The sequence below is a fragment of the Tissierella sp. genome, assembly GCF_032104385.1.
Taxonomy (GTDB): domain Bacteria; phylum Bacillota; class Clostridia; order Tissierellales; family Tissierellaceae; genus Tissierella.
The window spans coordinates 147,219-204,889 of the sequence record NZ_DAMCHJ010000001.1 but is presented as its reverse complement, the minus strand read 5'-3'; the positions used below and the strand labels follow the sequence as shown (position 1 = coordinate 204,889).

Genomic DNA, 57,671 nt, shown 5'->3' with positions numbered 1-57,671 from the left:
AGAAAAAATAATAAAAGATGAAGAAAAAAAGCTCCTTCTTGATAGTTTAAAAAAGTTGAAGCCTGATTATGAAAATGCTGTTTATTTAGCTGACTTTGAAGAATTATCTTATGGAGAAATATCAAAAATTCTAGGAAAAACCTTAGGACAGACAAAAGTATTAATCTATAGAGCTAGAAAAGCTCTCAAAGAAATATTGGAGAAAGGAGCAGAAAAAGATGAAAGATAATAGGGAATTCCTAGAAGGGATATATAAGAAGGCAGAAGTATTAGAGAGAGAAAAAATTAAGAAAAGTACAATCTATAAAAGATATGTAAAAATCTCATCTATGGCAGCAGCTATAGCTGTAATAGTTCCTTTAATATTATTTAGGGGACAAATTTCAGTTCCAAAAGACTATACTGAAATTCCTCAAATAGTGAGGATGTTTACCATAAATGATCCGATAGTTAACTTCTATGAGGCAGATTATATAGTTATAGGAGAAACTAAAAAGATTAATAAAAGTCAATATGTAAAAGAAAACAATTATATATATACAGATATTACCATAGGCGTTGATGAAATATTTTTAGGAGATATTCATAATGATGAAATTATACTTAGGATAAAGGGAGGGAAAGTAGAGAAGGAAAAGGTTTTTTCTCAAATGGAAGGTGAATTTAAGAAAGGAAAGAAATCTTTATTATTTCTTCAGAAGGAGAAGGGAATATATTATTTACTAAATGGTGATGAAAGTCAATTTTTGGAAATAGAAAAAGATATTTTTATAGATAAGCAGGGGAATAAATATAATATAGACAATATAAAAGATAATATAGATAGGAGAGAAGTAAATTGAAAAAGGTATTTGGATTATTTTTGGCTATGATAATGATGGTTACATTTTTAGGAGGTTGTGCTACAAAAGAAAATGGAAGTAAGGTAGTAGATTTAAAGGAAGTACATGTTGCAGTTAAGGAAGCCCTCGGTGAAGATTATTATCCAGATAGAGAATTGACTACAGAAGAAATAGTAAATTTTACAGGGATAAAAGCAGAAGATATGGAAACTTTTATAGCAGAATCACCAATGATTAATGTCAGTGTAGATACTTTTATAGCAATTAAGGCAAAGGAAGGGAAGGGAGATATTATAGAGGAAGGTCTAGAGAAATACAGAAAATATCTTATAGAAGATTCCTTCCAATATCCTATGAATATTGCTAAGGTAAACTCCTCTAAAATAGTAAGACATGGAGATTATCTTTTCTTTCTAATGCTTGGGAAATATGATGATAGAGAAGAAGCTACAGATGAAGAAAGACTAGAATTTGCTAAGGCAGAGATACAGATGGTAGAAGATGTCATCAATAAATTTTTTGAATAAATTATAATCTAGTCTGGTTTTATCAGACTAGATATTTTTTAATGGAGGAAACTATGGTTTTTAGTAGTATATTATTTTTATTTTATTTTTTACCAGTTGTTTTAACTATATATTTTATATCACCTAAAAGATATAGGAATTTTATTTTGTTTTTATCAAGTCTTCTATTCTATAGTTGGGGAGAGCCTAAGTATATATGGATTATGCTTTTTTCAACAGTCCTTGATTATACCTGTGGTAGATTAGTTTACTGTTACAAGGATAATAAAGATGTAAATAAAGCAAGGTTATGGTTGGGAGTATCTATATTTACTAATTTAGGGTTATTGGGATTTTTTAAATACTCTGATTTTTTTATATCTAATATAAATAATATTTTTGGTTTTAATATCTCTCTGTTGAACCTTACTTTACCCATAGGAATATCCTTTTATACTTTTCAAACCATGTCCTATACAATAGATGTTTATAGGGGTGATACAAAGGTACAAAATAATATTATTTCCTTTGGTACCTATGTAACTTTATTTCCACAACTTATAGCAGGGCCCATTGTTAGATATCAAACTGTAGCAGAAGAAATAAATAATAGAATAGAGTCCTATGATTTGTTTAGTGAAGGTATAAAGAGGTTTATTCTAGGATTAGGAAAAAAAGTCTTGCTAGCTAATAATATAGGTATTCTTTGGAATAATATATCCAATCTAAATATATCAGATATTCCAGTACTAACTGCTTGGCTTGGTATATTGGGATTTAGTTTTCAAATATATTTTGATTTCTCAGGATATTCAGATATGGCTATTGGACTTGGGAAAATATTTGGGTTTAATTTTTTAGAAAACTTTAATTATCCTTATATGTCTAAAAGCATTACGGAGTTTTGGAGGAGATGGCATATATCTTTAGGTACATGGTTTAGGGAATATCTATATATTCCCTTAGGGGGCAATAGAAAAGGAAGGTTTAAACATATTAGAAATATATTGATAGTTTGGATTTTAACTGGAATATGGCATGGTGCCAGTTGGAACTTTGCTCTATGGGGATTATTTTTTGGAGTTATATTAATTATAGAAAAGCTGTTTATTCTCAATTTATTGGAAAAACTACCTCAATATCTTACAAGAATTTATACTCTATTTTTAGTCCTTATATCTTGGGTAATATTTGCTTTTGACTCAATAAAAGATGGGCTAAATTATATTAAAATTTTATTTGGATTTGGAAGTAAGCATATTTTTAATCATACATCTTTATATCTGCTGTATACAAATATATTATTGTTTCTAATTCTTATAATTGGATCAACAGATATACCTAAAAGATTGTGGAAATATATGAATGATAGATTTAATAATATATCATGGATTGTAGAAAATATATTTTTATTATTGGTACTAGTGTTATCAATAGCCTATTTAGTAGATCAATCCTATAATCCATTTTTATATTTTCGTTTTTAGGAGGATATATATGAAAGAAAAGACAAGAGTTATAATATTTACTACATTAATATTATCTTTATCCATAAGCAATATGTTATCACCTAAAAGGGTGTTTTCAAGTAAGGAAAATAGATATCTTCAGGAGTTTCCAAAGATTAGTTTAGACAATATAATATCTGGTAAGTTTAGTAAAAGTTTTGAAATCTATACAACAGACCAATTTATCTATAGGGATAACTGGATAGGATTAAAAACAATTGCAGATTTGTCTTTATTAAAGAAAGATAATGGCAGAGTTTATTTTGGAAAAGAAGATTATTTATTCGATATGGATAAAAAAGCAGATGAAGGGCAATTAAATAAGAATATACAGAATATCAATATGTTTTTAGATAAAATGAATAAGCATAATATTCCTGTTACTTCTATATTAGTACCTAGTAAGTCTACAGCTCTAAATCATAAATTGCCTTTATATGCACCTGTAATTGATGAAAGCCATATTGTGGATAAATTAGAATCTTCATTTAATGGGAAAATGGAAATAATAAATTTAGTAAAGGTTCTAAATGAAAAATCTAATGAAGATATATATTATAGGACCGATCATCACTGGACTACTAAAGGAGCTTTTTATTCTTATGAATATTATATGAAAGCAATAGGAGAAAATCCATTAAAAGAAGAGGATTTTATAATAAGAACAGTATCAAACCAATTTTTTGGAACTAATTATAGAAAAGCTAATTTTTATTTAGGAAAACCAGATGATATATATATTTATGAGCCAAAAGATAATGTAAAGTATAATATTAAAATTAATAATAAAGAAGAGGTTTATAGCCTTTATGATGAAACCTATTTAATTAAAACCGATAAGTACTCTTATTTTTTAGGTGGAGATAAATCATTAATAGAAATAGAAACATCAGAGAAAAACAAGAAATCTTTATTAGTAATTAAAGATTCCTTTGCAAATAGCTTTATTCCATTTCTTACCAATCATTATGAAAAAATAATAGTTATAGATCCTAGATATTTTAATATGGGCATAGAAGAACTTGTTAAGGAGAAAGAAATTGATGAAGTATTACTTTTGTTTAATATAAAAAATTTTTCTAAAGAAAAAGTCTTATTTGTATTTTAGAAGAATTTTTCTTTAGTATGATTTTAAAGTGACTTAAGAAAATTTAATAAATAGAACCGGAGTTAATAGAGAAGGAACTAGGTCATATAGTTGCTTGCCATTTAGCATGAAAGCATGAGAAAATGACAAATAAAGGTATATGTTTTAGCAATATAGGTATAGATATTAACGATGAAAAATGTTAAAATTTATATTTAGAATCAAATTTAACAAACAATTATCATCATAAGTTGGAGCAGATTTATATCTGTTTCAACTTTTTTAATATATGGAAAATTTAGAGATTAAGAGGAGTTGTTAGATATTATGCCTTTTAGAGTAATGAATATAGCAAATTTTGTAGATGGACTAAGTTGTTTATTTGATATTGTCAGGGTAGTAAATTCTACTAGAAAGAAAGTTGTTTATCAAAATGGAGATGGAAGTACAATAATTCATGGACAAGATTGCTATGAATTTTGGGAGAGAGGGAAGGTGTGTGATAATTGTATATCATCTCAAGCTGTTAGAGAAAAAAGGACTTTTACTAAAGTTGAATACAAAGGTGATGGAGTATATATGGTGATGGCAGCTCCTATTAAATTTGGAGATGAGCTATATGTTTTAGAGTTACTTAAAGATATTACTGAAACGGGAATTGTAACAGGGCTTAGTGGATTGAGTAGTAAGGAAACTAATGATATAATAATCAAACTTAATGAGAAGGCTATAAGAGATGATTTAACAGGTGTATATAATAGAAGGTATATAAATCAAAGGCTTCCCATTGATATTGACTATGCGATGAAACATAAAGAGAAACTAGCAGTTGCAATGGTAGATATAGATTTTTTTAAAGGGATAAATGATTCTTATGGCCATACTGCTGGTGACTTAGTATTAAAAGAATTATCTAGTACTATAATTTCTATAATCAGAAGTAATTATGACTGGGTGGCAAGATTCGGGGGAGATGAATTCTTTATTGTATTAAAAGATTTTGATGAGGAATTAGCTATGGAAGTTATGGGAAAAATTAAAAATGCCGTAGAAAATATGGTGATTAGATTTGATAATCATAGGCTTAATATAACTATAAGTATTGGTTTCTGTGTAGTGGATCCTGGGACTAAGAATTTTGATGAAATCATTTATGAAATTGATACAAATTTGAAGAAAGCAAAAAAAGGTTCTAAAAATAGGATTGTAGCATCTTAATCTTTTAAGGATAAAAAATTAAAATGTGGTGGGGTGGGGAAATGGAATTCTCTTATGAATTAGTAAGGGGCAATATAGGAGTTCCTATAAAGGTATTTATACATTCTGTGAATAATTTGAAGATGCACTGGCATAGGGAAATGGAAATACTATTAGTTTTACAGGGTTCTATTAATGTTGGAATTGGAGCGAATCAATATTTGCTTAGGGAAAACGATTTTCTTTTAATTAACTGTAATGAGGTTCATAATACAAGCAGAACAAAGGAAGATAATATAGTATTGGCATTACAGATTGAAATTGAATATTTTGATAAATATTTTAGAGGGTTTAGCAAGAGAATATTTGACTGTAAATCTTTTATATATGGAGAAGAGGAGCAGGGAAGATTTGACATTATTAGACATCATTTAGCTAAAATAGTATGGGAATTAAATAAGATGAAGGAGGGGCATCAATTTATAATAGGTTCAGAGATTCTTTTACTGGCTAACCATATTGTCAATAATTTTGATAGTTATATTCTTGAAGATGATAAATTTGAAGCCGTCAATAAGGATGTGTTTAGATTTAATAGTATTATAGCTTATATAGATGAAAATTTAGAAAAAGGAGTAACTCTTAAGGATATAGCGGATAATGAAAATCTTAGTATTTATTATTTATCCCATTATATTAAAGATACAATGGGAATATCATTTCAAGAATATTTGAATATTAAAAGATTAGATAAAGCAATAGATTTACTTGTAAGAACTGATAAAACAATAACAGAAATAGCATTTGAAAGCGGATTCCCTAGTACTAAATCTTTAAATAATCTTATTAAAAGAGTCTATAACTGTTCTCCAACTCAATATAGGGAAAAGCAAAAAATAGTTTCTAAGGAAAAATATGATTTAGCTGGAGATAAGGAAAAAATAAGGAGTAATACCTATTTAGATGTAAATAGAACTGAAGCTTTTTCAAAACTATATAGATATTTAACAACTGATTCATTAAATGAAAAAAATGTATATTCTAGTACTAAAGAAGTTATAAATGTAGATATAAACAAAGAAGGAATTATTCATGACTTCTATTGGAAAAAATTGACCACCTTTGGAAGAGCAGCAGAAGGGCTAAGGAATGAATGGCAGAACCAGTTAAGAGAAATTCAATCTGAAATCGGGTTTGAGCATATTAGATTTCATGGAATATTTTCAGATGAAATGATGATATATAATATTGATGATTCTGGAAATATTATTTATAATTGGTCATATGTAGATGAACTATTTGACTTTTTTAAGGAAGTTAATATTAAACCTTTTATAGAATTGGGATTTATGCCATCTGAAATAAGAAAATCTGATGAAACTATGTTTTGGTGGAAAGCAAATATATCTGGACCAAAAGATATTGGTTTATGGACAGATTTAGTTAAAGAATTTATAAAACATTGTATAAATCGGTATGGGTTAAAAGAAGTAGAATCTTGGCACTTTGAGGTTTGGAATGAGCCTGATTTAGAACGGGTTTTTTGGATTGGAGGAAAAGAAGAATATTTTAAGCTTTATAAAGAGACTACATTGGCTATTAAATCTGTTTCCAACAAACTAAAAGTTGGGGGACCGTCTATTACTTATCAAGTTCTGAAAGAAGGAACATGGTTTGAAGACTTCTTAATATATTGCAATATTAATATGATACCCTTAGACTTTATATCTTTTCATATTTATCCTGAAGATTTTTTGGTAAATGAAAAAGTAGAAAAGATGATGGCAGAATTAAAGGAAGAGGTAGAGCCTTCGAAATTAATGGAAGAATACCAATTACTAAAAAGAATTTATTTTGGTAAAAATCATACATTTGAAACTATAAAATATGCTGGTGATAAGATAGAAGAATTTTTATCCTATAAACCTGAAATCCATATAACTGAATGGAATACTTCATCATGCTGTAGAAATCCCATTAATGACACATGTTTTGTTTCTAATTTTATTATTAAAAATATTTTAGATAACATAGGTAATGTGGATTCTCTTGGTTATTGGACATTTACAGATATAATGGAAGAAACAAAGGCTGGGATATCTCATTTTCATGGTGGATTTGGATTAATAAATAAAGATGGATTAAAGAAAGCATCATATTTTGCATATTACTTATTATCTAAGTTGGGGAATTATATTATAGAACGAGGGGAAGATTATATAGTCACTAAAGACAATAATGATATTCAGATTTTGGTTTATAATTTTGCATATTTTGATGAATTTTTTATTAAAGGAGATACATCGGCATTAAGTGATATTGAAAGGTATTCCGTATATGAAAGTAAGGAATTAAAAACAGTAGAGGTTAATGTATTAGGCCTTTCTGGACATTATAAGGTTATAAGATATTATTTAAATAGGGATAATGGTTCAGCATTTGATGAATGGGTAAAAATGGGGAATCCTGAGAATATGACTAAAGAAGAAATTAATTATTTAAAGGGAAGAGCAAGACCAGGAATGGTAGTAGAATATGTAGAAATAGATGAAGAGTATTCAGAGAATTTATATATTTCAGTCCATGGAGCAGAGGTTTTAATATTTGAAAAGCAAATATAGGTATAAAAACTTAAATTTAAATATGTTTTTATTAAACAGGCTATATTTTAAAGTATAGTCTGTTTAATTTTATAACAATTAGCAAAAAAAGGAATAAGTTTTATCAAAATTAGCATATATATGTGACTTAGTATGAATTATAATAATATATTAGCAGCAAATATATAAGAAAGGAGGAAAGAATGTTGAAGATATTTTACAAGAAAACTAAATATAGCATAATAATGATGGTGATTTTAGCTATGCTTCTTCAAATCGTTGGACCTATATTGTCTAGCTATGCTTTTGCTGAGGAGGTGATGGAGGAAGGAGAAGTAACACCTGATGAATTAACAACTCTAGGAAATGTAGAAGAACCTGATGAAGCGATGCCTACAGAAGATGTGGAAGAAGCTAAAGAAGATGAAGTAGAGGAAGATGAAAAAGGAATATTGGGAACTCCGGAAGATGGAAACTCTGAGGTAATAGATGGAGAGGATAAGGACATGGAATTAACAGGGGAGGAGCCTGATGACAGTCTAACTGAAGATGGTGGAGAAGTCACAGTGATCTCACAAGAAGAGCCGGTTCAAGTTTTAGATGAAGAGGTGGGAAATGGAGAAGAACTTTCATATAAAATTATCAGTGATGTTAAGTTAACTTATCCAAATGGCACTCTCCTTGAAGGATATGTAGATCCAAAAGCTTTGGTAAAACTTGAATATGCTTGGAAAATCGAAGATAGCTGGGATGTGAAAAATGGAGATTATACTATAATTAAGATACCAGAGGAATTTAATTTAGGAGAAAATGATTTTGATGGTGAACTTGATGGATATGGTAAATGGTTTGTAGATGTGAAAAAAAGAGAATTAAAACTAGTTTTTAGTAATTTGCCAGATCAACGTTCCAATGTAAGTGGAACAGTGGAGCTTGAGTTAAATCTTAGATTGGATCAGATAAAGGTAGAGGTACCATATGAATTAGAGATACCTATATCTGGAAAAACCGAGAAGTTTACAATAAGAACTAAACCAAAGAATGGTTCTTCTATTAAAAAGGAAGGTAAGCAAGATTCTAGTAACCCAAATATACTAACTTGGACTATAGACATAAATACTACATTGGATACAGTTGAGGAAACTATTGTCACAGACCAAATAGATACTAGATTGAAATATGTTGATAAATCTATGAAGATATATGAGTTAAAGATATATTCAGACGGAAGTATTCAAAAGGGTGACGAAGTGAAGAGTGGCTATAGTGTAAATTATGCTAAAGACACAAATGAACTTAAAATCAAATTTGAAGATGGTATCAAGAAGGCCTATAAGATAGTCTATGATACTGAAATAGATATGGAAAAATTAGATACATCTAAAACCGAATTTGAGTATAAAAATAAAGCTACTTTCAATAACAAATCTGTCAGTGCAACAGTACCTGTAACTAGAGAGCCTTTGATAAAAAAGGAAGGGGAAGAAAACCAAGAATTTAATGCTGATGAGATTACTTGGAAGATATACGTTAATAAATCCTTGTATAATTTAAAAGGGGTTAAGGTAAAGGATAAAATCCCTGATGGATTAATACTAAAAGGAGATATAAAGGTTCTTGACTCTAAAGGATCTCCATTATCTGAAGAAGAATATGAAAGAACTTTTGATCCAGATGGATTACCTATAGAATTTACCATAGTTCTTGGAGATATTGATAAAGAATATGTAATAGAGTATACTACAAAAATAGATCCAGAGTATCTAAAAAATAATAAAGATTCCATAACATTTACAAATAAAGCAAAACTTACTCAAAATGGTAAAGAAGGCGAAATTCCAGCAGGAAAGACAGTAACCGTTAAAAAAGGTAGGCTTATCAATAAAAAAGGAACACCTAGCATAAGCTATGATGAAGCCAAGTATATTGACTGGGAAATAGATGTAAATCTAGCTGAGTTAGATCTAGGTACAAAAATCGTAAGTGATGTAATGGGTGAAGGCCTAAAGTTAGATACTACAGTGCCAATTACAATAGTTGAGCTAGATGTTTCTGAAAAAGGAATCATTACTGAGAAATCAGGGAGTTTCAATGGATTTAATATAGATTATAAAGAAGGTAAAAGTCCAGAAGTAGAGCCTATCACTAAATTCGATATATTATTCCAAGAGTCTATCACTAAGGCTTATAGAATAAAATATCGTTCTATCATTACGGATAGGGATCAAAAGATATTTGAGAATAAAGGTACTATTGATGGAATAGTAGGTGAAGGGAAAACTGGGGATGGCAATGTTCAGCCAGGAATAGATAACTATTTCTATAAAGGAAGCGTAGGAGTAAATTATGAAACAAAAGAATTAGGCTGGGAAATTAGGATTAATCCAATAAAAGAAGGAATAACTGGACTTGAAATTACAGATGACTTTACTGATGGAATGATGATGACGGAAGAACAGTTTAAGAATATAGAGGTAACTAGAGCAGGGGTAAAATTTACTGAGTTTACTACAGAAGAAAAGAAGGATAAAGATAATAAGAAAATCAAAGGTTTTACACTTAAATTTAATGATACCCATGTAGTAAATCAAGCTGAATATATCATAACTTATCAAACGCAAATTGATCCAGATATTCATTCAAATAAAGATAATTTTAAAGTTTTAACCTATAAAAATGGTGCTAAATTTACTTGGACTGACAAAACTGGTGAAGAATTAATTAAAGAAGCTGCTCCAGATATTGATCCAATTGCCAAGACAAATGGAAATAAAATAGGAACGTTAGATGCTTCAAAGAAACAAATTCATTGGGAAATAAATCTAAATTATCTTTCCAAGAATATGAAAAATCTTGTAGTTGAAGATGATATGACAGGAAACCAAGAGCTTATACCAGGTTCAGTTAAAGTGTATAAATATACAGTAGAGTCAAATGGAAAGATGTCTGATAACATTGAACTAACAGATGAAGAGAAGGCAAAAATTTCCATAGAAGAAGACCCCAAAGGAAAGAGCTTTAAAGCGACATTTCCTGAAGAAATAGACTCTCCATATAGAATCGAATATTCTACAAAATTTGTGGGTATATCACAAACAGAATATAAAAATACAGCAAAAACAAATTATGGTGATTATGGTGCAAAAGTTGATTATAATGATGGAGATAAATTTGTATTTAAGGATGGTACTATAAATGGTCAAAAAGATATAGACTGGTATATCCTTATCAACAAAAGTCAATCTACAATTTCACAGATTACTCTAACAGATATTCTGAGTGAGGGGTTAGAATTTGTAGAAAAAAGTTTTGAATTATTCAAGGGTGGCAGTATAGAGAATGATAAAATTATTCCCGGTAAGGATGCTAGTGTTAAGTTTGATGATTACTTTGAAATTAAATTACATCCTAAGACATTAGCAACTGATCCGCAAGTATTTGATATTATATCTAAAAAAGAAATTGACTCAACTTATACTATCAAATATAGAACCAATATAATAAAAGAGGAAATTTTAGATCAAAAGTTGACTAATGAAGTAACCTTTAAAGGTACGGGAGTAGATAAAGGAAAAAGAGAGGACACTAAAATAATACCTGCTACTTTTGTTACTGGTAAAGGATCAGGAAAAGGTGAAGTAGGAAAGTTTAAAATAATTAAGGTTGATGGGAATGACAGTAATAGAAAACTTTCAGGGGCAAGATTTAAACTTACTAGAAATATCGAGGGAAATATTAAAGAATTAGGTGAAGTGATTACTGATGGAAATGGAGAGTTTTTATCACCTAGTCTAAAATATGCAACTTATATCTTAAATGAAATAGAAGCACCTACAGGATATCAGTTAGATAGTAAAGATATAACTGTAGTTGTAGATAAAAAGTATACTGAAGAAATAAAAGAAGTAGAGGTTAAGAACTGTGAACTAGCAGCTATAAGAATCATTAAAATAGATAGTAAAACTGCAGAAAAGAAACTATCAGGTGCAAAATTTGCTATCAAAGATTCTGCTGGGGAAATTGTGAAAACCATAACTACTGATGCAGATGGAATAGCATTGGCTGAAGGCTTACCATTTGGAACCTATACAGTAGTTGAAACTAATGCTCCATGGGGGTATAAACTAGATAATACAGTGCATACAGTAACTATATCCAGTGAACAGGTAGATGGTAAGGTTATTCTTATAAAAGAACTAACTTTAATAAATGAAAAAACACCACCAGCACCGCAACCAACCAAAGGTAGTATTAAACTTAAAAAAACAGATAAAGATGATTCAACCAAGGTACTATCTGGAGCAGAGTTTGAAGTTATAAACTCTAAGGGCGAAGTAGTGGCTATATTGGTGACAGATTCCAATGGGACTGCAGCAATAAATGACCTACCATTAGGTGAATACAAAGTGGTAGAAATAAAAGCACCAAAGGATTATGAACTAAATTCCAAGGAATATAAGGCTAAACTGGACACTGATGGTCAAGAAATATTGCTTACAGTAGAAAACAAACAAAAACCAACAGATCCAAAACCAGAACCAGATCCTAAGGAGCCTAAAGATCCAAAGGATAAAGATAAAGATCCAAAGCCAAAGCCAGATCCAGAAAAACCAGTAGAACCCGAGAAACCAGTAGACCCAGAAAAGCCTACGGATCCAGAGAAACCAACTGTCCAAGAAAAACCAACGGATCCAGAGAAACCTACTGAACCAGAGAAACCAACAGTAGTTACTCCACCTGAGAATGGAACAGTTGAGTTTGATGAAAATGGTAAATGGAAATACACTCCAAAATCAGGATTTGTGGGTAAGGATAAATTTATAATAAAACATCCAGACGGAACAGAAGAATTAATAGAAATAGACATAGAAACTCCATTAGGAGGTATAGAATCGGGAACAGAAATAGAAACTCAAACCTTACCAAAGACAGGACAATTAAATTCAATATTATTCTATTTTGCAGGATTATTCTTCATAGCAGTAGGGATAATCATAAGAAAGAAAATAGTTTAATTTAAAAAGGCGGGAGGAAACTTCTGCCTTTTTATGTATAAAAAAGTTTAAAACAGGAAAATAATGGTATATAATAAATATAAGATAATATAAAAGATAAATTTGTAATGATACCTAATGACTATACAATAGTTGGAATAATATGGTATAATATAAGAAATAAATATATTTTATTGGTGCTTTCCACCGATAAAGGCAAATTTAGTGAAAACTAAAGACGCAAAACTAAAGGGCCTTCCTTAGAGATAAGATGGCAGCCAGTTACCGAAAGGAGAGTTTTTTATGTCAAAAAAACGTAGAATTATATCTTTATTGACTATGATTTTAACTTTATTCACGTTATCAGTTAATGGGCAAGCTACAAGTGCTTATATTGATAAATCTAAAGTAGATAATGGAGTAATAAATGTTAACTATAATAGCAGTAAAAGTGTAGCAGTTAGAGTTAGTAAAGGAAATACAAATTATGATTATATATTAAATGGTAACAATACTATACCTCTACAATCTGGAGATGGAGATTATATTATTTCTATACTTGAAAATGTAGAAGGTAAAAAATTTAAACAAATTGCTAAAGAAACCGTTACATTAAAAGCATTAAATCCAAATGAAGTATATTTACAATCCATTCAAATGATTAATTGGAATAACGAGATGAATGCTATAAAAAAAGCAAAAGAATTGACTAAAAATGCTAAAAATGATAAAGAAAAGGCGACAGCTATTTATAACTATATTGTAAATACTATAAGCTATGATAATGATAAAGCAAGTAGGACAAGTTCAAACTATATACCAAATATAGATAGTACATTAAAAGCACAAAAAGGAATATGTTATGATTATGCTTCCCTAACAGCTTCTATGCTTAGGTCAGTAAATGTACCTACTAAATTAATCATGGGATATAAAAATGATATTAAAGAATATCATGCATGGAATCAGGTATATCTACAAGATACTAATGAGTGGATTACCATAGATACCACTTATGACGCGGGACTTAAAAATGGAAATACAAAAGTTACGATGATAAAAGATATAAAAGAATATAAAATTGAAAAACAATATTAAAATAGCAAGGTTATTCCTTGCTATTTTAATATTTATAAGGTTAAGAATGATTGAAACAGGGTATCTATAACAATGAATCTTCCATTATATTCGGATATAATTTAGTCATAAGAATATCTACTAATATATGAAGCAAGTTATAAATTTATATTTTGAAAGGAGCCCAAATATGTTTGTATTAAAAAAATCAAGACCCTGTCACGAGGCTGAATGTATTATATCCCATATTGAAAATATAATTTCGGGAAAAGAATCCATAGAGCCAACGGTGGATTATCCAATTCACCAAAGATTGTTAAAAGCTATAAATTCCCTATTAAATAATGAAAAGCAAATGGCTGTTTCTGCTAAAGATATTTTAGATGTAGCAGCTTCAATTAGCGATTTTGATATGAATATGGCTTATATAGCTGAAAATTTAGTTGAGTTTTCTAACGAGATGGCTAGCCTGAGTGAATCCAATGTTGCCATAGTTCAAGAAACAAATGCTAGTATGAATGAAGTCAATGAAACAATAAATGATGCCACAAATATTCTCTCTGATTTATCAATGCAGTCTGGAAAACTGTTGAATAGTAATCATGATGGTCTTACACAACTAGTGGAAGTAGTGGAACTTAAAGAAAATGTAATGAATGATGCTCATGAAATGAAACAACAAATAGATAAGCTAGTTGAAATGACTAATAAAATCTATGAGATAGTAGAGGGAGTAAGTAAAATAGCAGATCAGACTAATTTATTAGCATTAAATGCATCTATTGAAGCAGCAAGAGCGGGAGAACATGGTAGAGGATTTGCAGTAGTTGCAGAAGAGATTCGAAAATTGGCAGATGATACCAAGAGGAATTTAGACGGTATGAATTTATTTGTTGGAAATATTCAAAGAACAGCTAATGATGGAAAGAATAGTATGGATAATACAATAAATTCTACAGAGAAAATGAGTTCACAAATAGATAGTGTCAAGGGCACAATCGAAGAAAATGTTGAAATGCTAAATCATTCTTTAGAAGATATAAAAGAAATAACTTCTTCTATGAAAGGAATTAAAATTGCTGCTAACGAAATAAATGCAGCCATGGATGCTTCTAGCAGAGATGCTGAAGAACTAAGCTCAATGACAATTAAAATCAATGAGTATGCTTTAAAAAGTAAGGATTATGCAACTACAATAGCCAATATAGATAATAAATTGTCTACAACGACTAAGGATATGATGCATGCTTTATCTGGAGGTAAAAATGCATTAAATAATGAAGAAATATTAAATATAGTAAATAATGCTTTAAATTCTCATCAAAACTGGATAGGAAAACTTAGTGGAATGGTGGAAGATATGGAAGTTTTGCCGATACAAACCGATGGCAATAGATGTGCATTTGGCCATTATTACAATAGTATTATAGTTAGTGATCCAAGAATAAAAGACATATGGAAAGAAATAGATAGTATTCATCATGAGTTCCATAGTAGAGGTGATGATGTAATAAAAGCAATAAGAGATGAAGATAAAGATGGAGCTTTAATGTACTTAAATGAAGCTAGAAATAGAAGTAAAGAAATGACTAATATTTTAAATAATATTAAATCTATTATATCTGAGGAGTAGTAAAAATAAATATAAAAAGCAAGGATAAGTCCTTGCTTTTTATATTCCTTCAATATTATTGAGGATTTAGAATATGAAATCAAAACCATTGATAAGGTAATTTGATATTCAATATAGTATAAAATAAAAAATCAACTAAAGAAAACTCGGATTTTGTCGAACATATTAATAAACAAACAAATTAACTTTAAGTTAATTGTAATTATGATACTTTTTAGAGTTTTAATATGGATAAGAATGTATTATAATCCACAATTGATAAAAAAGAAAACTAAGGAGAATGATGTGTGGAAATGTTAAAAAATATTAAAGTAAGAGTTAAATTTTTGATTGCATTTTTAATTATAATATTAATATCAGCTGGTTCGAATTATTTATCTTTAAGTAAATTAAAGGTAATAAATGATAATGAAAAAATAAGTGATCATAATGTAGAAGAGTTGGTAAGATTAGCTAATTTGGAGAAAAATTTATTGGAAGTTCGAGGTGATCTACAAGCTATAGCATATAATATAGATTCTCAAGCAAATGAGAATTATTTTAAAAATATTAAGTCATTATTTAATGATAGTGATAGATTAATTTCAGAATATGAAAATAGTGAATTTGATTATCTTGAAGGAGAAGAAAAAGTTTTTAATGTTTTAAAAACCAACTATAATCAGTATAAGGTAAATGCAGAATCTATAATTGAATCAAGGAAATCAGGAAAAGATGAAATTGCTCAGCAACAATATGGGAAGAGTATACAAACTAAAGATATAGTAATAAATGAGCTGCATAAAATAACGAACATGAATCAAAATAGTTCTGAAGAAATTAAGATAAAAAACCAAGAAATTTTTAATAATTCTAGACATATGGCTAATATAATACTTATTATTTCTTTAATTATAACTATTGTTATGGGCATATATATGTCAGAAAGTGTAGTAACCGTACTAAAGAGAATACAAAATTATTCAGAAGCTTTAGCAAACTATGATCTTACTCAAGATATTAATGACAATAGAAAAGATGAGTTTGGAATTACAATAAGAGCTATCAAAGATATACAAGATAATTTGAAAGATCTTATCAGAATTGTAATAGATAAATCACAGGATTTAAGTGCCTCAAGTCAAGAACTTTCAGCTACAATTGAAGAGCTTAATGTAAAGTTCATTGAAATAAATGATTCTACAACAGGAATAGCACAAGGAGTGCAAGATGCAAGTGCTGCAACTGAAGAAATGTCGGCTTCTTTGGAAGAAGTAACTTCAAGAATGGAGATGCTTGCTTCAAGTGCTTCTGATGGTAATGATAAGTCATATGAAATAAAAGATAAAGCTATAAAAACTAAAAATATAAGTGGTGAATCTAGAGATTTGGCTATAAGATTATATAATGAAAAGGAAAGAAGTATTTTAAAGGCAATTGAAGATGTTAAGGTAGTAGAAGAAATACAAAACATGGCAGAAATAATATCAGCCATTGCCGAGCAGACAAATTTATTGGCTTTAAATGCAGCTATAGAAGCAGCTAGGGCAGGTGAGAATGGTAGGGGATTTGCAGTAGTTGTAGAAGAAGTAAGAAAATTAGCAGAACAATCATCAGAAACTGTTCAAATAATAGAAAGTACAATTTTAAAGGTTCAGGAAGCTACTAAAAACTTATCCGATAATGCTAAAGAAGTATTAGAATTTATGGATGATACAGTAATGAAAGATTATGATGCATTTTTTACTACATTGGATAACAATGTAGAGGATTCAAACTTTATAAGTGATATGTCTGGGGATATTGCCTCAATGGCACAAGAAATAACAGCTACTATGAATGAATTAAGTCAAGTAGTAGAAAGTTTAGCTAAAAATTCTGAGGTTTCAAGTGATAATACAGTATATATATCTGAAGGGATGGATGAAATAGCATTAGGAACAGACCAGATATCTATTGCTGCCGTAAGTCAAGCTGAATTAGCAGAAAGTCTCAATGACATGGTAACGAAGTTTAAAATATCCTAAGGATTACGTAGCTACAACAGCTAATAAGATACTGTAACGACTAAGGATATGGAAGTTTTACCAATACAAACTGATGGCAATAGATGCGAATTTGATCATTATTACATTAGTGATTCAAGAATAAAAGACATATGGAAAGAAATAGATAGTATTTACTGTAGAGGTGATGATATAATAAAAGCAAGGACAAGTCCTTGCTTTTTTCTATTCCTTAGATATATTATTTTTCCTTTTCTTTATAAATCTCCATACTAAATAAGCTAAGATTCCTATAATCAAGCCATAAGGAAGGAAATATATAAAAGATATAATAAGATTTTCAACATTGTCAGTGAAAAAATACATTGAATTCTTAAAGGCGTTTCCTATCTTAGTCCAGAATGGAGTTTTTATATTTTCGCTAGGGATTAGTTTTGCTACCTCTTCAAGCTGAAATTGAACAGTACTATAATTCACTTTATCATCCATATCCATTATATTAGCAGTTAAATTTTCTTTTTCGTAGATTATATTACTTAACTGGTCTTCAAGGGCTATGATATCTTCCATCTTTTCAGCTTTCTTTAGTAAGTCGAGTATTCTTCCTTCTTTAATTTCTAAAACTCTTAATCTAGACTTGGTATCTTTATATTGTTTAGTAATATCTGCTTTAGAAGTATTTTCGGAGATAATATTTCCAATTTCTTTTAAATCTATAACAAACTGATTTAAATTTTCCTTTGGAATTCTTATAGTATATTCAGAGTATTTGAGTCTAGCAGAATTATAATAATTATTATGAAAGATATTAGAGTTCTCAACATATCCTTTATGTTTTTCTATAATTGCAGTTAGTTTATTAGTAGTATCTACAAATTCTTTAGTTTGCATAGAAATTGATATTGTAGTAATAATCTTTTCAGGTTCCGTTGTACCATATTGCCCTTTAGATTCTTCATTTTCATTATTATCCATTTCCCGCCATTGTTCAGTTGGAGGCATATCTTCAGTAGCCATATCATATGACTCAGATTTTTTTGCACCGCAACCTGAAAATATTAAAGAAAAAGATAAAATTAAACTTACTATAAAAAATAACTTTTTATTTTTCACCATTATCATCTCCTTTTACTAAATTATACAATAATTTGATAAATAAGGAGATACAAAACAGTTACAATATAATATTTAGATAATTTAAAAAATAACTAAATATATAATTGACAAATAAGAAAAACAAGAATATAATAAATATTGGAACAGTGTTCCAATATTTAGATTGCGAAGGGTGATAAAATGTCAGAAACAATTGTTGCTGTTGATCGTGCCCTAGATGTATTACTTTTATTATACAACAATGGACAAGAAATAGGAGTATCTGAGATTGGTAGGGAATTGGGACTCCATAAAAGTACAGTACATAGAACCTTAGCCACATTGGAAAATAAAGGATTTGTACATCAAAATAGGGAGAATGGTAAATACTGGCTTGGCACGAAGATATACGCCATGGGTTTAAGAGTTGGAGAAAAACTATCATTAGTTGACATTATTAGACCCTATGCAAAGGAATTATTTGATGAATTCCAAGAGGTTGTTAACGTATCAATATTAGATAAAGACTCACATGATGGATATAAAACCATTATAATACTAAAAGAAGTAGATACCAATAAGGTGCTATCAGTTAATCCAAATATCGGATCTAGTTCTGATGCACATGCTTCATCAGTTGGTAAATGTCTACTTGCATTTTCCAAGGATATAGATTTTAATAAGATTTCAAATAATCATTTAAAAAAGCATACGGAGAATACATTATCTAATAAGGATGAACTAATAAAGGAATTGAAAAAGGTAAAAGAAGATGGCTATGCTATTGACGATGAAGAACAGGAATTAGGACTATATTGTATTGGAGCTCCTATTTTAGATAAGAATGGCGATGCAATTGCGGCCATTAGTATGTCAGGGCCTACTGCTAGAATGAAAAGACAAGATATAAATGATAAGATATTAAAGGTAGTAGAAACAGCAAAAGAAATTAGTCTTGCTACAAGACAATTAAGATAAAATCAGGTGGTATAAAAATACCATCTGATTATACAAAAGATAAATTTATTTTTTATTTAACTATTTTTCGGAACGGTGTTCTAATTTAACAAGGGGAACCATTCCTTTTTGCTTACGTAATTTTCGGAACGGCGTTCTAATATAAGAGAGTTATTAAATAAAAGGCAATCAAAGTGATAGGAGGAAGGTTATGGGAACTTGTGAGGAAAAGATACAACCAAGCTTTGGAATTTCTTTATTTACGCTTATATCAGTAATTCTAATTCTTGTTGTAGGTATTACTGTATTTAAGGCTGATATTCATGCCCTATTACTTATTTCACTTAGTTTTAGCTGCATAGTTTCTTTTAGATTAGGATATAGCTTTGATAATCTTATGGAGGGAATGGAAAGAAGCTTAACGGAGATTTTGCCAGCTATGATGATATTTATACTTATTGGTGTAATCATAGGATCATGGATTATGGCAGGTACTGTTCCAGCAATAATTTACTATGGACTTAAGATATTAACTCCATTATGGTTTTTACCTGTGGGGCTGTTGCTTTGTAGTTTAACTTCTATAGCTACAGGAAGTTCTTGGGGGACAGTTGGTACTGTAGGTATAGCCTTAATGGGTGTAGGAAATGGGTTGGGAATTCCAGCTCATATTACAGCTGGAATGATAGTTTCAGGAGCTTATTTTGGAGATAAAATGTCAACTATATCTGATACCACAAATTTAGCAGCAGCTGCTGCAGGCACTAATTTATATGAACATGTTAAGTCCATGTCATATACTACTACACCAGCATATATAATAACATTGATTTTATATACTTTAATTGGATTTAAATATTCAAAGGGTAGTGTAAATAAAGAAGAAGTTGATTTAATAGTAAATACTTTAGGAACAAACTTTAATATGAATCCGATTATATTTTTACCTATGATAGTATTATTTACTCTCAATATAAAGAGGGCATCAGCAGTACCTTCTATGATAATAGGAGCTGCAGCTGCAGTTGTCATAGCTATTGTCTTTCAAAAAGCAACTATAAATGCTGCACTTCTTTCACTGAATTATGGATATTCGGGAAATACTGGAGTTGAAATAGTAGACAAGCTTTTAAATAGGGGAGGTATCCAAGAGATGATGTGGACATTTTCCTTAGCATTTATAGCAATATCGTTGGGTGGAGTTTTACAGCAAGTTGGTTTTCTAGATAGGTTAATAAAAGGATTTATTGGGAATGTAAACAACCCTGGAATATTAGCATTAATAGTTATATCAACTACTACCCTTGGAATAGCAGCAATGGGAGAAGTGTATTTGAGTATAATACTCAATGGGAATTTATATAGAGAAGAATTTAAAAAGAAAGGTCTAAAGCCAAATATGCTCAGTAGGCTTCTAGAAGAAGGTGGAACTCTGATGGAGATATTTATTCCTTGGTCAACAGGAGGAGCATTTGTTGCAGCCACACTTGGGGTAGAAAATTTTAAAATAGCACCTTATGCTCTACTAAGTATTATAAATCCAATTTTATCAATAGTTTTCTCTTTCTTAGGTATATACGTGTTGTGGGAAAGTAAGCCAATAAAGAAAATAATTAGATTAAAGAAAAAAACTGTTTAAAATGAATTTAAATTATGAAGGAGGCAAGTATGAACATTTTAGTTATTAACCCTGGTGGGACTTCAACGAAGATATCTGTGTTTAAAGGAAAAGAAGAAGTATTTAAGAAAAACATATCTCATACTCAAGCAGATTTAAATGACTATAATACTGTATTTGAACAATATGAGTATAGAAAAAGACTGATAATTAATACTTTAAAGGAAAACAACTTTCCTATTGAAACATTTCATTGTGTAGTAGGCAGAGGGGGACTTATGAAACCAATAGCTGGTGGTACATATGCAGTGAATGACAGAATGATAGAAGACCTTCGAAATGCCATAAATGGAGAACATGCTTCTAATCTAGGTTCAGTATTAGCTAAGAATATTGGAGATGAAATAGGAGTACCTTCATTTGTAGTTGACCCAGTCTCTGTAGATGAATTTCAAGATATATCAAGAATTACTGGTTTATCCGATATTGAGAAAGCAAGTTGGCTCCATTCTTTAAATCATAAAGCAGTTTGTAGAAAATCTGCTGAAAAGATGGGCGGAAAGTATGAGGATTATAATTTTATAGTTGCACACTTAGGCTCAGGTATATCCATAGTAGCTCATAGTAATGGAAAAATGATAGACGGAAGTGGTGGTAGATCAGATGGTCCATTTTCACCAGAGAGAAGTGGTGGAATACTCACTTATCCATTAATTAAATTATGTTATTCAGGAAAATATACCGAATCCGAAATGATAAATAAAGTTAGTAACATTGGTGGTATGTATGATTATTTAGGTACAAAAGATATGATTGAAATAGAAGAAAGAATAAAGAGTGGAGATGCAAAGGCTAAACTAATCATGGATTCATTTATATACCAGGTATCTAAGGAAATCGCTATGTATGGCGCTTCACTATATGGTAAGGTGGACAAGATTATCCTAACTGGTGGAATAGCTCATTCAGAACTGATTACATCAGAGGTAACTAAGAGAGTTTCTTATCTAGCACCTGTAGAAATTATACCAGGAGAAATGGAAATGGAAGCCTTAGCTCTAGGAGCTTTAAGAGTATTAAGTGGTCAAGAAGATGAAAAAATCTACAAATAATAGGAGGTGTATTTGTGATAAAAAATTTTAATAATTTAATCCAAAAGGTGAAAGAAGTAGAAAAATCTACAGTATGTGTGGCTGCAGCTGATGATGAGGAAGTATTAAAGGCAGTAAAAATTGCTACAGATATTGGATTCATTGATTCTATATTAGTAGGAGATAAGGAAAAAATTGAAGCAATAATAAAAAATATAGGATTAAGAGATTATAAAATAGTACATAAGGAAAGTTCTGAAGAAGCAGCCTTAGAAGCAGTAAAAATTGTAAAGTCAGGTAAGGCTAATGTACTTATGAAAGGCCTTGTAAATACCAGTGTATATATGAGAGCTGTTCTAAATAGAGAGAATGGACTAAGAACAGGTAGATTATTGTCATTACTTGCTGTATATGAATTACCGGGATACCATAAATTACTTTATTGTACTGATAGTGGAGTAAATGTTAGTCCAACTTTGGAACAAAAAAAGGATATATTGACTAATGCATTACTAGCTTTACAAGGTATAGGAATGGACATGCCTAAGGTAGCTTGTTTAGCGGCTAATGAAATGGTAGACCCTAAAATATCCTCAACTGTAGATGCAAAGGCTCTTGTAGAGATGGTTGAAAATGATGAAATACCAAAATGTATTATAGAAGGACCTATTGCCTTTGATGTGGCATTTGACTCTCATGCTGCAGAGCATAAGGGAATTAATAGTAGAATTTCAGGAGATGTGGATTTATTAGTATTTCCAAATATGGAAACTGGAAATGCATTAGGTAAGTCTTGGCTACATTTTAATAAGGCAAAATGGGCTGGAATAATTCTTGGAGCATCCAACCCAGTGGTACTTGGTTCAAGGTCAGATACTGCAGAGATAAAAGTAAATTCAATAGCTCTAGCGTGTTTGGCTTCAAATATAAAATAATTAGGAGGTAGTAAAAATGAAATTTGCTAATCGTATGGAGGTATTAAAACCTTCAGATATTCGTGAAGCTATGAAGTTGATTGCTGCAAATCCTGGAACTATTTCTTTTGCCGGAGGATTACCTGATCCTAATCTTTTTCCAGCAGAAGCAATGAGAGAGGCAACAGATAAAATATTAAGGGAAAACCCTGAAGTTGCCCTACAATATGGACTTACTCTAGGAAGAGTATCTCTAAGGGAAAAAATAGTTGGTCTTATGGCGAGAGAAGGAGTTAAAACTACAGTTGATAATATAGCTATTACAACTGGTTCACAACAAGCAATTACCGTTGCTGCAATGATGCTTTTAAACGAAGAGGATATAATAATTACAGAAAATCCATCTTATTTGGGAGCTTTCGCGGCGTTTAAGCCATTTGCAACTAACTATGTAGGTGTAAATGGTGATGAAGAAGGTATGCTAATGGATGAACTTGAAGAAGTAATAAAGAATACATCAAAAGCAAAGATGATTTATGTAATTCCTAACTTTCAAAATCCTACAGGCAGAACTTGGTCATTAGAAAGACGTAAAGAACTTATAGAAATAGCTAATAAATATGATTTACCAATACTTGAAGATAATGCTTATGGCGAAGTAAGATTTGAAGGAGAAAGAATTCCATCAATAAAATCCTTAGATACAGAAGGTAGAGTAATTTATTTGGGATCATTCTCAAAAATTCTATCTCCGGGACTAAGAGTAGGGTGGGCATGTGCAGATAAAGAGATTATATCTAAATATGAGTTAGTAAAAAATGGCTTAGACCTACAATCAGCTGAATTAGCTCAAATGCAAGTTGCTGAATTCTTAGACAATAATGATTTAGATGAACATTTAGCTAAGATTAATTCAGTATATAAGGAGCGTAGGGATTTAATGATTAAAACAATTAATGAAGAATTCCCTAAGGAGGTAAAATATTATTATCCTAAGGGCGGTATGTTTGTTTGGGTAGAATTACCATCCCATATCAATACAAGAGAATTGCTTAAAAAAGCAATTGAAAAGAAAGTAGCATTTGTGCCAGGTGGCTCCTTCTATCCTGGAAATGACTGCGAAAGCTCATTACGTCTAAACTTCTCAACTATGACAAATGATAAAATAGTAGAGGGTATGAAAATATTAGGTAGATTATTAAAAGAAAATATATAAATTAAAATGACATCAAGGAATACTAGGTGGATCTATATTTAGAGTTTCAAATTAAATAAAAAATAAAAATTAAAGGAGTTGCCCAGATGAACAAAAGATTAAAGGTTTTTATAACTATATTTTTTATAGGCGCAGGATATGCGATTACTTACGCCCTACCATTTGTCCAACATGTATTTGCAGATCCACTGGCAGAGGGGTTAAATGCATCATATGCTCAATTAGGTACTTTGATAGCTATTTATGGTATTGGAAATGTAATAGGTGCTCCTATCGGTGGATGGCTATGTGATAAGTTTAACCATAAAACTATCTATCTACTTTCATTAGTTGGAAATGGAATATTATGTTTCTTATTTGCAATGAATATGAACTATAAATTTGCAATAGCCATATGGATAGGATTAGCAATAACAGGATTATTTGCTTATTTCCCTTCACATGTGAAGATAGTTCGATTACTAGGTGATGAAGATAATCAGGGACAAGTATTTGGACTGGCAGAAGCAGCAGGAGGAGTAGGTAGTGTTATTGTTAATGGTATTGCATTATTCCTATTTGCAAGAGCAGCATCAAACGTTGGTGGCATAAAGTATGTATCAATAGGATATGGAGTTGCATCTATTGTAATTGCTGCAATACTTTTCTTTTTAATTGATAGTCCAGAGAAAGTAACGGATAAAAAACAATCCGATGTTGATAAGGTTAAAGCATCTGATTTTATAGAAGTATTAAAACTTCCAGGAACCTGGTATACAGGAATTGCAATATTCTGTGTTTATTCATTATATGCATCCTTACAATCTTTTACTCATTATTATACAAATGTACTTGGTATCTCTGCAACTATTGCAGGTGGAGTTGCTATTGTTAGAACCTATGTAATTCGTACTTTCGGTGCTCCCCTAGGTGGTTATGTAGGAGATAAAATAGGATCAGTATCGAAAGCAATTGGTATAGCAGCAGCTGGTGCAATCTTAACAATTTTAGCAATTATGATTTTACCACACTCTACACCTATATCCATATTTATAGCATTAACTTTATTAGTATCAGTATTCACTTATGTAGGTAGGGCAAATATGTTCGCAGTACAATCAGAAGTTAAGATTCCAGAAAAGTTCTCTGCTACAGCAGCGGGGATTACATGTGCCATAGGTTTTTCACCAGATTTATTTCAATATACATTATTTGGGAACTGGATAGATAAATACGGAAATGGAGGATATAAATATATATTTATATATACAATGGCAATTTTAGCAGTAGGTATTGTAAATGCTATATTTTCAATAAGATACAAGAAAAAGGTTGAAACACAAGGAAATAACTAATATTTATTGATCCTATTACTAAAGGGTTATTAGGATCAATAAATACATCATTAATCGGAACGATGTTCTGATTTATAAACTTAAAAAGGAGGAAGGGTAATGGAAAAAGTATTAACTAAAACAGAGAGATGTAAGCAATGTGGTCTTTGTATACAAGTTTGTCCAAAGCAGGCTATATCCTTTGGTGAAAATATTAATGCAGCAGGATATAACTACACTGTTATAGATCACAATAAATGTATTGCATGTGGAATGTGTTATACAACATGTCCAGATGGAGTATATGAAGTATTAGGAGACAAGTAATATAAAAGGGAGGTAAAGAAAATGGCAGACATGATGAAAGGTAATGAAGCTATAGCAGAATCGGCTATAAGAGCAGGTGCTAGACTTTATGCAGGATATCCAATTACTCCTTCTACGGAGATAATGGAATATATGTCTTGGAGAATGGCAGAGGTAGGTGGAACATTTATCCAAGCAGAATCTGAAATTGCAGGTATAAATATGATAATTGGTGGTTCAGCTTGTGGAGTTAGAGCAATAACAGCATCCTCAGGGCCAGGAATAAGCTTAAAACAAGAAGGCATGACAACTCTTTCTGATGAGCAATTACCAGCAGTAGTAGTTAATACAGTAAGATATGGAAATGGTATAGGAACTCTACTTTCAGCTCAATGTGATTATTTGAGAGAAACAAGAGGTGGAGGAAATGGAGACTATAGGTGTATAGTACTTTGTCCAAGCAGTATTCAAGAAGCCTCAGACCTTACAGTTTTAGCCTTTGACTTAGCAGAAAAATATAGAATGGTATCAGTACTTATGACAGAAGGTGCTTTAGCACAAATGATGGAACCATGTGAATTGCCTAAAATGCAAGAATCGAAAAGATATCCTTGGGGATTTGATGGAAAATATACAAACAAAAAAATAGGTATATTTGATAGAAATAGTATGACAGAAGCAGTAGAGCTTAACGAAAAATATAATACAGTAAAAGCAAATGAACAAAGATGGGAATCATCTTATTTAGAAGATGCAGATTATATATTTATAGCCTACGGACTACCAGGCAGAGCAACTAAAGGAGCAGTAGAAGAATTAAGAGCAGAAGGACATAAAGTAGGATTTATTAGACCTATTACTGCATGGCCATTCCCAGAAAAAGCCTTTTCAGAAGTTAACAAGAATGTAAAAGGATTTATCTCAGTAGAAGCAAACGCTACTGGACAATTAATAGATGATATTGCTTTAACTGTAAAAAGAACACAAGAAAGAAACATACCAGTATATTGTAAACCACATGTATATGGTATACCATCAATAAAAACAATAAAAGAAGATTTCCAAAAAGTAATCTCAGGCGAAATGAAGGAGGTGTATTAGAATGGCAAAGGCAAGAAAAGTTCCAGCGATAATAGATAATCCTATGGGATTCTGTCCAGGATGTGGACATGGAATAGTAATTAGACTTATAGGAGAATGTCTAGAAGAACTGGGACAAGATAAAAATGTAATATTTGGTATAGGTGTAGGTTGCTCAAGCCTTCTAGGTGGAGGATTAGATACTGATAGATTACACTGTTCCCATGGTCGTGTAGGTGCAGTAGCTACAGCTATGAAAAGAGTAAATCCAGAGAATATAGTAATTGCATATCAAGGAGACGGAGATGCATTCAGTATAGGTATTGGAGAAACTACAAGTGCAGCCTACAGAAATGAAAAGTTCACTGCCATTATAATCAACAATACAAACTATGGGATGACTGGTGGGCAAATGAGTAATACCACCATGCCAGGACAAAAAACCTCAACATCAATATATGGTAGAGATTGTACAGTAACTGGTATGCCAATTAAGTTTCCAGAATTAGTAGCATCACAATTTAATCCAGCATATGCAGCCAGAGGAAGTGTACACAATCCGGCACATATAAATAAATTAAAGGGATATATTAAAAATGCCCTAGAAGCACAAATAAATGGAGAAGGCTATTCTGTAGTAGAAGTACTTTCACCATGTCCAACTAACTGGGGAAAGACAGCTACAGATTCAATGACAAGGATAGTAGAAGAGCTTATTCCATACTTCCCACTAGGGGAATTTAAGACTAGGGAGGCGAAATAACATGAAAGAAATAGTATTCGCAGGTTTTGGGGGACAAGGGGTACTTACTGCAGGACTATTGATGTCACAAATGGCTATATTTAAAGGATATCATGCAACATGGAGTCCTCAATATGGATCAGCTATGAGAGGTGGAACTGCTAACTGTACAGTAAAATTTGGTGAAGATTATATTTATCATATTTCAATAGACGAACCAGATATTGTATTAGCTATGAATATACCAGCTTTCAAACAATTTATTCCAGTTGTTAAATCGGGAGGTACAATTGTTGTAAACTCGGACATGGTAGATGCATCTTTAAATACAAGAGATGATATTAAAATCATAGAAGTGCCTTGCATGACTATAGCAAATGAATTAAACCATCCTAAAGGAGCTAACATAGTTATGGCAGGAGTTATAGTAAAGGAATCGGGATACTTTACTGAAGAGGAAGCATTAGAAGGAATGAACGATATGTTTAGGAAAAAGGGAAAAGAAAAATTTGAAGCACTTAATTCAGCTGCATTAAAAGCAGGATATAGTTTTATCTAATATATGTAGAGGCAAGGTATATCTATTCACTTAAGCTTTATCTTTCGTATACATTTCAGAAAAAATCCAGAAGAATAGTTCTTCTGGATTTTTTATTTTATCTTAGTAAAAATATTCTTCTTTATATTTCCTTAGCTAAATGATATAAGGTTTTCACAGGAACTCCTGTAGCTCCCTTAGGCAAATATCCCATTTCTCCAGAAAGGAAGGCTGTTCCTGCTATATCTAAATGAACCCAAGGAGTTTTATTTACAAATTCTTCTAAGAAAAGTCCGGCAGTTATTGTACCGCCTCCTCTTCCCCCAGTATTTTTCAAATCACCAACAGTTCCCTTTATTAAATCTCTATATTCATCATTTGAAGGTAGTTGCCATACTGGTTCACCTGCTAACTCAGAAGCATTTTTTACTTTATTCATTAAGTTTTCGTCATTAGTTATAGCACCAGTATTTACATTGCCCAATGCTACAATACAAGCGCCTGTAAGGGTAGCTATATCAATGATTTTATTAGCCTTTTCAACAGTTGCAGCATACCATAATGCATCTGCTAAAGTCAATCTGCCTTCTGCATCGGTACTCCATACTTCTATGGTTTTACCTGCCATAGAGCCAATTACATCTCCAGGCTTATATGCTTCACCAGAAATTAAGTTTTCACAAGCAGCTATAATCCCAATAACATTTTTATTTAGCTTAGATTTAGCAATAGCTTTCATAGCACCAATTACAGAAGCAGAACCACCCATATCGCTATACATATTCACCATACTATCTCCAGGTTTTATAGAATATCCACCTGAATCATAAGTAAGTCCCTTACCAACAAGAGCAAGTTTTTCTTCAGATGAACTGTCTCCATTCCATTTCATAACTATGAACTGAGGTGGAATAGCTGAACCTTTAGAAACAGCTAGAAAAGCTTTCATTCCCAACTCTTCTATTTTATCTCTATCATAAATATTTACCTCAACTCCTAGAACCTCTAACTCTTCCTTTGCTCTTTTAGCAAGTTCAACAGGAGTCATTTCCATAGCAGGCTCATTAACTAAATCTCTTGCTAAAAATATTCCTTCTATAAGATTATTGATTTCCTTAATTCCTTCTTCTACCTTATCTTTTTTATCTTCTAATATATTTAAGAAAAATTCCTTAACTGTAGGCTTTATTTTCTTTTCTGATAAATATTTTTCAAAGGCATATTCTGATTGAAGCAGACCTTCTGCTATTGCCATATTAGTCTTTGTATAACAAAGATTTTCAAACTTAGGAACTGTTACTTCTGCAGATTCTACTTTAAACTTCATTAATTCTTTACCTAATTTATAGAAAGCTTTTCTAAGAGATTCAAATGATATCTTTTCTTTTTCTCCTAGCCCCAGTATTATTACGTTATTTCCTTTAGGTGAAATATCTGAATATACCTCTCCGCAATTACCCTTGAAAATCTCTTTTTTCTTTAGATAATCATATAATTCTTGTGCCTTATTTAATTTCTCTGTTTCTTTAAATACTAAAAGAATTTCTACTTCTCCGCCTGTACCAATTAATATCTTCAAATTAAACACCCCATTCTAATTTATTTAGACACTCTAATTATACCAAAAATAATTAAAATAAAACATATAAAAAAAGACAGTAAATTTATTACTGTCAAATAACTTTTCAAGTCAACCTGAATACCTTAATTCTTAATTAAACACTGGTGGGCGGTATAGGACTTGAACCTACGACTTTCACCACGTCAAGATGACACTCTACCAGCTGAGTTAACCGCCCTTATTTATTCCACAATATATTATCATAAAATATTATATTTATCAATATACTAGATAAATTAACTGTGTATACATTGCCTATTCAAAACTTACAGAATATTATAAAAACCATTGAAGTTAAATTATTAATAGAGTATGATATAGAAAATAGGGATTATATATGGGGGGAATGATAGTATGAGAAGTATTTCAATCAAAGTAAAGCTTCTAATAGTTTTTATATCAATAACCATATTATTAGGGATTGTATGTATAATAGGTAGGTTTAATATGAAAGAAATCTACAATGCAGGGGATAGAATGTATAGTCACAATCTTAAAGGAATTAATGAGTTGCATGAAATACGAGAAAATCTCCTAAATACTAGAGCGGTACTTAACGAATTAGTTAATACAAAGGAAATTGAAAGAATTTCTTCAATAGTTGATATTATGGAAAATGATAGAGATAAAAATCAAGCTTTAATAGAATCCTATAGTAAAAAGGAATTATCTGTGGAAACAAATCAGACTTGGAACATCTTTCTTGAAAATCTTAAATCCTATAGTGATAAAAGAGATAATCTGATTGAAATCATACTTAAAGATGGAGGTTTAAATGACACAAAGATATTAAAGGATGTGACAACTGCTAGTGAAATAATGTTCAGACGTATTGGAGAACTTATAGATATTAATCAATCAATGGCTGAAATGGAGAATAAAAGCAGTTTGGAAAGATATAAAAAGGCATCTGCCGATATGATGATTTTTATTCTAGGTGGATTTGCCATTGCTATAATTGCTGGACTTTTTATGTCCTCATATATTTCAAAGGCCTTAAATAAAGGTGTAAAATTTGCAGAAGCATTAGGTAATGGAGATTTAACCTATGAGATAAATACAGATACAACAGATGAAATAGGTAAATTAGTTAATTCATTAAAGGAAGCTCAAGCTAGGATGAGGGCAATCATAGTGGAAATTTCTCAAGGTTCTAAAGAAGTATCAGATTCATCTGAAGAGTTATCTGCAATAACAGAAGAAATCAATAGTACTTTTAATATAATATCTAATAGAACCATGAGTATAATAGAGGATATACAAAGCGTAAATTTTGCAACAGGAGAACTAACTAATTCCACTGAAGAAGTAAATTCTGGAGTTACACAACTTGCAACTAGTGCATTTGACGGAAGCAATGAATCTGCTAAAATAAAAGAAAGGGCTATGACAATTAGGCTACAAGGACAAGAATCCAAGAAAATTGCAGATAAATTATTACAGGAAAAAGAAAAAGCTATAATAAATGCTATAGAAGCTGGAAAAGTAGTAAATGAAATATCTGTTATAGCCGATTCTATAGCAGAAATATCCACTCAAACCAATCTATTGGCACTTAATGCAGCAATAGAGGCAGCAAGAGCAGGTGATAGTGGCAGAGGGTTTGCTATAGTGGCGGATGAAATTAGAAAATTGGCAGAAGAATCTGAGGAATATGTATCAAAAATTCAGTCTGTAGTTGCAAATGTAGATATTGCTTTTACAAATTTATCTAAGAATTCTAAGGATATCTTAGAGTTCATAAATCATAGTGTGACTAAAGACTATGACCTTTTGGTATCAACAGGAATAAACTATGAGAAAGATGCAGTCTTTGTAAACAATATATCTCAAGATACAGCAGCTATGTCAGAAGAACTAAATGCATCAACTGAGGAAATATCATCTGTAATCTTGAATATTGCAGGAAATATGAACAATGCCCATGAGAATTCAGATAAAATTAGAATAGGGATGAATGAAACTAAGGAGGCATTAGAGCAAATTGTAATGGCGACGGAAAATCAAGCTACCATAGCAGATAGATTAAATAGTCTAATAAAAGAATTTAAGGTGTAACCTATAATTTTATAGGTTTTTTAGAAATTGTCAGGAGATATTCTCTTGGCAATTTTTTTCAATTACATATTTGTTGTGATATAATATTTTTATTAATATAGTTGAGGAGGGTATTTATGAAGAAAATTTTATCAATTATTATATTAATGTTAATTATAATTAACACCACAGTCTTAGCAGAGGAACATATAGAGCCATTAATAGAAAAGGCTATTGTTATTGAGGCGGGAGAAGCACAAGAAAAAGATGAATTTGGAGAATATGTCCAAACACAAAAAGTTACATTGAAGATTACCAGTGGGAAATATAAAGATAAAATAGTAGATATAGAAAATGATTTATCAGATAACATGGCATATAATATTTTTGTGAAAGAAGGGGACAAAGTAGTAATAGCTATTGAGGAAATAGCAGATGGAGAATATAATATAAATATTGCAGATTATCAAAGAGCCGATTTTATATTATATTTAATTATTTTATTTGTTGTTTTAATTCTTATAGTTGGGAGAATGAAAGGACTAAAGGCCATTATATCATTGTCTTTAACCATAGGAGCTGTATTTTATATATTATTACCTCAAATATTAAAAGGAGCAAATCCTGTACCTATATCTATATTGATTTCAATAGGAGTTACAATAATAACTATATTTTTAGTATCTGGTGTCAATAATAAGAGTATAGCAGCAATATTAGGTACTTCTTCAGGGGTTATTATAGCAGGGATAATATCATATTATGTAGGATCAAAGATACATTTAACAGGGTTAAGTGCAGAGGAAGCTACAATGTTAATGTATATTCCACAAGAAATAGAGTTTGATTTTAAAAACTTACTTTTTGCAGGTATAATATTAGGTTCCTTAGGAGCAGTAATGGATGTGGGAATGTCCATAGCCTCATCCATAGAGGAGATACATAGTGCAAATAACAATCTTTCAAGAAAAGAATTATTTAAATCGGGTATGAATGTAGGTAAGGATGTAATGGGAACCATGACCAATACCTTAATACTTGCATATACTGGCTCATCTATTCCTCTTTTATTATTATTTATGGCATATGAAACATCCTTAATTAAGATTATGAATTTAGATGTAATAGCTACGGAAGTTATCAGGTCATTATCAGGAAGTATTGGGCTTGTACTGACTATTCCAATCACAGCACTAATAGCTAGTGTATTGACTAAAAAAGTAAGAGGAGAAGATATAAAAAATGAATAAAGAAGTAATATTATCGTTGGGACTTACAACTATAGTAGGGTTATCAATGGGAATTGGAAGTTTATTATCTTTCTTTGTAAAGGAAACTAATAAAAGATTTTTAGCCATAGCCTTGAGTTTTTCAGCAGGAATAATGATATATGTGTCTTTTATGGCAATTTTACCGGAGGGCATGGAGTTAATAGAAACATATTTTGGAGAGCATAGCAATTTTATAGCTTTAGGTGGATTTTTTGGAGGTATGCTCATTACTGCTATAATAGAAAAAATAGTCCATAAATATGGAGGGCATTATCATGGACATGATGAACATGAACATCATCATGAAGAAAACGAAGAACATCTATCTAAGTTAGGACTTATGTCGGCAGTTGCAATAGCTATACACAATTTACCTGAAGGATTATCTATATTTACTGCAGGATTGAAGGATATATCTCTAGCAATTCCTTTAGCAGCAGCCGTAATTCTTCACAATATACCATTGAGCATTGCTATATCAGTGCCGATTTATTATTCTACTGGGAGCAAGAAAAAGGCATTTGTTTATTCCCTATTAGTAGGATTATGTCAGCCTTTCGGTGCAGTAATAGGGTATTTAATCTTATCAAAACTTTTCAATGATTTAGTATTTGGAATTCTTTTTTCCATAGTGGCAGGTATTATGATATTTGTATCCTTAGATGAATTGTTACCATCATCCCAAAAATATGAGGATCATCATATATCTGTATATGGAGCCATTGCAGGAATGGCAGTTATGGCATTATCTATGAGTATATTTCATCATCATTAAAGCAGTAGAAATTTTTAACTCTTAGGAAAATGTAAATTAAAAGATTGTCAGAAGAATTTTTCTCTAGAAAATTTATTTATTCTTATAAATAAACTTGTAAAGTTGATAAAAAGCAGAGAACAGTAATAAAGAGATTACTGTTCTTTTATTACTTTTATAATTAATTGAAGGAGGAATAAATTTGAAAGGATATAGACTGAAACCCAAGAAGGATCAGATGACTTCAATGGAAAGAATGACTGCTTTTGCAAAGGGAGAAGATATAGATCGGATACCTTGCAGTATTAGTACTGGGGAAACTATGGTTTCCTTTATAGGTATAGACACTAAAGAGTATTATTATTCTGCTGAAAGAATGGTGGAACTGGAGCTTGCATTATATGAAAGATTTGGAGCTGATGGTGTTAAAATTTCAACTTCCTTAAGAGGTGTTAGTGAGGCTATGGGTTCTAAGTTACATTATCCAGATAATGGTCTTCAATTATTAGAAACCCCTGCTATAAAGAATGTAAAGGATATAGTAAACCTAATACCATTAAACCCTGAGAAAGGGGGCAGATTACCTATTGTATTTAAAGCTTTAAAGATGTTAAAAGGGAAGATAGGTAATAAGGCAAAGGTGGGATTGGGATTAACAGGACCTTTTAGTACAGCGGCATCTTTAGTAGGTACAGAAAATTTATTAAAGTGGATAATTAAATATCCTAAGGATATCCATATATTGATGGAAATAGTAACTGAGTCCAACAATAGACTAATTGAGAGAGCTGTAGAATTAGGAGTAGGAGTAGGATTTTCTGATCCCGTTTCTTCTACAAATGTAATTGGTGTTAAGCATTTTAATGAATTTTCTGCGCCCTATATTAAGAAGAATGTAGATAGAATGAAAGAATTAACGGGAGGTAGTATATCCATACATATCTGTGGTAAAAGCAAAGATATATGGGAATCTGTAATGAATACTGGAATTTCTAGTTTTAGCATAGATAATGAAGAAGACCTTGGTGATGCAAAAGAAATAATGGGGAATAGGATAACAATATCAGGAAATGTTCCCCCAGTAGATGTGATGAGACTGGGTACCGTAGAAGATGTCCTTAAGTCTGCAAAACAATGTATTAGAAAAGCTTATGACTCTAATAAGGGATTTGTTCTTTCAGCAGGATGTCAAATTCCTATGAATACACCAATAGAAAATATTCAGGCATTAGTTGATGCTGCGAGAATATATGGACATTATCCTATTAATGAAGAATTGCTATTAAGTGAGGAATAGGTAGAATCATATAGATAAAAACTATAAATAAGCTGCTCCAATAGATATATTTAATTGTACTATAGAAATATGATATGCTATTATGAAAGTATCGAAATATGTCGAAATATATGTAAAATACATAGTATGTATAGATTCTATATTTAATTAAAGATTATTATATTGAATGAGGATTGGATTACTATAAGAAAGGAGTAAGATAATATGCCATTAATAATCTTAAAGATGAAAGAAGGCGTTTTAAAAGATAGCAATATGAAACAAGATGCAATAGAAAAAGTTAGCCGTGCTTTAGCAGAAGCCATAGGTAATGAAGATTATTATACTAAGACTACTGTAATCATTGAAGAACATCCAAGTGAGAATTGGGGATGCGGAGGGAAATCCACTTGTTCTAGATAGTAGATTTATAGATATTTTTGTATAAATAAATTTTCAATAATCAAAGTTGTAAAAATATAACCTCGACAAAATGTTGAGGATTATTTTTATGAAAATAAGAAAAGCTTTGTATAAGGATATGCAGATAAAATTTAATTAGTAAATCAATTACTAATTAAATCAGATAAGTAAGGGTTGCTTATACTTTATCTAAAAAATCCTTTTAAAGATTAGATTATTAAGTTAAAAAGAAAGGGAGATACAATTGAAAAGATTACTTAGTTTAATTATGGCAATTATGATGATAGTCACAATGACAGCATGTACAAAAAAAGATGCAGAACCAGCAGTTGTAGAACAAGGAAAATCAGAAGTTACAGGAGAAGAAAGTAAAGATGGAATTGCTAAAAAAGCATGTTTAATAACAACAACACCATTGGGAAATGATTTTACAGATCTAATCTGGAGCGGATTTCAAGAATTAGAGAAAAAAGGCTGGGAAGTTAAGGCAATTGAAGTATCAGAAGCATCTGAATATCCCGAACAAATTAGGGCAATGGCAGCTCAAGGATATACAGCTATGTTTACTATGTTTGATGAGTTGAGCAATGTAGCACTGGAGCTTTCTGATGAATTAGCAGAAAACTATCCCGATCTTCATATATTTATGTTAGATACTTATATGGAACATGATAAGAAAAATGCAACAAGTGTATCTGTTGACCCATTTGAATCATCCTTTGTAGCAGGCTATGTAGCTGCAAATATGACTGAAAAAGACATAGTTGGTTGGATTGGACATAAGGATATCCTAAAGGTTCAGAGATTTCGCGATGGATATACAGCAGGTGTTAACTATGCTAACAATGGTAAATCCGTAATTTCTGCCTTTACAGGAGATCCATTTGACCCAGTTAAAGGACAAGAAACAGCTAAGACAATGATTCAAAACAATGATGTGGATATTATATATCAAAGTGCATATTTAGGAGGACCTGGAGTAATATCTGCCTGTGCAGAAACAGGCATCAAAGTCATCGGTGTTGATGACTGGCAAGGAGATATAGACCCAGCTGTATTTTGGTCAGCAGTTAAATCAATGGATGTTGCAGTTATATCATTAGCTGAAAATCATGGGGCAGGAAAAGAGTTCGAAACATCAGTGGATTTCGACCTAAGTTCAGGTGGTTCTGTTTATGATGAAAGAGATGAAAAGAATATTCCAGAGGAATTATTAGCAAAAGTTAAACAATTAATTGATGATATTAAGAGTGGTAAGATAGACGTTTATGAGGGATTTGAACAATATAGACTAAATTATTAATAATATTTTTTAAATATAGGAACGTTTAATCGTTCCTATATTTGCATATCAAGGAGATAGGGATATGAATAAAGATAAATTTGTATTGGAAATGCATAATATTAATAAAAAATTTAAAGATTTGCAGGCTAATGACAATATTACCTTTAAAGTCAGACAAGGTACAGTACATGCATTAATTGGAGAAAATGGTGCTGGGAAAAGTACTTTGATGAATATATTAACCAATATTCAAAGTCCCGACAGCGGACAGATATATGTTCATGGGGAGTTGGTAAATTTTAAGAATCCTTTAGATGCAGTTGGACATGGAATAGGAATGGTATATCAGGAGTTTATGGTTTTTCCTGAGATGACAGTTCTGAATAATATAATAATGGGATTTGAAGAGAAAAAAGGAATCTTTATAGATTATAAGAAATCTAGAAGAAGAGTGGAAGAGATATGTAAAAAATATAAATTCAATATCTCTATTGATGCGAAGGTCGATGAATTACCTGTTGCTTCTTTACAGCAGGTAGAGATTATAAAGGTTTTATATAGAAATGCTGATATTATAATATTAGATGAGCCGACATCTGTATTAACCCCACAGGGAGTAGAAGGTCTATTTAATGCCATAAGATTTTTAATTGCTCAAGGAAAAACAATAATACTCATAACCCATAAATTGAAAGAGGTACTGGAAATTGCTGATGATATTACAGTCTTAAAAAATGGTCGAGTGACAGGGACTTTGTCAGCCAAGGATACAAATGAATTAGAATTAGCCAGACTTATGGTTGGCAGAGAAGTCATATTGCAAGTTGATAAACCAGAACCTAAAATTGGAGATACAGTGCTAGAAGTTAGAAATTTATCAGTTAAAGATTCTTCAGGAGTAACAAGAGTTAAAAATGTGAGTTTTAATGTACATGGAGGAGAGATAGTAGGTATATCTGGAATAGCTGGTTCAGGGCAAACAGAGCTAGTATCAGCATTGGTTGGTCTATCAAACTATAATAAAGATGGAGAAATACTATTTTGCAGAGAAAATGTAATAGATAATACAATAGCTAAAAGGCGTAAGATGGGAATGGGTTATATTGCTCAAGACAGATCTTCTGTAGGTACTAATAAAGAAGGGACTATATGGGAAAATGCAATAATGGGTTACCATAGGGGCAAAGGTTTTAAGACTAAGCATTTACTTGATTATAAAGATATAAATATATTTACCAACAAAATAATTGATGACTATGCAGTAAAAGTTCAAAGTATAGAGGATAAGGTAAAAATCCTTTCTGGAGGTAATGTACAGAAACTTTTAGTGGGACGTGAATTTTTACAGGAGCAGAAGATGCTGATTATTGAAGACCCCACTAGAGGAATTGATGTTGGTTCAGTTGAATTTATATGGAAGAGAATAATTGAGATGGCAAAAGAAGGAGTAGGGATATTATTAATTAGTCATGAACTCAATGAAGTAATGCAGCTTTCTGATAGGATATTAGTAATGTATAATGGATCAATAATTGAACATAAAAACAGCAGAGCCTTAACAGAAGAGCAGATAGGTCTTATGATGCTAGGTGGTGAAGTCTATGAAATTTAAGATGAGTCGGGAAGTGAATGGAACTATATTTAGATATAGTATATCCATTATATTAACACTTTTATTTGGATGTATTCTAATTGCTGTCCAAGGAGAAAATCCTCTGGAAGCCGTAGGATATATTATAGAAGGTGCCTTTGGAAGCAAGATAAATATAGGGAATACAATTCGATGGGTTATATCTAGCCTAATGGTAGGAGGAGCGGCTACAGTTGCCTTTAAATCAGGAGTTTCCAACTTAGGTATTGAAGGACAGCTATATATGGGAGCCTTATCAGCAGCAGTAATTGGATATTCCTTGGAATTACCTCATGGATTACATATAATAGCATGTTTGTTAGCTGCATCTATAGTGGGAATGTTATATGCGTTAATACCAGCATTGATCCGAATGTATTTTAAAATCAATGAACTTGTAACAACTCTAATACTTAATTTCATAGCAAAATATTTAACGGAATATATAACCATGTGGGTCATAATGGGAGGTCAGCAATCTGCTAATGGCTCTGCATCTATAACAACGCCTCAGATATTTAAGACTGCCAGACTGTCTACAATCATTAAAGGTACTACTGCCAATACAGGAATATTTATAGCTTTGGGGATTTTGGTATTCATAGCATTTATCTATAAATATACCTTAGAAGGATATGAATTTACTCAAATAGGACATAATATAAATTTTGCCAGAATGGGTGGAGTAAATATCAATAAATCCTTTGTACTGGTTTTTCTAATATCAGGGTTAATATCTGGAATGGGTGGAGGTATAGAGGTAACTGGTTCCTATTATAGATTTACACCTAATTTCAGCAATAATTTAGGTTGGGATGGGATAATGATAACCCGTATAGCAAATAACAACCCAATAGCAGTAATAATTGTATCCATTATATGGGGGGCTCTTAAACAAGGAGCATTGCATATGGAACGAATGACTACATTAAATAGACTTGTAGTCATTATAATTCAAATGCTATTTGTATTATTTGTTTCTATTGATTATGATAATTTATTTAATAAATGGAAAGAGAAGATAAAGTTAAAGAAGATTAATTATAAAGGAGGCTCTTCAGTATGTTGACTATAATGGAAATATTATTTGGAACTGTAACATGGTCAGCTACATTTAGATTGAGTACTCCAATTATATTGACCAGTATAGGTGGCTCATTCAGTAAGCAAACGGGAACATTTTGTATTGCCTTTGAATGCTTTATGCTTTCAGCAGCATTCTTTGCTGCATGGGGAAGTTATCTATGGGGAAGTCCATATATAGGTACTTTTCTTGCTATTCTTGCAGGGGTAATCCTTGCTGCAGTTTTTGGTATATTTGTCCTTCATTTTAATGCAAATCCAATGATTGTAAGTATAGCACTTAATTTTGGGTCCTGGGCAATGACTACTTTGTTATTAACTAAAATATTTAAAGTAAGGGGCTTCTTTCATAGTCCTCAAATTGTAAATTTTCAACCTATAGACATACCTATTTTAAGGTCAATTCCATATATCAATAAAGCATTAAACAATCAAATTATACTTGTATATATAGCATATATCTCTATATTAATTGGAACTATAGTCATGTATAAAACTCCTTTTGGATTAAGGCTTAGGGGTATTGGAATCAATGAGTTAGGGGCTCAGACCTCAGGAGTAAATATATTAAAGTATAGATGGTTAGCATTGATTATTATGGGTGTAATGTCAGGACTAGGAGGTGCATATATGCCTTTATCAGGATTAAGTATGTTTTCTGAAAATATGACAGCAGGTCGTGGTTTTTTAGCCTTTGCAGCTATACTTGTGGGGAAGGGGAATCCTTTAAAAGCTGCCCTTATAGGTATGTTGTTTGCTTATACAAATGCAATAACCCTTACCTTGACATCATTTGGAGTACCTACCCAATTATTGCAGATGATGCCATTTGTAGTAGTCATTTTAGTATTAATAATTAGCAATTTAAAGAATTTTAGCAGGAAGCCTATAATAGATAATCAATAGACGGAGGTGTATATATTGATATATAAAAATATATGTGAAACAAAAGAAGATGTTTTAAAGGAGATAAAAAACCCTAGCTTAACCTATGAACAGATAGTATCAAGATTGGCAAAAATAGCAGAAAATCAGCTTCCATATCCAGAGGGGGTTGGTGATGAATACTTTGAATTATTTGAGAAGGACATAATATCAGACCTTGGTGAAGGACATGCTACATTTACTCCCCGATATATACTGCCAAATTATGAAAAACTTTTAGAGGAAGGTTGTGATTTTCTAAGATTAAAGCCGGCTAAGACTTTAACGGAAGCAATAAATTCACTGCTAATATTTTATCATCATGTACCGTCCTTTAGCAATTATCCAGTCTTTGTAGGAAGGATAGACAAATTGTTAGACTCATATATTGAGGATGAAGAAATGGCAAGGGAACAGATTAGATGGTTTTTAATTCATTTAGACAGAACAATAAATGATAGTTTTTGCCATGCCAATATAGGTCCGGAAGAAACATTGGCAGGTAATATAATCATCGACTTAGAAAAGGAATTGCAAAATGCCATTCCTAATATGACATTATTATATGATAAAGAGAAAACTCCTGATAGCTTTGCTGTTAAATGTATAGAATCCTCTCTTATATGTGCTAACCCTGCCTTTGCCAACGATAAAATGTTTAAGAAGGATTTTGGAGATGCTTACGGTATAGCAAGCTGTTTTAACGGACTTCCATCTAATGGAGGGGCTTTTACATTGTCAAAGATTAAATTAAATAAAGTAGCTTTTAATTCAGAATCCATAGAAGAATTTTTTGAAAAGAACTTACCCTATGCCATAGATGTATTATGTAATTTTATGGAAAGTAAAATAAGATTTCTAGTGGAGGAAAGCACTTTTTTCAAAACCAATTTTTTAGTAACAGAAGGTTTTATTGAGCTTGATAGATTTGTTGGTATGTTTGGTATAGTTGGTATGCATGAATGTGTTACACATTTAATGAAAATTCAAGGAAAGTCATTTGTATATGGAAAAGATGATGAAGCAAATAAATTAGGGCTGGAAATAATGGAATTCATAGATAATAGGGTGAAGAGTTTCAAAAGTAAATACGGAAAAGCAATGAATAACCGTTTTTTACTCCATGCCCAAATAGAATCAACAGCGGAAACAACAGCAGGAGTTAGAATAGCCAATGGACAAGAGCTTCCCATATACGCTCATTTAAGACATTCAGGCTTATTCCATAAATATTTTCCTTCAGGAGTAAGTGATCATTTTCCATTTGACAGTACAGCAATAAATAATTCTGAGGCTATTTTAGATATATTTAAAGGTGGTTTTGAAGTTGGGGCAAGGTATCTTTCAGCATATAGACAGGATGGGGATTTAGTCAGAGTAAGCGGATATTTGGTTAAAAAATCTGATCTTGAAAGACTTAAAAATGGTCTCCATGTAAATTATGGCAATATCAGATATGGAAAAGAACAGATTTTAGACCATAATATATTGGACAGAATGGTAAGGACTACAGATGAATAGGGCTAAAATTAATAAAATCATAGATATGAGTGTAGTAGATGGACCTGGGAATAGGACTGCAATATTTTTTCAAGGATGTAATTTTAACTGTTTTTACTGCCATAATCCAGAAACTATAAATCACTGTATAGATTGTTTAGAATGTATAGAAAAATGTCCAGAGAATGCACTAGATACAATTGATAATAAAGTCATATGGAATAGTTCCAAATGTGTAGATTGTGATACTTGTATAAAAACATGTAAATATGATGCATCACCTAAAATATATAATATGACTGTAGAAGATATTATGAAAAGAATAGAGTACAATAGACCATTTATCAAAGGAATTACAACCAGTGGCGGCGAATGTACTCTGCAATCTAAGTTTTTAGTAGAGCTATTTAAAGAAACTCATAAAATAGGTCTAACTAATTTTGTAGATACAAATGGAGGATTGGATTTATCAGAGGAAAAAGAATTAGTAGAAACAACTGACAAATTTATTCTGGATATAAAGGCTATGGATAGGGATGAACATTTTTCTATTACAAAACAATATAATGATAAAGTCATTAAAAATGCTAAGTATTTAGCTGGTTTAGGTAAGCTATATGAAATTAGAACGGTGGTAATTAAAGGTATTAATAATTATGAAACCATAGATAGTATAACAAAGCTTTTGCAGCCATATTTAGAAAATCAAGATATTAGATATAGGATAACAAGATATAGATCCTTCGGAGTACGTCAGGAGTTTTCAAACCATGAACCTCCTGATGATGAAGAAATGAAAAAATTAAAAACAATTGCAGTTAATAACGGATTTAAATCAATAATATTAGTTTAAGGAAGTGAAGATTTAATGAATATAGAAACTAAATTTCTTGTAGAAACTGCTTTATTGACCCACGGATTAAAATCCATTGATAATGAAACTCTTGTTGAATTATGGCCATGGGAACATAAATGTATAGCTTGGATAGATAAAGGAGAAGTAATAATAGGAAATATAAAAGAATTTATTGGATTTAGAAATAGGGCTGAGGAATTGATACGTATAGATAAGGATATCTTTATAGAATCATGTAATAATGGTGTAAGCGGTGCATTAACTGCATCTGGAACTATGATGGCAGCAAGGGAAAGAGGGGTTCATATTGCAGTAACTGCCGGAATGGGTGGCATTGGAGATATTATAGGAGAAGAGCTATGTGCAGATTTACCTGCCATAGCAACTATGGATGTAATATTGATAGCTACTTCACCAAAGGATGTTATAGATATAGAGGCAACTATTAAATGGTTATTGGATCATGATGTCAGTATATGGGGTAAAGATACAGATACTATAGATGGCTTTATGGTAACTGATAAACCAATTAAACTTACAGGCAAATACAGTGGACAACCATTAAAAGGAAAAACATTGTTATTAAATCCTATACCAAATGAAATTAGATTAAAAGATTTAACTATAATAGAAAAAGCTAAAAATGCAGGTAAGGAAGCGGAAGAAAGAGGACAATATTACCATCCCGCAGCAAATGCTATGATAGATAGGCTTTCATTTGGCAAATCCTCTGAGTTACAATTAAATTCATTAATTGAAAATAGTATTTGGGCAAATGAATTAACAAAATAAATGGACAAGGATTAGCTGCCTTGTCCATTCTTGATCAATACAAAATATATATTTTATCTTTTACTCCTTTACAGGTGAAACTTTATATACAGTAACATATACAACTATTCCAATAATTGTAGATAATAATACATCTATTATATCTGCTAAAAGTAAATCATTTAATAGGGTTGAAATTGTAATATGAGCTAAAAACACAGTGCCTGCCATAACTAATGTTGCAATTTCAATTTTAGGTAGGATATCTTTTAAATTTTCACCTTCTATAATTTGTAATTTTTGATTTAAATCAAAAATTCCATATAATAGAGCCAATATAATAGAAATGCTTGTACCTAGTGCAATCCCACCAATTCCCATAATTGGAGAAAGTGATAAGTTTAAAATTGTATTTAAAACTAAAGCAACTAAACTAATCAATACAGGAGTTTTCATATCTTGGATTGAATAATAAGCTCTTGTAATCAATGGAATAATTGCCATAGCTGCCAATCCAAATCCATAATATGATAATACTTTCGATGTTAAAATTGATGCATTTACATCAAAGGCACCTCGTTGGAAGATTATTCTAACTATTGGCTTTGACATAATTATCAATATAATAGATACGGGTATTGATATAATTGTTAGGAGTTTCATTCCATTCCTTATTTCATTTTTAAAATGTTCTTCATCATCTTTATTATAATCCTCAGATAATACTGGAAATATAACTGTAACTATGGCTGCAATAAATACTCCTAAGAATAGATTCATTATTCCTTTTGCGTAGCTTAACTCAGCAATACTACCTACAGAGAGTGTAGAGGCTACTGCATTATCAATAGAGGTATTTAACTCATTAATTCCAACACCAGCAATTATAGGAATCAGGTAATATCTTAATTTCTTTATATATTTATCCTTTAAATCAAAATGCCAACTATATTTAAATCCATTTGCTCTAAGTCCTTTTCTAAATATATATATCTGAAAAATACCTGCTATGGTTCCAACAAGCATAAATCCTTTTAGTGCAAAAGTCTTTGCAAAGAATAATAAGTAGATTATATATAAAACACCACTTGCAAACCTTCCCTTAGGACCACCCTTAAATGAATGTACGGATTGTAAAAATCCGCCAAAGATCGCATTTAACCAAGATAAAGATATAATGGGCAGACCTATTCTAAATAATTGAATTGTATCATTTAATTCTTCCCCCTTAAACCCTGGACCAAAGATTCCAATAATACAAGGGGCTCCTATAAATCCTATTAGGATGATAATGAAAGAAAATAGAATTGTAATATTTATTAAATTATTAGTATAATTTATTTTTCTTTCTATTCCATGTCTTTCCTGTATTTCTTGTAATAAAGGTATAATTGCAATGATTATTCCATCACTTATAAGCCCTGTAAAAAGCATGACTGTACTAAAGGCTAATAAATAGGAGTCCATCTTATAGTTGGCTCCTATTTTTGAGGCAGTAAGGATTTCTTTGATAAAGTACAAGATTTTAGTAGCTATCCCAAAATAAATAATATATAATGTTGATTTTTTCATTGCTGTTTTTCTTTTCATTGTATTTTTCACCGGCCTTAAACTATAAATGTCCATTTAATTATAACATAAATACTATATCATATGAAAAAACAGTTGTGAAGATTATGTTAATATAAAGGATTCAGAAGATTGCTTAGTAAAAAAGTCAGATCAATGCAAAAATAAATAAAAAATAGGACTAAATACCTAAGATATGGTATAATTAAAATCAGCTCTTATATCTAATATATTTAAAGGTGATGAGTGAACTTATGGAAGAATTGAGATTGAAAAAGTATGATAATATTAGAAGCTGCTTTAAAATACTTATATTATTATGGGTTTTTATATTTATAATCGTAATTAGCTATTCAAATTATCGAATGTATTCCTATGTGGAGAATGAAATAGGCAATAATGCTATTACTTTAGGCACATATATTGCTAATACAGTAAAATTGAGTAATGAAGATTATCTATATCTAAAATCAATTACCTTTAAAGAATTATTAGATAGTGAAATAAATAAAGAGTTTGAAAAAAACATTAAAAAGGTAATGGATATTTCTGATATTAAATATATATATTTAATATCACGATTGGAAGAAGATGAAAAGAAATACGGTAAAGAAGTTATTTATTTACTAGATGCAGTTTATAATATTGAAACTAGAATAGATTATGCAAAGGATAGAGAATATTATGAGGATATAATTAGATATGATATGTCTGATGAATTATTTAGGGAAGTTGAAAAAACAAAAACTCCAGCCTATAAAATAGTGAAGGATAAATTGGAAGAATATATTTATGCCTATATTCCATTTTATACGGTTGAAGGTAATTATATCGGATTAATAGGCATTGATATGGATAAAAAAGAGATTGGAAAAGTAAGAGATAAATATAATCAAGTAATAACAATTAATATAGCAGTAAGTTTGATGGCTGGATTACTATCTTTTTCCTTGTATTGGTATATGAGAAAAGTACATAATGACCTAAAGAAAGAAACATATCTTTCTGGAATAGACGATCTTACTCGTGTATTTAATAGAAGAAAATTCAATCAAATATTTGTAGAATTGTGGGAGAAGGCAAAAATGTATGGGCAAAATATGTCCTTAATGCTCATAGATTTAGATTATTTCAAAGAATTCAATGATAATTATGGGCATTTTGCAGGAGACAATATGTTAAAAAATATAGGAGAAATCTTAGAAAAGGAATCATCGAAACATGGAGGTTATGTCTGTAGATATGGTGGAGATGAGTTTGTAATTCTATTTCCAGATTTGGATATTACCAAGGCAGAAGAAGCAGGAAATAATATTTTATCAGCTATAAATAATGCCAAAATAGAACATCAATATTCACCAATAGGAGAATTTCAAACTGCAAGTATTGGTGTAACAAGTATGATTCCTAAGGACGGGATAAATATAAATGAATTTTTCAACTATGCAGATGCTGCTCTTTATTTATCAAAAAGATATGGAAGAAATAAGGTATCCTCGTGGAAAATTTAAAAGTAAAAGCATTAGAGTGTTTAAATTTAAGATATATAACAACAATACTATAATTACTATCTATATATTTAAAAAACCTTTCTTCTATAACACAGTAGGAGAAAGGTTTTGATTTTTAAAATGGCAAATTAAAATAATTCTTATTAAATCTTTCTATATAGATAGCTTCATAGATAGAAAGATTTGTTTGGAATAACAATGATAACTATGCTAAGATCTTAGTGCTGTTGAATATAAAACAAATTTAATCTAAGGGAGAGGTAAGACAGATGTTTAAAAAGAAAATGATAGTTATTGTAAGTACAATATTGTGTATAGCTATAATGATTACTGGATGCACAGGTGAAAAACAACTTAAAGAAAACATAGTAGAAGATGCATCAAGTGACAATATTAAGCCAGAAGTAGATGAAAGCACTATAGAAGCTGACAAGGTAAAAATAGGATATCTAGCAATACCAGGAAATGTTCTTTATTTTATTGCTAATGATAAAGGATATTTTGCAGAAGAAAATATTGAAGCTGAATTATCAATGTTTAAAAGCAGCGGAGAAGGTGTGGCAGCTTTAATTTCAGGTAAAATTGACACTGGATGTTTTGGAACAACAGCAGAGTTATCCTTAATAGCCAATGAAGCAAATTTAATTATATTTGGTGGACAAATGAGCCAAGGAAGTGGAATAATAGCATTGGCTGATAGAGTAGAAGAATTTAGAGATTTCAGTAACTATAAAGGAAAAAGCTTAGGATTAGTAAGAATGTCTACGGGAGATGTGCTATTTAGAGCAGGATTAATTGATGCTGGTCTTGAATTAAATAAAGATGTTACAATAGTAGAATTAGATTCTCCAGCAACTATTATTGAAGCAGTAAAAAAGTGTGAAATCGATGCAGGTGGTGTTTGGATACCACATATAAAGAACTCTGAACTACAAGGTCTTGGTATAGCCATGCTATCGGGCGAGGTAATGGAGATGCATCCTTGTGCTAGACAAGCAGCCATGAGAAATACTTTAGTTGAAAACAAAGATACATATGAAAGACTTACTAGAGCTTTAATTAAGGCTTATAAATTCTATTTAGAAAACCAAGAAGAAACTGTAGATATTATGCTTAACTATATTAAAATAGATAGAGATATACTTATGTCAGAGTCATATGACGGCAATTTTTCACCTAATCCTAATCCAGGAAAAGCAAAGACTATAGAATTCTGGGAGGCAATGAAGGAAATTGGATATATAGAATCAGATATAGAATTTGAACAATATGTGGATGAAGAAATTTACACTAATGCATTAAATTCTTTGTTAAAAGAAAATCCTAATGAATCTGTTTATCTTGACTTAAAGAGTGAATTATCTAAGTAGAAGAAAGGTAAGTGTTGCTATGAGTAAGATAGAGATAAGAGATTTATATTTCTCGTATGATAATGATGATAGAAGGAACATACTAAATAATATCAGTATCTCCATATCAAAGGGTGAATTTTTAGTTGTTTTGGGATCAAATGGATCAGGAAAAACTACTTTACTTCACTTATTGGCTGGAATTCTTAGGCCAGTAAGTGGAAATATTACTATTGATGAACAATTAGTTGAAGGGCCTGGTACAAATCGTGGAGCCGTTTTTCAGCATTATTCACTATTTCCATGGATGACAGCTAAGGAGAACATAAAATTTGCTCTTAAACAGTTGGAGAATTATAGTGGTAAATATGATATTGATAAAAAAGCAGAAGAATATTTAAGCTTAGTAGGATTAAATAAGAATTTTACAACTTATCCACTACAAATGTCAAATGGAATGCAGCAGAGAGTTGCAATAGCAAGAGCCTTCGCAATGAATACGGAAATATTGTTACTTGATGAACCTTTTAGTGCATTAGATATAGTAAATCGGAATCTATTACAGAAATTATTACTTGAGCTTTGGCAAAATGATAAAGATAGAAAGACAATTATACTGATTACCCATGATATTGATGAAGCTATTATATTAGCTGATAGAATAATAGCTATTTCATCAGAAGGAAGGATAGAAAAGGATATAAATATTAACTTTAATAGACCAAGAAATAGAAATGAACTAATACAATCTCAGGAGTTTTTTAATATAAGAAATGAACTAATAAATATCATTGAGACTGACTGTAATAGTTCGATATTATAGGAGAATTTAAATATGGACAAGATAAGGAAAAGTATAAACATACCATTTATTATACTACTATTAATACAAGCTCTGCCAACTAAACGAGACTTAGAAGTTAGTCTGCCATTAACGTCTTTTGCTATAATATTACAGATATATTATTATATTATTTACTATAATAGTGAAAGTGATATAAAGAAAAGAACATTGAAAGATGTACTTACTATCTTATTTTGCTTTTTAATAATATGGGAATTAGCCACTGCTAAGTTTGACATCTTAGATAAGGTTCTTTATCCATCTCCCAGTAGTATTATTATACTCTTAATTAAAGAATTTCCTGAATTTATTAAAGGTGCAATTAGTTCTTTCCAAATATTGATTATAGGTTATATTACAGCGTTATCTCTAGCTATTCCTTTGGCTTTAGTTGCTGGATACAATAATCGAGTTTACAATGCTATATCTCCTTATACTAGAGTATTAGGACCTATACCTCCAATAGTATTTATACCCTATGTAATTGGAATTATGCCTACATTTAAAATGGCATCAATATTTGTTATTTTTGTTGGGGTATTTTGGCCTGTATTTAGACTGACATTACATGGTGTACTTAACATTGACAAAAAAATAATTCAATCAGCAAGAATGTTGAATGTAAATAATAAAACTATGATTTTTAAGATAGTCCTTCCAGCAATTTTACCATCTGTCCTCAGTGGATCTTCCATGGGATTAAGTTCTTCCTTTGGAATACTAACAGCAGCTGAAATGATAGGAGCAAGATCTGGATTGGGATTCTATGTAAAATATTTTTCAGACTTTTTAAATTATCCAAAGGTAATTGTGGGAATTATTTATATTGGAATAGCAATATCCTTAGTAAACTCTTTATTTAAGAAAATAGAAGAATATTTTTTGAGGTGGCAACAATGAATGTAGTAGGTATTAATACAATTAAAGGCATGAAAAATCTAAAGTTAAGAGGAAAGTATTCAAACATTACAGATATAGAACAAAGAGTAAGAAAAACTTTAATTAATTATGTTGTAAACAATGGAGTTTCTTTTAATATAAACCTAGATTCTGTCGAACTATTAAATTTAGGCAACATTTCAAGCGTAAGCTTCAAACAAATTGTGAATAGTCTTTTTTTAAAAAAAATTTTAAGAAAAGATGAAAGTGGAGATATTAATTTTCTTTATCCTGTTTCAGCATTACCTACTAATCATAGGGTTACATTAGCAGATGGACGTAGTTTTTATGCTATGTGTGGAATAGATGCTATGGGTTCTATATTAACATTTAACCAAGATATACATATACAATCTCAATGTAGTCAATGTGGAGAAAAAATAAGTATAGATATAAAGAATGGTAATTTAGCTTATTTATCATCAGAAAGTATTCATGTAATTCATTTAGATTCTGATGAAAATGAAGAATGGGCGGGAAATTGCTGAAATTTCATGAATTTCTTCTGTAAGAAGAATCATTGCTATACATGGATAAAAAATATGAATATAAATGATAAAGACATATTACCTGTAGATATTAGAATGGGGTTTTGGATAGGAAAATCAATATTTAATGAAGAAAAAAGCTAGAAATTTGAACTGACCCCCATAAGTTAGACCTAAAAAATCTAACTTATGGGAGGTCAGTTTTTTATGGCAAAATACAGTTTTGAATTTAAATCACAAGTAGTTCAAGCATATCTAAACAACGAAGGTAGTTATCCATATATTCCAAAAAAATATGGAGTTCCAGCTTGGTCTAATATTAAGAAAGGGGTAAATGATTTCAGAATTGCTGGTCCTGATGCTTTGAGACCTAAACGGAAGGGCAGGCGTTCAAACGTGTCAAAACCAAAAGAAATCAAACACGCAAACAATGAATTCAAAAATACTGATTCAGAATATCTGAAACAACTTGAAGATGAAAATCTTAAATTAAGAATTGAGAATGCATATTTAAAAGAACTGAGGAGACTGCGTTTAGAGGGAACACCTCAGAACAAAAAGCGAGAATCATCCACAGTCTCCGAGGATCATTCAAACTAAAAGATATTTTCGCAATCACAGGCTTTCCTAAAGCAACATATATGTATTGGCAGAAGCGTTTTGATAGAGCAAATCCAAACCAGGAACTAGAAGAAAAGATTTTTGAAATACGAAAGAATAATAAGGATTTCTGTGTAATAGAGAAATAAGAAGAACTAGAGATAGCTATTGAGAAATATATAAAATATTACAACGGGCAAAGAATTAAAGAGAAGCTAGGATGGATGAGTCCAGTAGAATATAGACTCAGCCTCTTGGCTGCATAAAAAGAAATAGCGTAGCAGTTAAAAACTACTACGCTATAAAGTCTAACTTATTGGGGTCACATCAATTGTCTAGCTTTTTTATACTATAATATTTCCATAAATGCAGCAATTCTAGTCCTAATTTGACCGATATTGGAATTAGAGTAGTCCGTTTCTATAGCCATATATGGCAGTCCTACGGTAGTACTCAATTTTTTGACTGCTCTTGCTTCAACGCTATAAGGATGGCATGTTTGCAGCAATACTTCAATAACGGCATCAACTTTAAATTCTTCTACTAATTCTTCTAATAATTCCATACGTTTATAATTGGGTGTCATAATTGAGCATCCTATATTTAAATATTGCGTAGCTATGGATTTTACAATATCATCAGAGTTCTCATCAATAATATTTCTAATAGGTTTAATACCTTCACAGTTTTCAAAACAAACGACTACTCCATTATTATTTTCAATTGTGTTAAGAATTTTGTCTAAAACACCACTTAATGGACAGCCAGTAATAAGAATTCTCTTAGCTTTATTATTTATAGGTCTTTTACCTTCATTGTATTCTTTTTTAATCTGGTTAATTAACTCCTCTAATTGATTATATTCTTCTTCTAAATCAGAAATAAATTTATACCTTTCAAGTATCTTATAAGCATTAAGACCTGTAATTGCAGGTGGATCTAACTTGCTTAACTCTAATAATTCCCCATATAAATCTTTTAGCTTATTTCTGACGGAAGTTGTTTTTCTTAGTTCTTTCTCTGTAATTTTTACATTAAACTTTTCTTCTAGAGTTTCAATCAATAATCTAACTTCTTTTTCCCACATAATATATGAATAGCTTCTATCAGTTCCTTGGGGCAATTGCATAATATGCATATCTTTTAATTCACCTAATAATTCATACATTTTTTTCTTACCATCACAGGTTGTTTCACCAATGACTATGTCGCAAAGAGGGAGAGAGTCAGAATTGCCTGAAATTATAGAACGATAACTTGATTTAATCAAAGGACAGAGATTTTTTGGTAGATCTACTTCAGAATTTATTATATTTTCATCTTTAGTACTACATAAATTTATCACATTAATTTTTGCAGCATCTAGTATTTCTAGAGGTGCAAAGCTACAGAAAATTCCTGCGATTCTATCTCCGTTTTCTTTAATTTTTTTTGCTTCTAAAATTCTATTTTCCCTTGTTTCAGAATGCTTTTTGAAAGTTTTTGATAAATCTAAATCATGCATTATATATCCCCCTCAATTAAATTTTGATAAATTCATATTATATAGTAGGTTAATTTTGTATACAGAACCCATTATATATGAATTTTAGACAGTATGTGATTATGTTTTTCTATATCGACAGATTCTTCCATTAAATATTTTTATATTTGTTTAATCAAGTGAAAAGGTTTGATATAGTATTTTTGATATAGGAATAATGCATATAAGTTATATATGTAAAATCTGATAAATTAGAATATAGAGTGATAATTATATGAATATAAATAAAAAAATACTTGTTTTTTCTGTATTGTTATTAACCTTAGGATTGTGTGCTTATTATTTTATGCCTCAAGAAGAAACTAATAATACAAGTGCAGGATTGAGAATAGGATCTGGAGATGATATAACTGGATTACTTCTCGAACAAGTAATTAGGACAAATAAAATTACCAATATAGAAAATATTGACATTGTAGGAGATGAAGATATTTTCCATGATTTTACATTTAAAGATTGCTGAAGTAATACAGCACAATGGGCCTTGAGCTCAGAAGAAATTGATATGGCTTTTTATTGCAATCATATGGCTTTACATTTAGTACGTACTAATGATAATTTTCAAATCTATGGTCCAGTTATTATGAATGCAGAGGTAATTGCTTATAAGGGAGATATAAATGATATATACAAGCTTGGAATAGGACAAACAAGAGAGCATTTATATACTCTTGCTAGGGACAGTCACAAACAAGTGAGAGAAATTGTGGAAATTTCGCCCATTTCTTTGCCTTATTCTTTAGAAATTGGACAAATAGATGGAGCAGTTTTAGACATAAGTAAAGTTTCATTATTACCAGGATTTAATTTTACTCCCCTCTCAAAAGATGATTACATTTCCTACAGTTTGGTTGTTAGGAAAGACATTGTAGATACAAAGGCATTTAAGAGTTTTTTAGCAACCTATAATCAAACCATAGAAGAGTTAAATCAGATAGAAAATTTTAAGGAATATATTAAGTTACCAGAGAACCTTTATAATGATATAAAAATTAAATTTTTAAGTTTAGAGTAAGGAAGGTGAATATATGTCAATATCTGTACAAGGAATTACCAAAGTATTTTTAAATAAAAGAGATAAAAAAGCAGTTAATACTGTTTTAGAAGATATTTCTTTTGATGTAAATGAGGGAGAGTTTGTTTCTTTATTGGGGCCATCAGGTTGTGGAAAGACTACAACTTTAAATATTATTGCAGGGTTTTTAAAACATGAAAGAGGTAATATTTTAGTCAATGGAAAAGTAGTTAATAAGCCAGGGCCAGATAGAGCCTTTGTATTCCAAAATTATGCACTTTTTCCATGGATGAAGGTTGGAGAAAACATTATGTATCCCATGAAGATGCAAGGAGTAGCAAAAAGAGAAAGTGAAGCCAAGCTTAAAGAATTGTTGGCAATGGCACATTTAGAAGAATATGAAAATTACTATATACATGAAATATCAGGTGGTATGAAACAAAGGGTTGCTTTACTTAGAGCACTTGCTTGTGATCCAAAGGTTTTGTTAATGGATGAGCCATTAGGTGCAGTAGATTTTCAAATGCGTCAAATGCTCCAAGCTCAATTAGAAACTATGTTGCAAGAAAGCCAAAAAACTGCACTTATGGTTACTCATGATGTAGATGAGGCTATTTACTTAAGCGATAGAGTTATAGTTATGTCAAGAGATAGAGGTAGAGTACTAGCTGATATAAAAATTGAGCTCCCAAGACCTAGAGATAGAAAAGATGAAAGATATCATCAGTATACAAATGAATTATCTGATATTTTAAGAGCTGCCTTAAACGGTGAAATCAAAAATCAAGGTGATGAAGAATTGTTGGAATTTATCCAAAAAACAGATAAAAAAGATAACAAAAGAATAGCCTATGCTGAAAAAGGTGTATTCCAAGAATAATAAATAACCATAGGAAAATAAAAAGGAGAAAACAAATGACAACATTACCAGAACGATTTGAAGAATTTGCTGATGCTAGAAGGCAAGGGTTTATGAATATTAAGGAACTTAAAGATAAAGGGGGAAAACTATGCGGAACCTTTTGTCAATTTGCTCCTTCTGAGATGATCGATGCGGCAGGGCTCTATCGTGTAGGACTATGTGGCCAAAGTGCAGAGCCAATTCCTGCAGCAGAAGCAGAATTGCCTGCAAACCTTTGTCCTTTAATTAAGTCAAGTTATGGATTTGCACTAACTGAAACATGTCCTTATGCTTATTTTTCTGATCTCATTGTAGGGGAAACAACCTGTGATGGTAAGAAAAAAATGTATGAAGTGCTTAGTGAATTAAAGGATGTTCATATTATACACTTACCAAACAATCCCGATGTAGAAAGATCCTTAGAATCTTGGATTATGGAGTTACAATATTTTAGAGAAGTATTAGAAAAGAAATTTGATATTACTATCACGGATAATATGCTTAGAGAAGCTATTAAATGGGGGAATAAGGAGCGTATTCAAATGGCTCGTCTATATGAGCTGGGACGCTATGATCCACCAGCAATTACAGGATTACATATGCGTAGTGTAATGGAAGGAGTTCAATATATATTTGATAGAAAAGAACGTTATGAGAAAGTTCAAGAGGTTTTAGATAAGTGTGAAGAAAATTGGAAAAATGGTAATGGGCCAATTCCTAGAGGAAGCAAAAGGCCTAGAATATTAGTGTCTGGTGGACCTAGTGGTGGAGTATTTGAGAAAACAATCAAGGTTATTGAAGAACTTGGCGGAGTTATAGTTTGTTACGAGGGATGTAGTGGTATTGTTTCTAGACGAAGGCTTATTGAGGAGTCTGAAACTAAGGATCCAATTGAATGTATAGCGGAAAAATATTTAGAAGTGCCTTGTGCTGTTATGTCACCTAATCAAAGAAGACTTGAACAAGTGGCTCTAACTATTGATGAATGGAAAGTGGATGGTGTTGTTGGAATTATTCTTCATTCATGTAATCCTTTTGGAATTGAATCAACAAACATTAAGAAAATTGCTAATCAATGTGGGAAGCCTTATCTACATCTAGAAACTAATTATGGACAAGGTGATGAAGGACAATTGAGAACAAGAATAGAGGCATTTTTAGAGATGCTTTAGTTGGAGGTGAAGAAGAGAATTGAATACACAAGAAAAAGATGTAAAAAGAATGGTACACGCAAGTAAAATGAAGGATAGAAACAATTGGAGAAAGCTAAATGGTAAAGATTTTAATATTTATACTCCAATTGCATTGATAACTATTGGTATAGTATGGTCAGTTGCAGCAGAAATTGTTGACAAACCATTTCTTTTCCCTTCCTTAAAAAGTGTAATAGAGTCTTTATTTAAGGCTATAACAGATTTATATGTACTTAGGAATATTGGTATAACCATGCGTCGTGTTATGACGGGTGCCTTTTATGCACTTATTGTTGGGTTACCCATTGGTATGATTATGGGATATTCAAAACCTATGTTAAGAGCTATGGCTCCATTTATAAACTCTTTAAGGCAAGTTCCTATTATGGCATGGGTACCACTATCTATTATTTGGTTTGGTCTTGGTGATGGACCCACAATTTTTATGATTGCGTTTTCTGGAATTTTCACCATTATATTAAATACAATAGCAGGAGTGCAAGATATAAATAAGGATTTCTATAATGCAGCTCGAAGCATGGGAGCAAGTACTTTTAATATTATTAAAGATATAGTTCTCCCAGGCTCTCTTCCAGGGATTATTACTGGAATAAGATTAGCCATTGGTATGGGATGGATGTCGGTTATCTGAGCTGAGTTTATTGCGACCAGTGCCGGGTTCGGCTACTGTATGGTAGAAGCTCAATCTAGAATGGAAACCCATACAATTATAGCATATATGTTTATAGCTGCTTTAATTGGGTTTGGCATTGATAAATTGATGCTCTTAATTGAAAGTATATTACTAAGATGGAAAGCAGATTAAAACATCTATCAGATTATCTGATGGATGTTTTTTAAAAGAAAACTCTTATTGATAATTATTATACAATTTCCATTTTGCTCTTGACCTTAAAGTCGACTTTAAGGTTTATAATAGGAGGTAGGAGAAAGCTATGTTATTTATAAAAGATATTTGTAGGGTTACGGGACTTAATAGTTCTGCTGTTAGATACTATGATAACCAGGGGTTATTAGGAAAAGTACAAAGACGTTCTAATAACTATAGAGTATTTGACGGAAGAGATGTAGAAAAACTGTTATTTATAAAAAAGGCTAGATCCTTGGGATTTGAATTGGAAGAAATAAAGAAAATATTAGAGTTAAAAGACAGTGGAATACCACCATGCAATTATGTAAGTCATAAAATACAAGAGAAAATATCTTTTATAAAGGCAGAAATATTAAGATTAGAAACAGAAAAGGATAAGTTAGAAAAACATTTATCAGATGCAAAAAAGATAACTGGATGTAAAGGTGCTATATGTCATTATATTGAAGGAATTGATATTCAGGAAACAATCAAATATCTGAATACAAAAGATATTAATAATCCATAAAATATATTAAATAAGCCTATGATATGTAAAAACATATTATATAAAATATAAGCTAGGGAGGAATAAATACATATGAAGAAAAGAATTATTGCTATGACTTTAGTATTAGCGATGGGAATTGTTTTTTTAGCAGGTTGTACAGATAGCAGTAAAGAGTCTATAATTCAAGAGGTGGATTATGATCCAGTGGAAGAGGTATCAAAATATGAACTAGGTGAACTATCAGAAGCAGATAAAAAGTTTGTAGTACAAATGGGATATAGAGATTGTGATCATATGGTTCCATCCATTATAGGAGAAAAGGCAGGTATTTATAAGGCATTAGGACTTAATGTTGTTGTTACAAAGACTGGTAAAATCATGGAAGCAATGTCTTCAGGAGAAATGCATGTAGGGTATCAAGGCATTGGTGGTGCAATACGTTCTGTAAACCAAGGGGCACCTTTATTTATGGCAGCAGCTAATCACATTGGTGGTTCTAGATATTTAGTTGTTAGCAACGATATTAAGGAGCCTAAGGATTTAATTGGCAAGACTTTAGCCATTGGAACTAAATCAAATAATAGTCCGGAATGGCGTAAATGGGCTG

Annotated in this window: 49 protein-coding genes, 1 tRNA gene, 1 pseudogene and 1 riboswitch (1 of these 52 only partly in view); of the genes and pseudogenes, 46 read left to right on the top strand and 5 right to left on the bottom strand. The window is 30.9% G+C overall.

Annotation, left to right across the window (positions count from 1 at the left end):
* From RT714_RS00905 to RT714_RS00855, 11 genes are all read left to right on the top strand, one after another.
* A protein-coding gene (locus tag RT714_RS00905; RefSeq protein ID WP_313755735.1) for an RNA polymerase sigma factor crosses the window boundary here: on the top strand, window positions 1-229 show its 3' portion. Its footprint begins 326 nt before the window's first position; only the last 229 of its 555 coding nucleotides appear in the window; its start codon lies beyond the left edge, outside the window; its stop codon occupies window positions 227-229.
* A complete protein-coding gene (locus tag RT714_RS00900) occupies window positions 219-842 on the top strand; it encodes a hypothetical protein (RefSeq protein ID WP_313755734.1) in 624 nt (207 codons plus the stop codon). Before RT714_RS00905 ends, RT714_RS00900 begins: the two co-directional genes overlap by 11 nt.
* The gene (locus tag RT714_RS00895) at window positions 839-1,369 is read left to right on the top strand and encodes a DUF4358 domain-containing protein (protein WP_313755733.1); all 531 of its coding nucleotides are present in this window, start codon (window positions 839-841) and stop codon (window positions 1,367-1,369) included. Before RT714_RS00900 ends, RT714_RS00895 begins: the two co-directional genes overlap by 4 nt.
* A 53-nt stretch (window positions 1,370-1,422) precedes the next feature.
* On the top strand, window positions 1,423-2,835 hold the full coding sequence (locus tag RT714_RS00890; protein WP_313755732.1) for an MBOAT family O-acyltransferase: 1,413 nt from the start codon (window positions 1,423-1,425) through the stop codon (window positions 2,833-2,835).
* A 10-nt stretch (window positions 2,836-2,845) separates the two neighbouring features.
* Window positions 2,846-3,964 (top strand): DHHW family protein, encoded by a 1,119-nt coding sequence (locus RT714_RS00885; protein ID WP_313755731.1) that lies wholly within the window; start codon window positions 2,846-2,848, stop codon window positions 3,962-3,964.
* 321 nt (window positions 3,965-4,285) lie between these two features.
* Complete coding sequence (locus tag RT714_RS00880) at window positions 4,286-5,161, top strand: GGDEF domain-containing protein (RefSeq protein WP_313755730.1); 876 nt, start codon at window positions 4,286-4,288, stop codon at window positions 5,159-5,161.
* A gap of 41 nt (window positions 5,162-5,202) precedes the next feature.
* Complete coding sequence (locus tag RT714_RS00875) at window positions 5,203-7,761, top strand: GH39 family glycosyl hydrolase (RefSeq protein ID WP_313755729.1); 2,559 nt, start codon at window positions 5,203-5,205, stop codon at window positions 7,759-7,761.
* A 182-nt stretch (window positions 7,762-7,943) separates the two neighbouring features.
* Complete coding sequence (locus tag RT714_RS00870; RefSeq protein ID WP_313755728.1) at window positions 7,944-12,755, top strand: collagen binding domain-containing protein; 4,812 nt, start codon at window positions 7,944-7,946, stop codon at window positions 12,753-12,755.
* A gap of 184 nt (window positions 12,756-12,939) precedes the next feature.
* Window positions 12,940-13,024: riboswitch (cyclic di-GMP riboswitch) on the top strand.
* Window positions 13,025-13,037: 13 nt separating this feature from the next.
* Window positions 13,038-13,832: a transglutaminase-like domain-containing protein gene (locus RT714_RS00865; RefSeq protein ID WP_313755727.1), complete on the top strand. Its 795-nt coding sequence runs from the start codon at window positions 13,038-13,040 to the stop codon at window positions 13,830-13,832.
* Between the two features lie 169 nt (window positions 13,833-14,001).
* Window positions 14,002-15,444 (top strand): methyl-accepting chemotaxis protein, encoded by a 1,443-nt coding sequence (locus RT714_RS00860; protein ID WP_313755726.1) that lies wholly within the window; start codon window positions 14,002-14,004, stop codon window positions 15,442-15,444.
* A 293-nt stretch (window positions 15,445-15,737) separates the two neighbouring features.
* Complete coding sequence (locus RT714_RS00855) at window positions 15,738-17,450, top strand: methyl-accepting chemotaxis protein (RefSeq protein WP_313755934.1); 1,713 nt, start codon at window positions 15,738-15,740, stop codon at window positions 17,448-17,450.
* Between the two features lie 204 nt (window positions 17,451-17,654).
* Here RT714_RS00855 and RT714_RS00850 read toward each other — a convergent pair whose 3' ends face one another.
* On the bottom strand, window positions 17,655-18,542 hold the full coding sequence (locus RT714_RS00850; RefSeq protein WP_313755725.1) for a DUF4349 domain-containing protein: 888 nt from the start codon (window positions 18,540-18,542) through the stop codon (window positions 17,655-17,657).
* Between the two features lie 183 nt (window positions 18,543-18,725).
* On the opposite strand from RT714_RS00850, the gene RT714_RS00845 reads away from it, so the two are divergent.
* From RT714_RS00845 to RT714_RS00800, 10 genes are all read left to right on the top strand, one after another.
* A complete protein-coding gene (locus RT714_RS00845) occupies window positions 18,726-19,502 on the top strand; it encodes an IclR family transcriptional regulator (protein ID WP_313755724.1) in 777 nt (258 codons plus the stop codon).
* 190 nt (window positions 19,503-19,692) lie between these two features.
* The gene (gene nhaC / locus RT714_RS00840) at window positions 19,693-21,120 is read left to right on the top strand and encodes a Na+/H+ antiporter NhaC (RefSeq protein ID WP_313755723.1); all 1,428 of its coding nucleotides are present in this window, start codon (window positions 19,693-19,695) and stop codon (window positions 21,118-21,120) included.
* A 29-nt stretch (window positions 21,121-21,149) separates the two neighbouring features.
* Window positions 21,150-22,211: a butyrate kinase gene (gene buk / locus RT714_RS00835; RefSeq protein WP_313755722.1), complete on the top strand. Its 1,062-nt coding sequence runs from the start codon at window positions 21,150-21,152 to the stop codon at window positions 22,209-22,211.
* Between the two features lie 14 nt (window positions 22,212-22,225).
* Complete coding sequence (locus RT714_RS00830) at window positions 22,226-23,125, top strand: bifunctional enoyl-CoA hydratase/phosphate acetyltransferase (protein WP_313755721.1); 900 nt, start codon at window positions 22,226-22,228, stop codon at window positions 23,123-23,125.
* Between the two features lie 16 nt (window positions 23,126-23,141).
* Complete coding sequence (locus RT714_RS00825; protein ID WP_313755720.1) at window positions 23,142-24,320, top strand: PLP-dependent aminotransferase family protein; 1,179 nt, start codon at window positions 23,142-23,144, stop codon at window positions 24,318-24,320.
* A gap of 86 nt (window positions 24,321-24,406) precedes the next feature.
* Entirely contained in the window at window positions 24,407-25,654 is a 1,248-nt protein-coding gene (locus tag RT714_RS00820) for an MFS transporter (RefSeq protein WP_313755719.1), read from the top strand.
* A 99-nt stretch (window positions 25,655-25,753) separates the two neighbouring features.
* Window positions 25,754-25,960 carry a DUF362 domain-containing protein gene (locus RT714_RS00815; RefSeq protein WP_132983016.1) on the top strand — a complete coding sequence of 69 codons (207 nt, stop codon included), beginning with the start codon at window positions 25,754-25,756 and terminating at the stop codon, window positions 25,958-25,960.
* Between the two features lie 21 nt (window positions 25,961-25,981).
* Window positions 25,982-27,040, top strand: a complete 1,059-nt coding sequence (locus tag RT714_RS00810; protein ID WP_313755718.1) for a 3-methyl-2-oxobutanoate dehydrogenase subunit beta — start codon at window positions 25,982-25,984, stop codon at window positions 27,038-27,040.
* Between the two features lies 1 nt (window position 27,041).
* Window positions 27,042-27,782: a thiamine pyrophosphate-dependent enzyme gene (locus RT714_RS00805; protein ID WP_313755717.1), complete on the top strand. Its 741-nt coding sequence runs from the start codon at window positions 27,042-27,044 to the stop codon at window positions 27,780-27,782.
* A gap of 1 nt (window position 27,783) precedes the next feature.
* Window positions 27,784-28,320: a 2-oxoacid:acceptor oxidoreductase family protein gene (locus RT714_RS00800; RefSeq protein WP_132983013.1), complete on the top strand. Its 537-nt coding sequence runs from the start codon at window positions 27,784-27,786 to the stop codon at window positions 28,318-28,320.
* A 121-nt stretch (window positions 28,321-28,441) separates the two neighbouring features.
* On the opposite strand, the gene RT714_RS00795 is transcribed toward RT714_RS00800, so the two are convergent.
* Both RT714_RS00795 and RT714_RS00790 read right to left on the bottom strand, forming a co-directional pair.
* Window positions 28,442-29,887, bottom strand: a complete 1,446-nt coding sequence (locus RT714_RS00795; RefSeq protein ID WP_399325510.1) for a leucyl aminopeptidase — start codon at window positions 29,885-29,887, stop codon at window positions 28,442-28,444.
* Window positions 29,888-30,022: 135 nt separating this feature from the next.
* Window positions 30,023-30,098 (bottom strand) — tRNA-Val (locus RT714_RS00790).
* Between the two features lie 176 nt (window positions 30,099-30,274).
* On the opposite strand from RT714_RS00790, the gene RT714_RS00785 reads away from it, so the two are divergent.
* The 12 genes from RT714_RS00785 to RT714_RS00730 all read left to right on the top strand — a co-directional run bounded on the left by RT714_RS00785 (window position 30,275) and on the right by RT714_RS00730 (window position 43,751).
* A complete protein-coding gene (locus RT714_RS00785; RefSeq protein WP_313755715.1) occupies window positions 30,275-31,978 on the top strand; it encodes a methyl-accepting chemotaxis protein in 1,704 nt (567 codons plus the stop codon).
* A gap of 116 nt (window positions 31,979-32,094) precedes the next feature.
* On the top strand, window positions 32,095-33,207 hold the full coding sequence (locus RT714_RS00780; RefSeq protein ID WP_313755714.1) for a YibE/F family protein: 1,113 nt from the start codon (window positions 32,095-32,097) through the stop codon (window positions 33,205-33,207).
* A complete protein-coding gene (gene zupT / locus RT714_RS00775) occupies window positions 33,200-34,003 on the top strand; it encodes a zinc transporter ZupT (RefSeq protein WP_313755713.1) in 804 nt (267 codons plus the stop codon). The genes RT714_RS00780 and zupT overlap by 8 nt, the downstream gene beginning before the upstream one ends.
* 181 nt (window positions 34,004-34,184) lie before the next feature.
* Window positions 34,185-35,279, top strand: coding sequence for a uroporphyrinogen decarboxylase family protein (locus RT714_RS00770; RefSeq protein ID WP_313755712.1), 1,095 nt, complete (start codon window positions 34,185-34,187; stop codon window positions 35,277-35,279).
* A gap of 204 nt (window positions 35,280-35,483) precedes the next feature.
* Complete coding sequence (locus RT714_RS00765; RefSeq protein WP_313755711.1) at window positions 35,484-35,681, top strand: tautomerase family protein; 198 nt, start codon at window positions 35,484-35,486, stop codon at window positions 35,679-35,681.
* 244 nt (window positions 35,682-35,925) lie between these two features.
* Window positions 35,926-36,984: a BMP family ABC transporter substrate-binding protein gene (locus tag RT714_RS00760; RefSeq protein WP_313755710.1), complete on the top strand. Its 1,059-nt coding sequence runs from the start codon at window positions 35,926-35,928 to the stop codon at window positions 36,982-36,984.
* A gap of 64 nt (window positions 36,985-37,048) precedes the next feature.
* Entirely contained in the window at window positions 37,049-38,578 is a 1,530-nt protein-coding gene (locus RT714_RS00755) for an ABC transporter ATP-binding protein (RefSeq protein ID WP_313755709.1), read from the top strand.
* The gene (locus RT714_RS00750) at window positions 38,568-39,665 is read left to right on the top strand and encodes an ABC transporter permease (RefSeq protein ID WP_313755708.1); all 1,098 of its coding nucleotides are present in this window, start codon (window positions 38,568-38,570) and stop codon (window positions 39,663-39,665) included. Before RT714_RS00755 ends, RT714_RS00750 begins: the two co-directional genes overlap by 11 nt.
* Entirely contained in the window at window positions 39,659-40,585 is a 927-nt protein-coding gene (locus RT714_RS00745; protein WP_312666870.1) for an ABC transporter permease, read from the top strand. Before RT714_RS00750 ends, RT714_RS00745 begins: the two co-directional genes overlap by 7 nt.
* Before the next feature lie 15 nt (window positions 40,586-40,600).
* Window positions 40,601-42,124 (top strand): YjjI family glycine radical enzyme, encoded by a 1,524-nt coding sequence (locus RT714_RS00740; protein ID WP_313755707.1) that lies wholly within the window; start codon window positions 40,601-40,603, stop codon window positions 42,122-42,124.
* Window positions 42,117-42,956 carry a YjjW family glycine radical enzyme activase gene (locus RT714_RS00735; RefSeq protein ID WP_313755706.1) on the top strand — a complete coding sequence of 280 codons (840 nt, stop codon included), beginning with the start codon at window positions 42,117-42,119 and terminating at the stop codon, window positions 42,954-42,956. The genes RT714_RS00740 and RT714_RS00735 overlap by 8 nt, the downstream gene beginning before the upstream one ends.
* A 15-nt stretch (window positions 42,957-42,971) precedes the next feature.
* Window positions 42,972-43,751, top strand: a complete 780-nt coding sequence (locus RT714_RS00730) for a pseudouridine-5'-phosphate glycosidase (protein WP_313755705.1) — start codon at window positions 42,972-42,974, stop codon at window positions 43,749-43,751.
* Between the two features lie 60 nt (window positions 43,752-43,811).
* On the opposite strand, the gene murJ is transcribed toward RT714_RS00730, so the two are convergent.
* On the bottom strand, window positions 43,812-45,320 hold the full coding sequence (gene murJ / locus RT714_RS00725; protein WP_313755704.1) for a murein biosynthesis integral membrane protein MurJ: 1,509 nt from the start codon (window positions 45,318-45,320) through the stop codon (window positions 43,812-43,814).
* A 248-nt stretch (window positions 45,321-45,568) separates the two neighbouring features.
* Between murJ and RT714_RS00720 the strand changes: the two genes are divergently transcribed.
* The 7 genes and pseudogenes from RT714_RS00720 (at window position 45,569) to RT714_RS00690 (ending at window position 51,296) form a co-directional block, all read left to right on the top strand.
* The gene (locus RT714_RS00720; RefSeq protein ID WP_313755703.1) at window positions 45,569-46,810 is read left to right on the top strand and encodes a GGDEF domain-containing protein; all 1,242 of its coding nucleotides are present in this window, start codon (window positions 45,569-45,571) and stop codon (window positions 46,808-46,810) included.
* Window positions 46,811-47,079: 269 nt separating this feature from the next.
* A complete protein-coding gene (locus RT714_RS00715; RefSeq protein WP_313755702.1) occupies window positions 47,080-48,180 on the top strand; it encodes an ABC transporter substrate-binding protein in 1,101 nt (366 codons plus the stop codon).
* 19 nt (window positions 48,181-48,199) lie between these two features.
* On the top strand, window positions 48,200-48,982 hold the full coding sequence (locus RT714_RS00710; RefSeq protein ID WP_313755701.1) for an ABC transporter ATP-binding protein: 783 nt from the start codon (window positions 48,200-48,202) through the stop codon (window positions 48,980-48,982).
* Window positions 48,983-48,994: 12 nt separating this feature from the next.
* A complete protein-coding gene (locus tag RT714_RS00705; RefSeq protein WP_313755700.1) occupies window positions 48,995-49,903 on the top strand; it encodes an ABC transporter permease subunit in 909 nt (302 codons plus the stop codon).
* Window positions 49,900-50,367 (top strand): annotated as a pseudogene (gene saoL / locus RT714_RS00700) (MerB-like organometallic lyase SaoL); the annotation flags it as partial. The gene RT714_RS00705 and the pseudogene saoL, both read left to right, overlap by 4 nt.
* A gap of 270 nt (window positions 50,368-50,637) precedes the next feature.
* On the top strand, window positions 50,638-51,030 hold the full coding sequence (locus RT714_RS00695) for a transposase (RefSeq protein ID WP_313755698.1): 393 nt from the start codon (window positions 50,638-50,640) through the stop codon (window positions 51,028-51,030).
* 161 nt (window positions 51,031-51,191) lie between these two features.
* Window positions 51,192-51,296, top strand: a complete 105-nt coding sequence (locus RT714_RS00690) for an IS3 family transposase (RefSeq protein ID WP_399325646.1) — start codon at window positions 51,192-51,194, stop codon at window positions 51,294-51,296.
* An 83-nt stretch (window positions 51,297-51,379) separates the two neighbouring features.
* Here RT714_RS00690 and RT714_RS00685 read toward each other — a convergent pair whose 3' ends face one another.
* Entirely contained in the window at window positions 51,380-52,534 is a 1,155-nt protein-coding gene (locus RT714_RS00685; protein WP_313755697.1) for a double-cubane-cluster-containing anaerobic reductase, read from the bottom strand.
* A gap of 253 nt (window positions 52,535-52,787) precedes the next feature.
* Between RT714_RS00685 and saoB the strand changes: the two genes are divergently transcribed.
* The 6 genes from saoB to RT714_RS00650 all read left to right on the top strand — a co-directional run.
* Window positions 52,788-53,588 carry an ABC transporter substrate-binding (seleno)protein SaoB gene (gene saoB / locus RT714_RS00675; RefSeq protein WP_349817848.1) on the top strand — a complete coding sequence of 267 codons (801 nt, stop codon included), beginning with the start codon at window positions 52,788-52,790 and terminating at the stop codon, window positions 53,586-53,588.
* A gap of 13 nt (window positions 53,589-53,601) precedes the next feature.
* Window positions 53,602-54,468 carry an ABC transporter ATP-binding protein SaoA gene (gene saoA / locus RT714_RS00670; RefSeq protein ID WP_313755695.1) on the top strand — a complete coding sequence of 289 codons (867 nt, stop codon included), beginning with the start codon at window positions 53,602-53,604 and terminating at the stop codon, window positions 54,466-54,468.
* Window positions 54,469-54,503: 35 nt separating this feature from the next.
* Window positions 54,504-55,661: a double-cubane-cluster-containing anaerobic reductase gene (locus RT714_RS00665; RefSeq protein WP_313755694.1), complete on the top strand. Its 1,158-nt coding sequence runs from the start codon at window positions 54,504-54,506 to the stop codon at window positions 55,659-55,661.
* 49 nt (window positions 55,662-55,710) lie between these two features.
* Window positions 55,711-56,508, top strand: a complete 798-nt coding sequence (saoP, locus tag RT714_RS00660) for an ABC transporter permease subunit SaoP (RefSeq protein WP_313755933.1) — start codon at window positions 55,711-55,713, stop codon at window positions 56,506-56,508.
* Between the two features lie 130 nt (window positions 56,509-56,638).
* Complete coding sequence (locus tag RT714_RS00655; RefSeq protein WP_313755693.1) at window positions 56,639-57,082, top strand: MerR family transcriptional regulator; 444 nt, start codon at window positions 56,639-56,641, stop codon at window positions 57,080-57,082.
* A 72-nt stretch (window positions 57,083-57,154) separates the two neighbouring features.
* Window positions 57,155-57,671: ABC transporter substrate-binding protein (locus tag RT714_RS00650; RefSeq protein ID WP_313755692.1), on the top strand; the 517-nt coding region annotated here is incomplete at its 3' end.

What these genes read in the sequence shown, in the direction of transcription:
- RT714_RS00805 (WP_313755717.1), top strand. Translation starts at nt 27,042, where the DNA reads ATGGCAAAGGCAAGAAAAGTTCCAGCGATAATAGATAATCCTATGGGA.
- RT714_RS00860 (WP_313755726.1), top strand. Translation starts at nt 14,002, where the DNA reads ATGTTTGTATTAAAAAAATCAAGACCCTGTCACGAGGCTGAATGTATT.
- saoA (WP_313755695.1), top strand. Translation starts at nt 53,602, where the DNA reads ATGTCAATATCTGTACAAGGAATTACCAAAGTATTTTTAAATAAAAGA.
- RT714_RS00730 (WP_313755705.1), top strand. Translation starts at nt 42,972, where the DNA reads ATGAATATAGAAACTAAATTTCTTGTAGAAACTGCTTTATTGACCCAC.
- RT714_RS00820 (WP_313755719.1), top strand. Translation starts at nt 24,407, where the DNA reads ATGAACAAAAGATTAAAGGTTTTTATAACTATATTTTTTATAGGCGCA.
- RT714_RS00685 (WP_313755697.1), bottom strand. Translation starts at nt 52,534, where the DNA reads ATGCATGATTTAGATTTATCAAAAACTTTCAAAAAGCATTCTGAAACA.
- RT714_RS00900 (WP_313755734.1), top strand. Translation starts at nt 219, where the DNA reads ATGAAAGATAATAGGGAATTCCTAGAAGGGATATATAAGAAGGCAGAA.
- RT714_RS00855 (WP_313755934.1), top strand. Translation starts at nt 15,738, where the DNA reads ATGTTAAAAAATATTAAAGTAAGAGTTAAATTTTTGATTGCATTTTTA.
- RT714_RS00705 (WP_313755700.1), top strand. Translation starts at nt 48,995, where the DNA reads ATGGACAAGATAAGGAAAAGTATAAACATACCATTTATTATACTACTA.
- RT714_RS00715 (WP_313755702.1), top strand. Translation starts at nt 47,080, where the DNA reads ATGTTTAAAAAGAAAATGATAGTTATTGTAAGTACAATATTGTGTATA.
- RT714_RS00875 (WP_313755729.1), top strand. Translation starts at nt 5,203, where the DNA reads ATGGAATTCTCTTATGAATTAGTAAGGGGCAATATAGGAGTTCCTATA.
- RT714_RS00825 (WP_313755720.1), top strand. Translation starts at nt 23,142, where the DNA reads ATGAAATTTGCTAATCGTATGGAGGTATTAAAACCTTCAGATATTCGT.
- RT714_RS00880 (WP_313755730.1), top strand. Translation starts at nt 4,286, where the DNA reads ATGAATATAGCAAATTTTGTAGATGGACTAAGTTGTTTATTTGATATT.
- RT714_RS00890 (WP_313755732.1), top strand. Translation starts at nt 1,423, where the DNA reads ATGGTTTTTAGTAGTATATTATTTTTATTTTATTTTTTACCAGTTGTT.
- RT714_RS00750 (WP_313755708.1), top strand. Translation starts at nt 38,568, where the DNA reads ATGAAATTTAAGATGAGTCGGGAAGTGAATGGAACTATATTTAGATAT.
- RT714_RS00735 (WP_313755706.1), top strand. Translation starts at nt 42,117, where the DNA reads ATGAATAGGGCTAAAATTAATAAAATCATAGATATGAGTGTAGTAGAT.
- RT714_RS00655 (WP_313755693.1), top strand. Translation starts at nt 56,639, where the DNA reads ATGTTATTTATAAAAGATATTTGTAGGGTTACGGGACTTAATAGTTCT.
- RT714_RS00785 (WP_313755715.1), top strand. Translation starts at nt 30,275, where the DNA reads ATGAGAAGTATTTCAATCAAAGTAAAGCTTCTAATAGTTTTTATATCA.
- RT714_RS00885 (WP_313755731.1), top strand. Translation starts at nt 2,846, where the DNA reads ATGAAAGAAAAGACAAGAGTTATAATATTTACTACATTAATATTATCT.
- RT714_RS00665 (WP_313755694.1), top strand. Translation starts at nt 54,504, where the DNA reads ATGACAACATTACCAGAACGATTTGAAGAATTTGCTGATGCTAGAAGG.
- RT714_RS00865 (WP_313755727.1), top strand. Translation starts at nt 13,038, where the DNA reads ATGTCAAAAAAACGTAGAATTATATCTTTATTGACTATGATTTTAACT.
- nhaC (WP_313755723.1), top strand. Translation starts at nt 19,693, where the DNA reads ATGGGAACTTGTGAGGAAAAGATACAACCAAGCTTTGGAATTTCTTTA.
- murJ (WP_313755704.1), bottom strand. Translation starts at nt 45,320, where the DNA reads ATGAAAAGAAAAACAGCAATGAAAAAATCAACATTATATATTATTTAT.
- RT714_RS00755 (WP_313755709.1), top strand. Translation starts at nt 37,049, where the DNA reads ATGAATAAAGATAAATTTGTATTGGAAATGCATAATATTAATAAAAAA.
- RT714_RS00695 (WP_313755698.1), top strand. Translation starts at nt 50,638, where the DNA reads ATGGCAAAATACAGTTTTGAATTTAAATCACAAGTAGTTCAAGCATAT.
- RT714_RS00870 (WP_313755728.1), top strand. Translation starts at nt 7,944, where the DNA reads ATGTTGAAGATATTTTACAAGAAAACTAAATATAGCATAATAATGATG.
- zupT (WP_313755713.1), top strand. Translation starts at nt 33,200, where the DNA reads ATGAATAAAGAAGTAATATTATCGTTGGGACTTACAACTATAGTAGGG.
- RT714_RS00710 (WP_313755701.1), top strand. Translation starts at nt 48,200, where the DNA reads ATGAGTAAGATAGAGATAAGAGATTTATATTTCTCGTATGATAATGAT.
- RT714_RS00780 (WP_313755714.1), top strand. Translation starts at nt 32,095, where the DNA reads ATGAAGAAAATTTTATCAATTATTATATTAATGTTAATTATAATTAAC.
- RT714_RS00800 (WP_132983013.1), top strand. Translation starts at nt 27,784, where the DNA reads ATGAAAGAAATAGTATTCGCAGGTTTTGGGGGACAAGGGGTACTTACT.
- RT714_RS00745 (WP_312666870.1), top strand. Translation starts at nt 39,659, where the DNA reads ATGTTGACTATAATGGAAATATTATTTGGAACTGTAACATGGTCAGCT.
- buk (WP_313755722.1), top strand. Translation starts at nt 21,150, where the DNA reads ATGAACATTTTAGTTATTAACCCTGGTGGGACTTCAACGAAGATATCT.
- RT714_RS00810 (WP_313755718.1), top strand. Translation starts at nt 25,982, where the DNA reads ATGGCAGACATGATGAAAGGTAATGAAGCTATAGCAGAATCGGCTATA.
- RT714_RS00815 (WP_132983016.1), top strand. Translation starts at nt 25,754, where the DNA reads ATGGAAAAAGTATTAACTAAAACAGAGAGATGTAAGCAATGTGGTCTT.
- RT714_RS00845 (WP_313755724.1), top strand. Translation starts at nt 18,726, where the DNA reads ATGTCAGAAACAATTGTTGCTGTTGATCGTGCCCTAGATGTATTACTT.
- RT714_RS00765 (WP_313755711.1), top strand. Translation starts at nt 35,484, where the DNA reads ATGCCATTAATAATCTTAAAGATGAAAGAAGGCGTTTTAAAAGATAGC.